At 72.2% G+C, this 57,671-nt stretch carries 45 protein-coding genes, 1 tRNA gene and 3 pseudogenes (1 of these 49 running past the window's edge); 25 read left to right on the top strand and 24 right to left on the bottom strand.

Annotated features, from left to right (window positions below):
- The 12 genes and pseudogenes from ACH4SL_RS33090 to ACH4SL_RS33035 all read left to right on the top strand — a co-directional run.
- Positions 1 to 811, top strand: partial view of an NAD(P)/FAD-dependent oxidoreductase gene (locus tag ACH4SL_RS33090; protein ID WP_398452761.1) — the 3' portion only. 809 nt of this gene lie to the left of the window's left edge; 811 of the gene's 1,620 nt are visible here — the last part of the coding sequence; its start codon lies off the left edge, out of view; its stop codon occupies positions 809 to 811.
- A 67-nt stretch (positions 812 to 878) separates the two neighbouring features.
- Positions 879 to 1,202: a TcmI family type II polyketide cyclase gene (locus ACH4SL_RS33085; RefSeq protein WP_398452759.1), complete on the top strand. Its 324-nt coding sequence runs from the start codon at positions 879 to 881 to the stop codon at positions 1,200 to 1,202.
- 2 nt (positions 1,203 to 1,204) lie between these two features.
- Positions 1,205 to 2,476 (top strand): beta-ketoacyl-[acyl-carrier-protein] synthase family protein, encoded by a 1,272-nt coding sequence (locus ACH4SL_RS33080; protein ID WP_398452757.1) that lies wholly within the window; start codon positions 1,205 to 1,207, stop codon positions 2,474 to 2,476.
- Entirely contained in the window at positions 2,473 to 3,726 is a 1,254-nt protein-coding gene (locus ACH4SL_RS33075; RefSeq protein WP_398452755.1) for a ketosynthase chain-length factor, read from the top strand. The genes ACH4SL_RS33080 and ACH4SL_RS33075 overlap by 4 nt, the downstream gene beginning before the upstream one ends.
- On the top strand, positions 3,726 to 3,989 hold the full coding sequence (locus tag ACH4SL_RS33070; RefSeq protein WP_398452753.1) for a phosphopantetheine-binding protein: 264 nt from the start codon (positions 3,726 to 3,728) through the stop codon (positions 3,987 to 3,989). Before ACH4SL_RS33075 ends, ACH4SL_RS33070 begins: the two co-directional genes overlap by 1 nt.
- Complete coding sequence (fabG, locus tag ACH4SL_RS33065; RefSeq protein ID WP_398452751.1) at positions 3,986 to 4,771, top strand: 3-oxoacyl-ACP reductase FabG; 786 nt, start codon at positions 3,986 to 3,988, stop codon at positions 4,769 to 4,771. Before ACH4SL_RS33070 ends, fabG begins: the two co-directional genes overlap by 4 nt.
- Before the next feature lie 21 nt (positions 4,772 to 4,792).
- Positions 4,793 to 5,740, top strand: coding sequence for an aromatase/cyclase (locus ACH4SL_RS33060; RefSeq protein WP_398452748.1), 948 nt, complete (start codon positions 4,793 to 4,795; stop codon positions 5,738 to 5,740).
- A gap of 18 nt (positions 5,741 to 5,758) precedes the next feature.
- A pseudogene (locus tag ACH4SL_RS33055) lies at positions 5,759 to 6,535 on the top strand (SDR family oxidoreductase); the annotation flags it as partial.
- A gap of 160 nt (positions 6,536 to 6,695) precedes the next feature.
- Positions 6,696 to 8,144, top strand: a complete 1,449-nt coding sequence (locus ACH4SL_RS33050) for an MFS transporter (protein ID WP_398452746.1) — start codon at positions 6,696 to 6,698, stop codon at positions 8,142 to 8,144.
- Positions 8,120 to 8,572 (top strand): SRPBCC family protein, encoded by a 453-nt coding sequence (locus ACH4SL_RS33045; protein ID WP_398452744.1) that lies wholly within the window; start codon positions 8,120 to 8,122, stop codon positions 8,570 to 8,572. Before ACH4SL_RS33050 ends, ACH4SL_RS33045 begins: the two co-directional genes overlap by 25 nt.
- Before the next feature lie 6 nt (positions 8,573 to 8,578).
- Positions 8,579 to 9,154 carry a hypothetical protein gene (locus tag ACH4SL_RS33040; protein ID WP_398452741.1) on the top strand — a complete coding sequence of 192 codons (576 nt, stop codon included), beginning with the start codon at positions 8,579 to 8,581 and terminating at the stop codon, positions 9,152 to 9,154.
- Positions 9,155 to 9,189: 35 nt separating this feature from the next.
- The gene (locus ACH4SL_RS33035; protein WP_398452738.1) at positions 9,190 to 9,453 is read left to right on the top strand and encodes a DUF6059 family protein; all 264 of its coding nucleotides are present in this window, start codon (positions 9,190 to 9,192) and stop codon (positions 9,451 to 9,453) included.
- A 114-nt stretch (positions 9,454 to 9,567) separates the two neighbouring features.
- On the opposite strand, the gene ACH4SL_RS33030 is transcribed toward ACH4SL_RS33035, so the two are convergent.
- The 8 genes from ACH4SL_RS33030 to ACH4SL_RS32995 form a co-directional block, all read right to left on the bottom strand.
- Positions 9,568 to 10,551 carry a TolB family protein gene (locus ACH4SL_RS33030; protein ID WP_398453174.1) on the bottom strand — a complete coding sequence of 328 codons (984 nt, stop codon included), beginning with the start codon at positions 10,549 to 10,551 and terminating at the stop codon, positions 9,568 to 9,570.
- A gap of 302 nt (positions 10,552 to 10,853) precedes the next feature.
- Positions 10,854 to 12,182 (bottom strand): MFS transporter, encoded by a 1,329-nt coding sequence (locus ACH4SL_RS33025; protein WP_398452736.1) that lies wholly within the window; start codon positions 12,180 to 12,182, stop codon positions 10,854 to 10,856.
- A gap of 3 nt (positions 12,183 to 12,185) precedes the next feature.
- A complete protein-coding gene (locus ACH4SL_RS33020; RefSeq protein WP_398452733.1) occupies positions 12,186 to 13,055 on the bottom strand; it encodes an alkaline phosphatase family protein in 870 nt (289 codons plus the stop codon).
- A gap of 147 nt (positions 13,056 to 13,202) precedes the next feature.
- Positions 13,203 to 13,739 carry an NUDIX hydrolase gene (locus ACH4SL_RS33015; protein WP_398452730.1) on the bottom strand — a complete coding sequence of 179 codons (537 nt, stop codon included), beginning with the start codon at positions 13,737 to 13,739 and terminating at the stop codon, positions 13,203 to 13,205.
- Between the two features lie 9 nt (positions 13,740 to 13,748).
- Positions 13,749 to 13,955, bottom strand: coding sequence for a hypothetical protein (locus ACH4SL_RS33010; protein WP_398452728.1), 207 nt, complete (start codon positions 13,953 to 13,955; stop codon positions 13,749 to 13,751).
- Positions 13,952 to 14,155 carry a hypothetical protein gene (locus tag ACH4SL_RS33005; protein WP_398452725.1) on the bottom strand — a complete coding sequence of 68 codons (204 nt, stop codon included), beginning with the start codon at positions 14,153 to 14,155 and terminating at the stop codon, positions 13,952 to 13,954. The genes ACH4SL_RS33010 and ACH4SL_RS33005 overlap by 4 nt, the downstream gene beginning before the upstream one ends.
- On the bottom strand, positions 14,152 to 14,613 hold the full coding sequence (locus ACH4SL_RS33000; RefSeq protein WP_398452722.1) for an ATP-binding protein: 462 nt from the start codon (positions 14,611 to 14,613) through the stop codon (positions 14,152 to 14,154). The genes ACH4SL_RS33005 and ACH4SL_RS33000 overlap by 4 nt, the downstream gene beginning before the upstream one ends.
- A gap of 123 nt (positions 14,614 to 14,736) precedes the next feature.
- Positions 14,737 to 15,975, bottom strand: coding sequence for a helix-turn-helix domain-containing protein (locus tag ACH4SL_RS32995; protein ID WP_398452720.1), 1,239 nt, complete (start codon positions 15,973 to 15,975; stop codon positions 14,737 to 14,739).
- 118 nt (positions 15,976 to 16,093) lie between these two features.
- On the opposite strand from ACH4SL_RS32995, the gene ACH4SL_RS32990 reads away from it, so the two are divergent.
- Positions 16,094 to 16,621 carry a GNAT family N-acetyltransferase gene (locus tag ACH4SL_RS32990; protein WP_398452718.1) on the top strand — a complete coding sequence of 176 codons (528 nt, stop codon included), beginning with the start codon at positions 16,094 to 16,096 and terminating at the stop codon, positions 16,619 to 16,621.
- A 41-nt stretch (positions 16,622 to 16,662) separates the two neighbouring features.
- Here the strand turns inward: ACH4SL_RS32990 and ACH4SL_RS32985 are convergent, their stop codons facing one another.
- From ACH4SL_RS32985 to ACH4SL_RS32975, 3 genes are all read right to left on the bottom strand, one after another.
- Positions 16,663 to 16,791, bottom strand: a complete 129-nt coding sequence (locus tag ACH4SL_RS32985; protein WP_398452715.1) for a hypothetical protein — start codon at positions 16,789 to 16,791, stop codon at positions 16,663 to 16,665.
- Between the two features lie 465 nt (positions 16,792 to 17,256).
- The gene (locus ACH4SL_RS32980) at positions 17,257 to 18,441 is read right to left on the bottom strand and encodes a helix-turn-helix transcriptional regulator (RefSeq protein ID WP_398452713.1); all 1,185 of its coding nucleotides are present in this window, start codon (positions 18,439 to 18,441) and stop codon (positions 17,257 to 17,259) included.
- Between the two features lie 300 nt (positions 18,442 to 18,741).
- On the bottom strand, positions 18,742 to 22,599 hold the full coding sequence (locus tag ACH4SL_RS32975; RefSeq protein WP_398452710.1) for an AAA domain-containing protein: 3,858 nt from the start codon (positions 22,597 to 22,599) through the stop codon (positions 18,742 to 18,744).
- A 229-nt stretch (positions 22,600 to 22,828) separates the two neighbouring features.
- On the opposite strand from ACH4SL_RS32975, the gene ACH4SL_RS32970 reads away from it, so the two are divergent.
- From ACH4SL_RS32970 to ACH4SL_RS32950, 5 genes and pseudogenes are all read left to right on the top strand, one after another.
- Positions 22,829 to 22,928, top strand: a tRNA-OTHER gene (locus ACH4SL_RS32970).
- A 1,454-nt stretch (positions 22,929 to 24,382) separates the two neighbouring features.
- On the top strand, positions 24,383 to 25,027 hold the full coding sequence (locus ACH4SL_RS32965) for a DUF433 domain-containing protein (RefSeq protein ID WP_398452708.1): 645 nt from the start codon (positions 24,383 to 24,385) through the stop codon (positions 25,025 to 25,027).
- Positions 24,984 to 25,403 (top strand): toxin-antitoxin system, toxin component, PIN family protein, encoded by a 420-nt coding sequence (locus ACH4SL_RS32960; RefSeq protein ID WP_398452705.1) that lies wholly within the window; start codon positions 24,984 to 24,986, stop codon positions 25,401 to 25,403. Before ACH4SL_RS32965 ends, ACH4SL_RS32960 begins: the two co-directional genes overlap by 44 nt.
- Before the next feature lie 151 nt (positions 25,404 to 25,554).
- Positions 25,555 to 26,008: pseudogene (locus tag ACH4SL_RS32955) on the top strand (GNAT family N-acetyltransferase).
- An 84-nt stretch (positions 26,009 to 26,092) separates the two neighbouring features.
- A pseudogene (locus tag ACH4SL_RS32950) lies at positions 26,093 to 26,632 on the top strand (UTRA domain-containing protein); the annotation flags it as partial.
- Between the two features lie 51 nt (positions 26,633 to 26,683).
- On the opposite strand, the gene ACH4SL_RS32945 reads toward ACH4SL_RS32950, so the two are convergent.
- Positions 26,684 to 27,052 carry a winged helix-turn-helix transcriptional regulator gene (locus ACH4SL_RS32945; protein ID WP_398452703.1) on the bottom strand — a complete coding sequence of 123 codons (369 nt, stop codon included), beginning with the start codon at positions 27,050 to 27,052 and terminating at the stop codon, positions 26,684 to 26,686.
- Positions 27,053 to 27,129: 77 nt separating this feature from the next.
- Here ACH4SL_RS32945 and ACH4SL_RS32940 point away from each other — a divergent pair, with 77 nt between their 5' ends.
- Positions 27,130 to 27,891, top strand: a complete 762-nt coding sequence (locus tag ACH4SL_RS32940; protein WP_398452701.1) for a group II truncated hemoglobin — start codon at positions 27,130 to 27,132, stop codon at positions 27,889 to 27,891.
- A 105-nt stretch (positions 27,892 to 27,996) separates the two neighbouring features.
- The gene (locus ACH4SL_RS32935) at positions 27,997 to 31,047 is read left to right on the top strand and encodes a bifunctional [glutamine synthetase] adenylyltransferase/[glutamine synthetase]-adenylyl-L-tyrosine phosphorylase (protein ID WP_398452698.1); all 3,051 of its coding nucleotides are present in this window, start codon (positions 27,997 to 27,999) and stop codon (positions 31,045 to 31,047) included.
- A 19-nt stretch (positions 31,048 to 31,066) separates the two neighbouring features.
- Here the strand turns inward: ACH4SL_RS32935 and ACH4SL_RS32930 are convergent, their stop codons facing one another.
- The 6 genes from ACH4SL_RS32930 to ACH4SL_RS32905 form a co-directional block, all read right to left on the bottom strand.
- The gene (locus tag ACH4SL_RS32930; protein ID WP_398452696.1) at positions 31,067 to 32,029 is read right to left on the bottom strand and encodes a phosphatase PAP2 family protein; all 963 of its coding nucleotides are present in this window, start codon (positions 32,027 to 32,029) and stop codon (positions 31,067 to 31,069) included.
- Between the two features lie 37 nt (positions 32,030 to 32,066).
- A complete protein-coding gene (locus ACH4SL_RS32925) occupies positions 32,067 to 33,158 on the bottom strand; it encodes a LacI family DNA-binding transcriptional regulator (protein ID WP_398452693.1) in 1,092 nt (363 codons plus the stop codon).
- Positions 33,159 to 33,192: 34 nt separating this feature from the next.
- Complete coding sequence (locus ACH4SL_RS32920) at positions 33,193 to 34,938, bottom strand: glycoside hydrolase family 13 protein (protein WP_398452690.1); 1,746 nt, start codon at positions 34,936 to 34,938, stop codon at positions 33,193 to 33,195.
- Positions 34,939 to 35,049: 111 nt separating this feature from the next.
- Positions 35,050 to 35,949, bottom strand: coding sequence for a sugar ABC transporter permease (locus ACH4SL_RS32915; RefSeq protein ID WP_398452688.1), 900 nt, complete (start codon positions 35,947 to 35,949; stop codon positions 35,050 to 35,052).
- 13 nt (positions 35,950 to 35,962) lie between these two features.
- A complete protein-coding gene (locus ACH4SL_RS32910) occupies positions 35,963 to 36,961 on the bottom strand; it encodes a carbohydrate ABC transporter permease (protein ID WP_398452686.1) in 999 nt (332 codons plus the stop codon).
- Between the two features lie 165 nt (positions 36,962 to 37,126).
- A complete protein-coding gene (locus ACH4SL_RS32905) occupies positions 37,127 to 38,428 on the bottom strand; it encodes an extracellular solute-binding protein (RefSeq protein ID WP_398452683.1) in 1,302 nt (433 codons plus the stop codon).
- Between the two features lie 449 nt (positions 38,429 to 38,877).
- Between ACH4SL_RS32905 and pulA the strand changes: the two genes are divergently transcribed.
- Entirely contained in the window at positions 38,878 to 44,331 is a 5,454-nt protein-coding gene (gene pulA / locus ACH4SL_RS32900) for a pullulanase-type alpha-1,6-glucosidase (RefSeq protein WP_398453171.1), read from the top strand.
- Between the two features lie 401 nt (positions 44,332 to 44,732).
- Here the strand turns inward: pulA and ACH4SL_RS32895 are convergent, their stop codons facing one another.
- Together ACH4SL_RS32895 and glnII are read right to left on the bottom strand one after the other, a co-directional pair.
- A complete protein-coding gene (locus ACH4SL_RS32895) occupies positions 44,733 to 46,685 on the bottom strand; it encodes a hypothetical protein (protein ID WP_398452681.1) in 1,953 nt (650 codons plus the stop codon).
- A 96-nt stretch (positions 46,686 to 46,781) separates the two neighbouring features.
- Positions 46,782 to 47,801: a glutamine synthetase gene (gene glnII / locus ACH4SL_RS32890; RefSeq protein ID WP_398452679.1), complete on the bottom strand. Its 1,020-nt coding sequence runs from the start codon at positions 47,799 to 47,801 to the stop codon at positions 46,782 to 46,784.
- 199 nt (positions 47,802 to 48,000) lie between these two features.
- Between glnII and ACH4SL_RS32885 the strand changes: the two genes are divergently transcribed.
- Together ACH4SL_RS32885 and ACH4SL_RS32880 are read left to right on the top strand one after the other, a co-directional pair.
- Positions 48,001 to 48,375, top strand: coding sequence for a 5-carboxymethyl-2-hydroxymuconate Delta-isomerase (locus ACH4SL_RS32885; RefSeq protein ID WP_398452677.1), 375 nt, complete (start codon positions 48,001 to 48,003; stop codon positions 48,373 to 48,375).
- Positions 48,376 to 48,389: 14 nt separating this feature from the next.
- Complete coding sequence (locus ACH4SL_RS32880) at positions 48,390 to 49,256, top strand: Gfo/Idh/MocA family protein (protein ID WP_398453169.1); 867 nt, start codon at positions 48,390 to 48,392, stop codon at positions 49,254 to 49,256.
- Between the two features lie 322 nt (positions 49,257 to 49,578).
- Here ACH4SL_RS32880 and ACH4SL_RS32875 read toward each other — a convergent pair whose 3' ends face one another.
- Positions 49,579 to 50,529 carry a serine hydrolase gene (locus ACH4SL_RS32875; protein ID WP_398452674.1) on the bottom strand — a complete coding sequence of 317 codons (951 nt, stop codon included), beginning with the start codon at positions 50,527 to 50,529 and terminating at the stop codon, positions 49,579 to 49,581.
- Between the two features lie 363 nt (positions 50,530 to 50,892).
- On the opposite strand from ACH4SL_RS32875, the gene ACH4SL_RS32870 reads away from it, so the two are divergent.
- Entirely contained in the window at positions 50,893 to 52,872 is a 1,980-nt protein-coding gene (locus ACH4SL_RS32870) for a discoidin domain-containing protein (RefSeq protein WP_398452672.1), read from the top strand.
- Between the two features lie 100 nt (positions 52,873 to 52,972).
- Here the strand turns inward: ACH4SL_RS32870 and ACH4SL_RS32865 are convergent, their stop codons facing one another.
- Positions 52,973 to 54,655 carry a VWA domain-containing protein gene (locus tag ACH4SL_RS32865; RefSeq protein WP_398452670.1) on the bottom strand — a complete coding sequence of 561 codons (1,683 nt, stop codon included), beginning with the start codon at positions 54,653 to 54,655 and terminating at the stop codon, positions 52,973 to 52,975.
- Positions 54,656 to 54,737: 82 nt separating this feature from the next.
- Here ACH4SL_RS32865 and ACH4SL_RS32860 point away from each other — a divergent pair, with 82 nt between their 5' ends.
- Positions 54,738 to 55,133: a molybdopterin-binding protein gene (locus tag ACH4SL_RS32860; protein WP_398452668.1), complete on the top strand. Its 396-nt coding sequence runs from the start codon at positions 54,738 to 54,740 to the stop codon at positions 55,131 to 55,133.
- Positions 55,134 to 55,153: 20 nt separating this feature from the next.
- On the opposite strand, the gene ACH4SL_RS32855 is transcribed toward ACH4SL_RS32860, so the two are convergent.
- Positions 55,154 to 56,014 (bottom strand): Fpg/Nei family DNA glycosylase, encoded by an 861-nt coding sequence (locus tag ACH4SL_RS32855; protein WP_398452665.1) that lies wholly within the window; start codon positions 56,012 to 56,014, stop codon positions 55,154 to 55,156.
- A 47-nt stretch (positions 56,015 to 56,061) separates the two neighbouring features.
- Positions 56,062 to 57,297, bottom strand: a complete 1,236-nt coding sequence (locus tag ACH4SL_RS32850; RefSeq protein ID WP_398452663.1) for a hypothetical protein — start codon at positions 57,295 to 57,297, stop codon at positions 56,062 to 56,064.
- Positions 57,298 to 57,671 lie beyond the last annotated feature (374 nt).

The raw sequence follows: 57,671 nt of genomic DNA, 5'->3' as shown, positions 1-57,671 counted from the left end.
GACCCTGGACGAGCGGGTCTTCCCCAAGGACCCCAAGGTCACCGCCCAGCAGGAGTTCGACGACTTCCTCGCCCGCTTCCCGCAGATCGCCGAGCAGTTCACCGGCGCCCGCGCGGTGCGGCCCTGGATCAGCACCGGCCGGCTCCAGTACTCGGCGTCCAACACCGTCGGCGAGCGCTACACCCTGACCTCGCACGCCGCCGGCTTCATCGACGCCCTCTACTCGCGCGGCATCACCAACACCCTGGAGGTCGTCAACTCGCTGGCCTGGCGCCTGATCGCGGCCTCCCGCGACGGCGACTGGTCCACCGAGCGGTTCGCGTACATCGACAAGGTCCAGCAGGGCCTGTACGACGTGCACGACGACATCGTCTACAGCTCCTTCGTGGGCTTCCGCCACTACGAGCTGTGGAACGCGGTCATCCGGGTATGGAAGGTCACCAGCATCCTGCCCACGATGCGGATCGAGAACGCGCTGCGCGACTACCGCGCGACCCGTGACGAGCAGGTGCTCCTGGACCTGGAGAACCACGAGACGCCCGGGCTGCCCGCGCCCGTCGCCAAGGACATCGTCGACCTGCTCGCCTTCACCCGCACCACCTGCCAGGCCGTGGAGGCCGGCACCCTCGACCCCGCCGCCGCGGCCGACCGCATCTTCGCGCACCTGCGCGACAGCGAGTTCGTCCCCGCCCCCTTCGCCCTGGGCGACCCGGACAACCACCACTTCGAGGCGACGCCGGAGCTGCTGGAGCGGCTCGGCCGGTGGGGCACCACCCAGTCCCCGCAGCACATGCGGTCGCTGTTCGCCTGATCATCCCCAGCGCGCCGGCTCCTCGGCAGGTACCAGGACCCGGACCGGACCGAAAGAGGGTACTGACATGCACAGCAGCTTGATCGTCGCGCGGATCGAACCCGGCGGCGGCAGCGACGTGGCCCGGATGTTCGCCGACTTCGACCGCACCGAGATGCCGCACCTGATGGGCACCCGGCGCCGGCAGCTGTTCCAGTTCCGCGGCCTGTACTTCCACGTCCAGGACTTCGACGAGAACAACGGCGGCGAGCGCATCGAGGAGGCCAAGGCCGACCCGCGCTTCGTGCGGATCAGCGAGGACCTCAAGCCGTACATCCAGGCCTACGACCCCGCCACCTGGCGCTCCCCGGCCGACGCGCTCGCCACCCGCTTCTACAACTGGGAGGCGTGACGGTGGCCACCCGGCGAGTCGTCATCACCGGGGTGGGTGTGCTCGCCCCCGGCGGCATCGGCGTCAAGAACTTCTGGAGCCTGCTGTCCGAGGGCCGCACCGCCACCCGGCGGGTCAGCTTTTTCGACCCCGCCCCCTTCCGCTCCCAGGTCGCCGCCGAGATCGACTTCGATCCCGAGCTGTTCGGCCTGAGCCCGCAGGAGATCCGCCGCATGGACCGCTCCGTGCAGCTCGCGGTGGTCGCGGCCGGCGAGGCGGTGGCCGACAGCGGCCTGGACTTCGAGGCCCTCGACCCGTACCGCACCGGCGTCACCCTCGGCAGCGCGGTCGGCGCGACGATGGGCCTGGACCAGGAGTACCGCGTCGTCAGCGACGGCGGCCGGCAGGACCTGGTCGACCACGAGTACGCCGTACCGCACCTCTACAACTACCTGGTGCCCAGCGCCGGCGCCGCCGAGGTCGCCTGGCGGGCCGGCGCCCAGGGGCCGACCTCGGTGGTCTCCACCGGCTGCACCTCGGGTATCGACGCGGTCGGCTACGCGGTCGAGGTGATCAGGGAGGGCGCCGCCGACGTCATGGTCGCCGGCGCCACCGACGCCCCCATCTCGCCCATCACGCTCGCGTGCTTCGACGCGATCAAGGCCACCACCCCGCGCAACGACGACCCCGAGCACGCCTCGCGGCCCTTCGACGGCACCCGCAACGGCTTCGTCCTGGGCGAGGGCTCCGCGGTCTTCGTCCTGGAGGAGCTGCACGCGGCCCGCCGCCGCGGCGCGCACATCTACGCCGAGATCGCCGGCTACAGCTCCCGGTGCAACGCCTTCCACATGACCGGGCTGCGGCCCGACGGTCTGGAGATGGCCGAGGCCATCCGGGTCGCCATGGACCAGGCGCGGATGAACCCCGACGAGATCGACTACATCAACGCGCACGGCTCGGGCACCAAGCAGAACGACCGGCACGAGACCGCGGCGTTCAAGCTGAGCCTGGGCGAGCGCGCCCGGCAGGTGCCGGTCAGCTCCATCAAGTCGATGGTCGGGCACTCGCTCGGCGCGATCGGCTCGATCGAGATCGCCGCCTCGGTGCTGGCGATGGCCGAGAACGTCGTCCCGCCCACCGCCAACCTGCACACCCCCGACCCCGAGTGCGACCTGGACTACGTCCCGCTCACCGCGCGGGACTGGCGCACCGACGCGGTCCTGACCGTCGGCAGCGGATTCGGCGGCTTCCAGAGCGCCATGGTCCTGGCCGGCGTCGACCGGAGGACCACATGACCGTCACCACCGTCGTCACCGGGCTCGGCGTCGTCGCCCCCAACGGGCTGGGCGCCGCGGCCTACTGGGACGCCACCCGGGGCGGCAAGAGCGGCATCGGCCGCGTCACCCGCTTCGACCCGTCGCAGTACCCCGCCCGGCTCGCCGGGGAGGTCCAGGGCTTCGTCGCCGAGGACCACCTGCCCGGCCGCATGATCGTGCAGACCGACCACATGACGCGGATGGCACTGGTCGCCGCCGACTGGGCGCTGGCCGACGCCTCGATCGAGCCGCGCGGCCTGGACGGCTACAGCATGGGCGTGGTCACCTCCAGCTCCGCCGGCGGCTTCGAATTCGGCCAGGGCGAGCTGCAGAAGCTGTGGAGCCGCGGCAGCCAGTACGTCAGCGCCTACCAGTCCTTCGCCTGGTTCTACGCCGTCAACAGCGGCCAGATCTCCATCCGGCACGGCATGAAGGGCCCCAGCGGCGTCGTCGTCAGCGACCAGGCCGGCGGTCTGGACGCGCTGGCCCAGGCCCGCCGCAAGATCCGCAGCGGCACCCGGCTGATGGTGTCCGGCGGGGTCGACGCGACCATCTGTCCGTGGGGCTGGGTCGCGCAGCTGGCCGGCGGCCGAATGAGCACCAGCGACCAGCCCGCCCACGCCTACCTGCCCTTCGACGCCGACGCGTGCGGCCACGTGCCCGGCGAGGGCGGCGCCATCCTGATCCTGGAGGAGGCCGACGCCGCCGCCCTGCGCGGCGCCCGCGTCTACGGCGAGATCGCCGGCTACGGCGCCACCTTCGACGCCCCCGCGGGCAGCGGCCGCGAGGGCGCCTTCCGCAAGGCCATCGAGGTGGCCCTCGCGGACGCCGGGGCGGACGCGGGAGACGTCGACGTCGTCTTCGCCGACGCCGCCGGCATCCCGGAGCTGGACCGCGCCGAGGCCGAGGCGATCAACCAGGTCTTCGGCGAGCGCGGCGTGCCCGTCACCGCGCCCAAGACGATGACCGGCCGGCTCTACTCCGGCGCCGGCGCCCTGGACACCGCCACCGCGCTGCTGGCGATCCGGGACGGCGTCATCCCGCCCACCGTCAACTCCGACCCGGTCGCCGACTACGGCATCGACCTGGTCACCGGCCGGCCCCGGGTGCGCCCGGTCCGGGCCGCGCTGGTCCTGGCCCGCGGCTACGGCGGCTTCAACTCGGCGCTGCTGGTACGGGCCGGCCGGCGCGCCACCCCCGGATCGGACCCCACCGAAGGGACACGCTGATGACTGAGCGGCAGTTCACCCTGGACGACCTCAAACGCATCCTCGTCGAGTGCGCCGGCGCCGACGACGCCGTCGACCTCGACGGCGACATCCTCGACCAGGGCTTCGAGGACATCGGCTACGAGTCCCTCGCCATCCTGGAGACCGGCGGCCGGATCGAGAACGAGTACGCCGTCATCATCGACGAGTCCGTGCTGACGGTGCACGTCACCCCGCGCGAGCTGATCGCCGCGGTCAACGAGCTGCTGACGGTCTCGGCATGAGCGCCGCCGACCGCCCCGTCGCCCTGGTCTCCGGGGCGACCAGCGGGATCGGCCTGGCCGTTGCCCGACTGCTCGCCGTCCAGGGGCACCGGGTCTTCATCGGCGCCCGCGACGCCGGCAACGTCGAGGCCACCGTCAAGGAGCTGCGCGCCGAGGGCCACGAGGTCGCAGGGCGCACCCTCGACGTCCGCGACGACACCGCCGTACGCGACTTCGTGGCCGCCGCCGTCGAGCAGCTCGGCACCGTCGACGTCCTGGTCAACAACGCCGGGCGCAGTGGCGGGGGCGTCACCGCCGACATCCCCGACGAGCTGTGGAACGACGTCATCAACACCAACCTCAACAGCGTCTTCCGGCTCACCCGCGAGGTGCTGACCACCGGCGGTATGCGGCACAAGAGCCGCGGCCGGATCATCAACATCGCCTCGACCGCGGGCAAGCAGGGCGTCATCCTCGGCGCCCCGTACTCCGCCTCCAAGCACGGCGTCGTCGGCTTCACCAAGGCCCTCGGCAACGAGCTGGCCCCGACCGGCATCACCGTCAACGCCGTCTGCCCCGGCTACGTCGAGACGCCCATGGCGCAGCGGGTCCGGGAGGGCTACGCGACCGCGTACGACACCACCGAGCAGGCCATTTTGGAGCGCTTCACCGCCAAGATCCCGCTCGGCCGCTACTCCACGCCCGAGGAGGTCGCCGGACTCGTCGGCTACCTCGCCTCGGACGCGGCCGCCTCCATCACCGCCCAGGCCCTCAACGTCTGCGGCGGCCTCGGCAACTTCTGACCCCGCGAAGGAGGAACGAGCATGACCACCCAGCCCGTCGTCCGCGAAGTCGAGCACGAGATCACGGTCGCCGCCCCGGCCCGCGAGGTCTACCGGCTGATCGCCGAGGTGGAGAACTGGCCGCGGATCTTCCCGCCCACCATCCACGTCGACCAGGCGTCGCAGGGCGCCGGCCAGGAGCGCATCCGGGTCTGGGCGACCGCCAACGGCGCGCCCAAGAACTGGACGTCGCAGCGCGCCCTGCACCCCGACACGCTGCGCATCGACTTCCGCCAGGAGGTCTCCACGCCGCCCGTCGCCGCGATGGGCGGCGCCTGGATCATCGAGCCGCTGTCGGCAGAGCAGTCCCGGGTGCGGCTGCTGCACGACTACCGGGCGATCGACGACGACCCCGGCGGCCTGGCCTGGATCGACCAGGCCGTCGACGGCAACTCCCGCTCGGAGCTGGCCGCGCTGCGCGCCAACCTCGAATTCGTCGTCGGCTCCGAGAAGCTGACCTGGTCCTTCGAGGACACCGTCCACATCCACGGCAGCCCCAAGGACGTCTACGACTTCATCAACGAGGCCGACCTGTGGTCCGAACGGCTGCCGCACGTGGCCCGGGTGAACCTCCAGGAGCCCGAACCGGGCCTCCAGGAGCTGGAGATGGACACCCGCTCGCCCAACGGCTCGGTGCACACCACCAAGTCCTACCGGGTGTGCTTCCCCTACGACCGGATCGTCTACAAGCAGACCACCCTGCCGGTCCTGATGAGCCTGCACACCGGCCGCTGGAGCTTCCTCCCCACCGTCTCCGGTGTCGCGGCCACCTCCCGGCACACCGTCGTGCTGCGCCCGGAGAACGTCACCTCCGTGCTCGGCCCGGACGCCGGCGTCGCCGAGGGCCGCGAGCACGTCCAGCACGCCCTGAGCACCAACTCCCGCACCACCCTCGGCTACGCCAAGACGTACGCCGAGTCGCGGGTCTGACTCCTGCCAGCGCACCCCCACGAGGAGGACCACATGGGCAACAAGCTCTCCGGCAAGACCGCGCTCGTCACCGGGGCGAGCCGCAACATGGGCCGCGCCATGGCGCTGCGGCTGGCCGCCGACGGCGCGCTCGTCGCCGTGCACTACAACACCGCCAAGGACGAGGCCGAGGCCGTCGTCGAGACCGCCCGGCAGGCGGGCGGCAAGGCCTTCGCGGTGGGCGCCGAGCTGGGCGTCCCCGGCGACGTCGACACGCTCTTCGAGGCCGTCGAGGCCGGGCTGACCGAGCACGCCGGCTCCACCGCGCTGGACATCCTGGTCAACAACGCCGGGGTGCTGGGCGGCATCAAGCCGGAGGACACCACCTCCGAGCAGTTCGACCGCATCCTCGCGGTCAACGCCAAGGCGCCGTTCTTCCTCATCCAGCGCGCGCTGCGGAACATGCCCGACGGCGGGCGCATCGTCAACATCTCCTCCGGGCTGACCCGCACCTCCAACCCGGACGAGATCGCGTACGCGATGTCGAAGGCCGCCGTCGAGATGCTCGCGCTGCACTTCGGCAAGTACCTCGGCCCGCGCGGCATCACCGTCAACAGCGTCGCCCCCGGCATCACCCGCAACGACAACCCGGTCTTCCAGATGCCCGAGGTCGTCACCGCGATGGCGTCGCTGTCGGCCTTCAACCGGGTCGGCGAGCCCGAGGACGTCGCGGACGTCGTGGCCTTCCTGTGCTCGCCGGACGCCCGCTGGATCACCGGCGCCTTCGTCGACGCCAGCGGCGGCACGCTGCTCTGAGCGCCGCCCCGGCGTACGGCGCCGGTTGCCGGGCCTCCCCGGCGCCGGACCCGTGACGGATCACGTACCCGATCCCGCACCGCGCCGGCCACCGGTGCCGTACGCCGAGCGCGCTCGCCGTCCCGACCGTCCCCGTACGCCGTCGACCGCGGGAGCCGCCATGAAGACCGCGCAGCACCTGACCGCGCCCGGCACCGCAGCCCCGCGCGGGGGACTGCTGGCCGTCCTGGCCGGCAACATGCTCATCGACGCCCTGGAGGTCTCGGCGACCCTGGTCGCCCTGCCCGCCATCGGCCAGGACTTCCGCCTCGCGCCGAGCACCGCCCAGTGGGCGATGACCGCCTTCGCCATCGGCTTCGGCGGCCTGATGCTCTTCGGCGCGCGGGTCGTGGCCGTTCACGGCGCCCGCCGCGCCTACCTGTGGGCGCTGCTGGCCTTCGCGGCCGCCTCGCTGGTGGCCGGTGTGACCGGCAGCTTCGCGCTGCTGGTCGCCTGCCGCGTGGTGAAGGGCTTCTGCGCCGCGCTGACCGCGCCCACCGGCCTTGCCATCATCATGAACACCTTCCCCGAAGGGCCGCACCGCAGCCGCGCCATCTCCGTCTACACCGTCTTCGGCGCGGGCGGCTTCACCACCGGGCTGCTGCTGTCCGGCGTGCTCACCGACATCAGCTGGCGCTGGACGCTCGCCGCCCCCGCGCCCGCCGCGCTGCTGCTGTTCCTGCTGGGCCTGCGCATGATCCCGCACTCCGCCCCGCCCCCCGGCCCGCGCCGCGGCTACGACGTCGCGGGCGCCCTGAGCGCCACCGGCGCGCTGGTGTGCCTCGACCTCGCCGTCGCGTCCTCACCCGCGCACGGCTGGTTCAGCGCCCAGGTCGGCGCGGCGGCCGCCGGATTCGCCGCGCTGTGCGCGGTCTTCGTCGCCGTCGAGCGTACGGGCAAGGACCCGCTGGTGCGGCTCCCGTTACGCACTGGCGGCGCCATGGCCCGCTCCGCGCTGGGCGCCGGCGCGCTCAACGGCTCCTACCTGGGCCTGCTGATCATCGTCACCTTCCAGTTCCAGACCGCCCGCGGCTGGTCGGCGCTCCAGACGGCCCTGGCCATCCTCCCGGCCAGCGTCCCGCTGGCCCTCGTCGCCCTGCACTCCGGGCGGATGATCGCCCGCTTCGGCACCCGCCGGCTCATCGCGTACGGCGCCCTGCCGCCGCTGGCCGGCTACCTGCTCTACCTGCGGCTCCCCGCCCACCCGGACTACGTGACCGCGGTCCTGCCGACCATGCTCCTGGTCGGGCTGGGCTTCGTGCTGTCGTTCGCCGCCCTCAACACCCAGGCCACGTCGGGCCTCGCCCCCGCCGAGCGGGGCGCCGCCGCGGCCCTCTACCAGAGCGCCGTCCAGATCGCGGCGGTCGTGGCCCCCGCCCTGGCCGCCGCCCTCTTCCAGAACGGGCTGGGCGGTAACGGCAGCGGCGGGCTGCGGCCCGCGGTATGGCTGGTGGTCGCGATCGGCGCGATCGGACCGGTGGCCGCACTGACCACGTACCTGCTGCCGCGCCCGCCGCGGCGCGTCACCTCAGGAGGACAAGGACCATGGACGAGGCGAGTATCTGGGTGAAGGCCGCCCCGGAGGCGGTGTGGGCGCTCGTCGCCGACCCCACCCGCTACGGCGAGCTGAGCCCGGAGAACATCGGCGGCCGCTGGGCGAACAACTCCGTCCCGCGCCCCGGAGCCGTCTTCAAGGGCACCAACAAGCGCGGCGTGATGCGCTGGACGACCACCTGCACGGTCCTGGAGTTCGACGCGCCCAAGCGCTTCTCCTTCCAGGTCGCCGAGTCGAACATGCGCTGGGGCTACCGCCTGGAGCCCGAGGCCGGCGGGACCCTGCTCACCGAATGGCGCGAGCACGCGGGGCCCATGCCCGTCGCCGCCCGGATCTTCACCGGCTCCAGGCTCCTCGGGCGGGACCGCGAGCAGATCATGGTCGACGGTATGCGCACCACGCTGGAGCAGGTCAAACGCACCGTCGAAACCGGCCGCGGGTAGCCGGCGATGCCGGGCCTGAGCCGGTACGAGAACGCCGTCGCACTGCGCTACGGGATCGCCGACACCGCCGACTTCACCCGGCAGGCACTCGCGATCCTCGACACCCGGGCCGGCGACTACCGCGGCTACGGCGTCACCCGGGCGCTCATCCACCCGCTGACCCTGCACCTGGCACCCGGCCCCCGGCACACGGGAGTACGGCTGCGCACCGGCGCCGCCCCGCACACCACCGACCCCGGGGCGCTGGACCTCGACGTCGCCGTCGAGCCCGGCCCCGGCGGCGGCCTGCGGCTGACCGGACTCGGCCCCGTACCGCTGCCGCTGCGCCGCGGCACGGTGGACGCGGTGCGCTGCGCGACCCTGGTCTTCGGCCTCGGCGACATCGACGGCGACGGCCCGAGCGCCGAATTCGGCGTCACCGTACGCCCCGAGGCCGGGCTGCAGTGCGCCTACGCCTCCGGCACCGCGCGCGACCCGTACACGCCCCGCTGGGAGATCTCCGTCCGCCCGGAAGCGGTCGCACACCGCTCCGTGTCCGTGCCGCCGGCGATCGGCTGGATCGCCGCGGACTGCCTGGCCTGAGCGCCGCCCGTCCGCGCCGGGAAAGGAGAGCGCCGGTGCCCGCACCGCTGCGACGGGTCCTGCTCTTCCTGGGGCGGGCCCTGCGCGACTACGGCTACTTCCACGTCTGCCCGCCGCCGCTGCCCCCGCCGGACCGGCCGTCCGGGATGCCGTCCGGAGTGCCTCCGGGGGCGCTGCCCGGGGTGCCGCCCGCACCAGGTCACCCGGAGCGGGTGGTGCCGCTGCCCGTGAGCGAGCTGCGCTGGTGGAAGGAGCTCGAAACCCGCCTCACCGGCGGCGGTTCCGCCGACCGGCCCTGAACGATGTGCTGGACGATTTGCTGAACGATTTGCTGAACGATTTGCTGAACGACCCCCAGACCGCGCGGCCTTCGGGCCGCGCGGTCTTTTTTTGTTTCCCGGGCGCCTTCCGGTTCAGCCGAGCCAGGCCGGGGAGAGGGCCGAGGGGGTCAGGAGGGCGGGGGCGCCGGTGCCGTCGGCGGGGACGGTGTAGAGGTCGGAGCCGTAGTCGCCGGGCAGGGAGTAGGACAGGGTGCTGCCGTCGACCCACACCGCCTGGTCGTCGACGTTGCGGTGCTCCGCGGTCGGGTGGTCCTTCAGTGTGGCCAGGTCCAGGACGTACAGGCGCCAGGGGGCGTCGGGGTCGAGGCCGGGGACGCGCTTCTTGAAGGCGATGCGCGTCCCGTCGGGGGAGAGGGACGGGCATTCGACGTTGGTGCGCAGGGTGACCGCGGTGCGCGTCGCCACGTCGCCGCGGATCAGGTACGTGTGCCCGCCGGTCGCGGCCGTCGCGTAGAAGTGCGTGTCGTCCGCGAAGGTGACGCCCCAGTAGTTGAGGTCGGCGGCGCGGACCCGCTTGCCGTCGCGGGTCAGCGTGTAGTCCTCCAGGGTGGGCTGGAGGGCGCCGGTGCCGGTGTCCAGGATCGTGGTGCGGGTGGAGAAGTTGGTGCCCGCGTAGGAGTCGCCGCCGACGAAGACCGTCCACGCCGCCATCCGCCCGCTGGGCGAGACCCGGGCGCGGGTCGGGATGCCCGCGAGGTCGACGTGCCGGGTGGTGCGCAGGTTCCGGTCGAGGACGAGGGCGCGGTAGCTGTCGTTGACCGCCCCGCGCTCGGCCTGGAGGCACACGCCGGTGCCGCCCGCGGCGTAGAAGCGCAGGCACTTCACGCCGGAGGCGGTGCGCGGCCCGTCCGGCGCGCCCGCCGGGACGGTGGCCAGCTCGTCGCGGTGCGGCCCCCACGCCATGGAGCGGAAGACGATCCGCGGCCCCGCGCCGGGCGCGAGCGACACGGCCCCGGCGTGCACGGCGGGCCCGCCGGCCTGCACCTGGTTCTTCCGATCCGCCCGGTCCGCGGCCCGCCACACCGCGACCCCGCCGACGAGCGCGAGCACGAGGATCCCGGCGAGGAGGACGAGGAGCTTGCCGCGCGGGCTGAGGGGGGTGCCGTCGGGGCTCGCGGGGAGGTCGGCGCTGCTTTCGGGGCGCCCTGCGGGCAGCTCGGCGCTGCCTCGGCTGCCTTCGCCGTGACCGGCGGTTCGGCCCGCGCCGTTCCCGCAGTGCCCCGCGGTCGGGCCCGCGCCGCCCGTACGGGAGGCGGCCGCCCCGCTTGTACGGGAGGCGGCCGCCCCGCTTGTACGGGAGCCCGCCGCCGGGTCGTCGTTCTCCGCCGGCAGGGCGGCCTCGCCCGGAAGGTCCTCGCTCACGTCAGCCCCTCCGCGGGTCGCAGCCGTACGGACAGCAGCACGCTCGCCAGCAGCGCGACCGCCGCACCCGTCAGCGCCGAGCGGTCGCCGAACGCGGTCCAGGCCGCGCCGAAGGCGATCGAGCAGAAGAAGCGGGCGGCCGCCTGCCCGGTCTGGACGAGGGCGAGCCCGCTGGAGCGCAGCGCCGCCGGTACGGAACCGGCCGCGGCCGCCATCAGCACGCCGTCCGTGGCGGCGTAGAACGTGCCGTGCAGCGCGAGCACCGCGTACGGCAGCGCGCCCGCCCGCAGGTGCGCCAGCAGCAGCCCGTACGCGAGCAGCAGCGCGAGGTGCCCGCCGACGAAGACGCGCCAGCGGCCCACCCGGTCCGCCCACCGGCCGAGCGGCACGGCCAGCAGCAGGAAGGCCGCCGCCGTGCCCAGCGGCAGCAGCGCGAACCAGCGGTCGGGCACGCCGAGCCGCCGCTGGAGCATGAGGTAGACGAAGGAGTCGCTGACGGTCGCGAGCCCGAGCGCCATCGCGCACAGCGCGAGCCCGCGCAGCTCGCGCCGCCCGAGCAGCCCCACGGCAGCCCGCAGCGAGGCCCGCGGCGCGTCCTTCCCGGCGGGGCCCGTTTCCCGTACCCGCGAGGCGGGGCCAGCCTCCCGTACCCGCGAGGCGGGGCCCGCCTCCCGTACCCGCGCGGGCACGAACAGCAGCAGCACCAGCACGCCCACCGCCGCCACGCAGAAGCTCACCGTGAAGACCGCGTCGTAGCCCTCCGCCGCCCGGCGCAGGATCAGGAAGGCGACCAGCGGGCCGAGCAGCGCGCCCGTCGTGTCCATCGCGCGGTGCACGCCGAAGGCCCGCCCGCGCGCGCCCGGCTCGCTCGACAGCGAGATCAGCGCGTCGCGCGGCGCGGTGCGCAGCCCCTTCCCCGTACGGTCGGCGGCGAGCACCGCGCCGATCAGCGGCAGGGTGTGGACGGCGAGCAGCAGCGGCTTGCACAGCGCCGACAGCCCGTAGCCGAGCACGGCGACCCGCTTGTGCCGCCCGCCGCGGTCGGCGAGGTGCCCGCCGACGAGGCGGACGAGCGCGCTGAAGCCGTTGTAGACGCCGTCCAGCAGACCGAAACCCAGCGGGGACAGGCCGAGTCCGGTGACCAGGTAGAGCGGCAGCACCGCGGTGACCATCTCCGAGGAGACGTCCGTGATCAGGCTGACCGCGCCCAGCGCGAGCACGGTGGAGGCCACGGCGGACCGCCGCCCGGGGCGTCGGATCCCGCCCCGGGCGGCGGCCGGCGAGGCCACCGCGGGTGTGCTCGCGCGGCTCTCGCTGACGTACATCGGTCAGCTGGACCAGATGCCGGTGATGTCCGACGCCGAGGCGGCCTGCCCGGCGTGCGAGGACGTGCCCGCCAGGTCCTCCAGCGTCCGCAGCAGGTTGTAGTGGTTGTAGGTGGTCGAGACCGACGAGCCCGCCTTGACCGGCTGCCCGTAGAAGACGGTCGGGATGCGGTTGCCGCTCAGCGAGTTGTCCTCGTCGAAGGTGACGACGAGCAGGCTGTTGTGCGTCTTGGCCCAGGTCGCGTACGCGCCCAGGTTGTTCTTGACCCAGGTGTCACCGGTCGACACCGAGCAGTCGTGCATGTCGCTGCACAGGTTGGGCACGACGAAGGACGTCGTGGGCAGCGTCGAGTAGTCGGTCGGGAACTGCGCGAAGGTCTTCGCGGACGAGGTCGGCACGTTGGAGAAGCCGAACCACGGGTTGTGCTTCTGCGCGTAGTTGCCGCTCTTGCAGGTGGTCGAACCCTGGCTGGGCAGCGTCTCGTTGTAGCTCCCGAACGTCTTGCCCGCGGCGTTGACCTCGGAGCCGAGGTTCGCGGCCGAGCTGAAGCCGATGCTGACGCAGCTGTCGGACGTCACGCCCTGCGTGGAGCCGGAGAAGAGGGCGTAGTAGTTCGGCTGGCTGGGGTGCGTGATCGCGTGGCTCTGCGTCAGGTTGGCCCCGCCGGTCGCGAGCGAGTTGATGTACGGGGCGCTGGAGCTGCCGATCACCTGGCTGTAGGCGTGGTTCTCCAGCACGACCACGATCGTGTGGTCGGGCGTGGGAACGGACCCCGCCGCCTGGGCATTGCCACCGAGCCCGGCCCACAGGCCGGCGGAGGCGGCGGCGATCCCGCAGGCGGTCAACAGGGCGGTACGGCTTCGGCTGCGCACGGATTACCTCCGGTGAGGGGGTGGTCTGAGGGGCGTGCGTGCGATGTGCATGCCAAAGCTAGGGGCGTGTCGCGTACGCCCGAACGGTGCGCGGGATGAAGAACGGGCGAACGCTGCGGTACGTCCGGTGGACGCGGGGTGAGCGGGTCAGCCCAGCCTGCCGCGCAGGGCCTCCGCGCCGAGCGTGTGTGCGGGCCGCCAGGCGAAGCCGGTGACCTCTTCCGCCTGGAGGGAGACGACGTCGGCGGCCTCGGTGCGGAAGAGGTAGCGGAAGTCGTAGTGCCGGTGGGCGGGTTCGCCCTTGGCGAGGTTGGCGGGGATGGGGTGGACGTCGATGTGCAGGGGGATGGGGCTCACGGGGTCTACGTACTCGGTCGGAATCCCCATCTCCTCGGCCAACTCCCGCAGGGCGGCGCCCTGGAGCGTGTCGTCGCCGTCCTCCAGATGCCCGCCGGGAAAGAGCCACGTGCCGAGGGCCTTGTGCTCGACGAGCAGGACGTGCCCGTCCGGCCGGAACAGTAGCGCCCCGGCGGTGGCGTGCCCGGTGAACTCCTTGCGCGAGGCGATCGTGTCGGGGCTGGCGGTGAGGGCCGTGGCGAGTTCGGCGAGGGCGTCCTTGTCCTCGGGGTACTGGTCCAGGTACGCGGTGAGGGTGTCGCGGATGTGCTGGGCGGTGACGGTCATGGTTCCTCGTCAGCGGTTGAAGGCGGCGAGCCAGGCGTCGGCGATGACGGCCCGGTCGGCGGCGGGCAGTTCGTGCATACCAGGCGCGAGGCTGCCACGGGTGAGCGTGTGAAGGGCGGCGAGTATCTCGGCCTGCACAAGGAAGAAGTAGTGCCCGGTGGTCTGGTAACGGGTGACGTGCTCGGTGTCGCGGCTGTGCTGGACCCCGAGGTTCACCTCTCTTGCGGGTTCTGGCCCTGCTCGCGGGGTGCGGTGAGGGCGAGGTGTTCGGCTGAGGCGGCGGTCCAGGTGAGGACTGGTCCGCGGAGGGGGCGGAGGACGTAGACGCCCTGGCGGACGTCGGTGATGACGGCCTGGCGGCCGGTGGTGGTGTCGGTGACGTGGTCGCCGACCCAGGGTTTGCCGTTGCGGGTCACGTGGCCGGGTCTCCTTCGAGCAGGCCCCAGACGCGTTTGCCGAAGGGGAGCGGGTCGGTTCCCCAGCGGGCGGTGAGTGCTTCGACGAGGTTGAGGCCGCGCCCGCACTCGGCGAGTTCGTCGGCGTCCCGCCGTTCGGGGCGGGTCTTGGAGCGGTCGACGACGTCGATCCGGACCTGCCCGTCGGCGGGGCGGCTGACCGTCACCCGGATGAGCCGCCCCTTCGTGTGCCGGGCGGCGTTGGCGACCAATTCGGTGACGACGAGGGCGCCGTCGTCCGCCAACCCCTCAAGCTCCCATGCGCGGAGAGCGGTACGGACGAGACGCCGGGCGTCCTCCGCACTTTCTGCTGCACAGGGCAGGGTGCGGGAGTAGCTGGGGTCGCCCGGCGGGTGCCGTATCGGCTCGGGCGCCTGCCGTGTCGCCTGGGTGGCGGCCGTTTCGTGCGGGGCCTCCATCTCGCCCTCCCGGTGCGTAGCGGTGGTGGAGCTTCACGCTACGTTCGGTGACGAGTGGGATACAGAGGCGTTTCGTAGACCTTTGACGGCCCGTCACGGCCCAGGGTCCACGGAGCGTGCACCCTACGGCGCGGCGAAGAACGCCGCGAGTTCGCGCTGTGCCGCGTTCGTACGGCCGCTGAGCTGCTGCACGTCGTGGAAGGTCTGCGCGGCCATCTGCTGGTGCCGTAGCCATTCCGGTGTCTCGGCGTGCAGGCGTTTGAGCACCCCCAGGGCGTCGGCCTTGTGCTTGAGGGTTGCGTGTGCTGCTGCCACGTCCAGCAGGTGCCGTCGCATGAAGGTGCTGTCGCCGGCCTGGGCGACCCGTTCGGCCAGGCTGATCACCATGGCGGGGCGGTCGGCGACGAGGTGGTTCTCGATGCCCTGGAAGGCGACGGTCCGCCAGTCGAAACGACCCCAGCTCGATTCGGACACGGCGGTGCCACCGGCGAGGGCGGCGCCCGCGGTGCGGCCCATGCGCAGCATCTCCCGGGCTTCCGCCGCCCGGTTGTTGCGCGCCGCCGCGGCACTCGCATGCACCAGCAGCTTGCCCCAGGCGCCCAGGTCCTTCCGCGACGCGCGGGAGATCCGCGGCTCGACCGCCTCCGCGGTGGCGACGCTCACCTGCTCGGCCTCGTCGAGACGGCCCTGCCGCATGAGCAGCCAGCCCTGCTGGTAGACGGCACCGGCGAGCAGGTCCAGCGCGTCCACCGCCAGCGCGTCGGCGATCGCGTCCCGCAGCGCGATGTGCGCGAGGTCGTACGCGCGGACCTGCGTGAGATACCGGCCCGCCATCTGGAGGACGTCGGAGCGGATGCGCAGCGCCTGCGTTTGCTGGTTGCCGCCGTCGAAGTGGGCCACGGCCGCGTGCGCGGAGTGCACCAGCGGCGGCAGGAGTTCGGCCACGGTGGCGTAGGCATCGCGGTGGTACGCGCGGGCCACCGTCCCGACGGCCTCGCCCAGCCGCGCGAGATCGGGCTCGCCGACCTCGGCACCGGGGGCGGCGATCCGGCCGCCCGGACCGACCGGCGGCGTGATCGCCTGGCGGAAGTACAGCAGCTCGACCTTGTCCCCGTCGTCCCGCCGGGTGTGGTGCGGTCCCGCCGGATCCAGCAGCGTGGACGTCCGCACGCCGAGCACCCGCGCGATCGCGTGGTACGTCTCCAGCCGCCCGGTCCCCCCGCCTTCGAGCTTCTTGACGACGCTGAGGGAGAGCCCGGTCCGCTCGGCCAGCTGCTCCTGCGTCAGCCCGCGCGAGAGCCGCGCACGTTTCAGGACGTCCCCGGGCAGTGCTCCGGGCGGATTGTCGGCACGGTAAGGCATGCTGGACTCCGATGTTCTGACCCCTCGACACTTGGAACGGTACGTCGCCGCCGTTCGCGGAGCCACAGGTTCAGGGCAGCCGTACACCCAGGCATGACGACTCGGAACGGAGCCGTGCATGACGACCGCCCCTGCTCTCGACCTTCGTCACTACACGCACGACGACCTGGCGCGGATACGGCAGACGATCCTCGATGTCCACGCCGCCGCGTACGCCGGGGACATGACGGAGTTCGACGAGCGCTTCCCCTGGTTCGTCGACCACTGGGGCGGCAATCCCGGCTTCGCCTGCGTGATCGCCTATGACGGGGACGAGCCGGTCGGCTTCGCGTACGGGGCCCCGGGCACTCCCGGGCGGGAGTGGTGGCGCGGCCACCTCGACCCGGCGCCCGAGAAGCACCGCACCTTCTCGTACTCGGAGTTGGCCGTCGTCCCGCGGTGGCGGAAGAAGGGCGTCGCAGAATTGCTCTCCCGCGCCCTCATGGACGGCCGCGACGAGGACCTGGCGGTGTTGCTGGTGGACGTCCAACATCCCCGCGTGCAGGCCCTCTACGAGTCCTGGGGCTACCGCAAGGTCGGCGAGCGCCAGCCGTTCCCGGACTCGCCGGTGTACGCCGTCATGATCGTCGAGCTGCCGCTGACGTAGGCCCCGGAGGTATCGCGCACCCGGGTGCCCCGCACCACCGGTCAGAGCACGGGCAGCCGGTCCGTGGCCGTGGGGGAGCGCCGCTCTTCCAGCCAGAAGAGGTAGACGCGGAGGCGCGACGCCAACTCGCCCTCGATATAGGCGGCGTATTCCAGGGCGGCGGCGGCCACCCCTTGCCCGGCCTTCGCGTCGTCGGCCTCCCAGTCCGCCCGCCGATCCGCCAGGTACTCGACGACCCGCCGCCGCTCCCGCCACCACTCCCGGACCGACGCCGGTGTCCAGTGGCTGTCCCCGTCACAGCCGTACCGCCGAAGACCTCCCGCTGGGCCGCGTCGACCAACTGCCGAAGTTCCATCGGATTCCGCGGTTGCCGGTACACGTACTCGGTGAAGTAGTCGGCCTCGTAGAGAACGAGCCCCGGGGCGTGGATCCGTCCCGTCCCGCAGTTGTCGGTCTCGGCCCCGTAGAACGGCCCCGGTACGTTGAGCCATTTCCGCTCCGACCACTGCCCCTGGAAAAATTCACGGGCGTCGCCGAGCAGAGGCACCGCGTCGAAGTAGGGATCCACGGCGGCATGTTAGCCACGTGCGTCGTGCCTTCGTTCCTCGCGGGGTGCGGTGAGGATGAAGTGTCAGTCACGCCGGGAGGTTGACCGCGTCGGCGAGGACCCGCATGCGCGGGGTCAGGGTGCGGCGGCGTTCGACGACGCGGGCGAGGACATCGCGGGCGTACTGCTGGTGCGGCAGCCATTGCGGGGCGGCCTGCCACACCGTTTCCAGGGTGTCGACGGCCTCGGGGTAGCGGCGCAGCCGTGCCTGGGCGGCGGCCTGGTCGAGGCGGTTGCGGTTGAGGTTGTTGGAGGTGGGGCGCATGCCGTCCCAGGAGATCGACGCCGAGAGCTGCAGGACCTCGTCGGGGCGGTCCGAGATCATCGCATGCTCGGCCTCCTTGAGCTGGACCGTGCGCGCGTCGTAGGCGCGCAGGAATCCGCCTGGCACTTCGCGCTGCCCGAGCGCGGCCGCCGCCGAACCCGCCAGCCGAAGCAGGCGCTCCGCGTCGTCCCCGCGCCCGTCCCGGTCCGCCGCCGCTGCGCCGCGCAGCAGCAGCCAGCCCCACGCGCCCAACTCGCCGGGCGTGGCGCGGGACATGCGCGGCTCCAGCCGGTCGGCCCACTCCTCGGCCAGCCGCGCTGCCTCGCCGATACGGCCGCGCCGCAGCAGCAGCCAGCAGCGCGTCGACACCGCACCGGCCGCGTCGAGGTCGCCCGCCGATCCGGCCAGCGCCCGCCCGAGTGCCGCCTCCGCCGCGTCGTACTGACGCGTCTGCGTGAGCATCCACCCGGTGACCCCGAGCAGCGCGGCATGCACCGGGCGCCCGGCGGGCTCGTCGGCGACGGCAGCGGCGTCCCGCAGCAGCAGCGGCAGCACCTGCCCCAGCTCCTCCAGACGGTCCCCGGCCGCGAGCGGCATCGCGGCCACGACCGCGGCCCGCACCCCCGCCACGGTCGGCGCCTCGTCCCCTCCGGCCGCCGGTGGAGCGTCAAGGGCGTCCCGCACCGCCGCCCACCGGTCCAGCACCGCGGGCGACGCCCCGGGAGTTTCATGTGCGCTGCCGAGCAAGCGCGTTGCGGGCACCCCGAGCGCCACGGCCAGCGCCCGGACGGTCTCCATCCGCGGCGTCCCGTAGTCGCCCTGCTCCAACTTCCGTACGGCGGACAGGGACACGCCGGAATCCGCGGCCAACTCGCGCTGGCCCATCCCGCGCCTCTTGCGGATCTCCCGCAGGCGCTCGCCCATGGTCGTGTCAGCGGGATGCGGCATACGGGCGCCACCTTCGTCTCGAACCCGACACCCGAAACGGTACAGCGACGCGGTAGTTGACGCGCAGCCACTGCCTCTCCGTGCACCCTGGGTGTGACGCGGCGCCCCCGCTACGTGGGAGGGAGTGGCGGTCGGCACCGACCCTATGGGAAGCAGGCCCGATGACCATCGCCCTTGTAACGCGTAGGTCGTCGGTTCGAATCCAACAGGAGGCTCCTCTTCTTGTCAGGCCAGGGGCACGGCCGCGTGCTCGGGCCGGTGGGCGCCTGGATGCGAACCTCGCGCGGCGAGGGCGAGCCGCTAGCGTGGGGCCGTCCATGTGTGGATCTGGTCGTGGTTAGCGAGATCCTTGAAGTATTGGTGGCGAGACCAGTCAGCGACGTCGCCGATGACGATGAGGCGGCGTCGTGCGCGAGTGACCGCGACGTTCAGAAGGTTGGGCTTCTGGGAGGCCCAGTTGCGGGATCCAACCTGAGCGGAACTGGTGCCGAGGACGAGGATCACGATGTCGGCCTCCTTGCCCTGCGTTGTGTGGACCGTCCCGTAGCGCCGGGAGTTGAGGTGCTTGGCTGCCACCTTGCCGATTCCGCTGACGACGTCGCGGAACGGGCTGATGACGAACACCGACTCGTTGAGGCGGCGTGCCAGTTCCTTGGCGATGTCGTCGCCGGCCGTGCCCTGGGGGAACTGCTGATCCACGCCGTCCGGCTGCTCCCCCTCAAGCGCCGCTGAGATGCGTCGGCGGATCAGGTTGAGGGACTCTTCCAGGGCCTTTCCCTCCTGCGGGTTCCACTTGTCCTCGCCCGGCAGCGAGTCCACATCCAGCCAGGTGCTCCACTGAACCAACGTGAACGCGTCCTGATTCCGGGTCACGCCGTAGACCATCATTCCGTCGTAGGCGATCTTGTTGCTGACGTCGAACATCAGGCGATCGCAACGGCGGTGAACTCGCAGGGGCGAGCCGAGCCAGACGTGTTCGCCGTCCTCCTTCCCCAGCCAGGTCCCGTACGGGTTGAGCTGGTCGGCCAGGGTCTGGACGGAGGACGCGGCGGGGGCCCATCGGCGGTCTACTGAGTAGTGCGCCGCGAGCCGCCGCTGGCCGGTCCACGGCAGGGTGATCACCGGTTCGAGCTGGAGCGGATCGCCGACGACCACGGCCCGGCGCGATCTCCACAGGGCTCCTACCACCTCCTGCGGTGCCGCCTGACCTGCCTCGTCGACGAAGAGCCAGCCAAGGGCCTCACTGCCCAGCCGGTCGAACATTCGCCCCATCGACGCGAACGTGGTCGACACCACCGGCACGACCAGAAACAGCATTTGCCACGCCGCGAGCACAGTCTTCGCGGGGAGGTCGGCTGGCGCCTGGCCCTTGACCACGTCCATTGCGGCCTGAAGATTCTTGCGCATACGGTCGGGGGCGGTTGCCAGCAGTGCGCGATGCAGGTCCAGGGCGGCGAGGAAGAGCTCAGCGCGCGCTTCCGCGAACTCCGGGTCCATCCAGGGCGCGGACAGCTCCCGTATCTCCATCGCCTCACGGTCATCGGGATCGGCCTGCCACTCCGGCCCCGGCACCGACGCGCCCCACTGTTCCCGGGCGATGGCGAGACGGCGTTGCTCCGCCTCCCGCTCACGGCGTCTGCGGTCGACCTGTCGGCCAACGTCGGCCGCTGCCGCGACATGCCGGTCGCGAAGCTGCTCGCATAGGGCGACCTTCGCCTCTCCACGCCGGACAGCGATCAGCGCCTCGTCCAACCGCACCTGCGTGGAGTGGAGTTCGGTTCGCGTGGCGGCGCGTGCGGACTCCAGGGTGGCGAGACGGGCGTCCGCGGCTTCGAGGGCCTCCACGAACGGGGCGCGTCCGGACTCCCAGCGCCGCACGGCCTCGCGTGCGAACACTCGCTTCATGAGACCGGGCCTGCTGGCGCCGTGGGTGTGGAGAGCCGCCTCTTTCTCCCTGACGCGCTCCACTCCGTCCCGCGCCGCGGCCTCGGCCAGGTCGAGCCGGGTCCGCGCCGCGGACGTGGCCGCCTGACGCCTGGCTTGCTCGGCCCAGCTGTGGGCCAGCGCAGCCTCCGCGCGTTGCATCTCCTCCCCGAGACGCAGCAGAACGGCGTACGCGTCGGACTCGCGCGCCAGCATCTCGTCCAGGAGGGCGTCCGGCCCCGCCATCCGTGCGGCGAGGTCGGCGATTGCCTGCCGCTCCGCCGCCAGCTCGTGGACCTTACTCCGGGCTCGGGTGAAGCGCCGAACGGCGTCGTCCCATATCTCCCGCCCGAGGGGCGGCTCCTGGGCGGTACCGGCAGTGCCGCTGGTGCCGGGGGCCGATGTCTCCGCACTCCCGGAAGAGGCGGCGACGTGGTCAATCTGAAGTTGCAGCATCTTCTGGAGCCCTAGGGCGGGCGGCGTCACGGTGCGGGCCGTTTCCTGCCGGGAGTCGGCGGCCTTCGGGGCCTCGCCCCACCAGAACCGTTGGACGAAGTCGGAACGGTTGCTTCGCCGTCCGAGACGTGCGGCGATGGCGCCCCACGCGTCGCCGTCAAGCAAGATGCCGGCCGGGCCGGAGAGGTAGTCGGCGTGCGGCTTCCACGTGTCACCGATCGCGTGGGCCCCGGGCACCTCCAGGGTCACGTTCTCCACTGCCCCGTTGTTGGACGAGGCGATCACCATTTCGAAACCGGTGAGCGCGGGGATCAGTGGGTGGATGGTGCGGGGGTACTGCTTGCCCGCATTCTCCTCCGTGCGCCAGAACAACGGATTTCGGGCGAAGGCGTCCTCCGGGCCAGACAGAGTCGCCAGCCGTTCGGCCCGACTGACCACGACGGCCGCGATCAGATCGCGCAGCATGGTGGTCTTGCCGGTGCCCGGCGGACCATTCACTGCGAAGACCCCGCGCCCGTCATCGCCGCCTAGCGTCTCGACGATGCGGCTGACCGCGAACTGCTGACTGAGGACGAGCGGCTTGTCGTTGTCGGCGGGCCACCGCCCGAGGGGCATGCTCGACGGCTGAACGTGCCGCAGGACGGTCTCGGGTGCGCGGCGCACATCGGAACGGGGAACGGCGTCCAGTTCCGCCTCGGAGCGCAGGTAGTCCAGCAGAGCGGTACCGGCCTGCCCCGCCTCGAGCACGTCGGCGACCCGTTTGAGGTCGTCGGCGTAGAAGCTGTTGAGGAAGATCTCGCCGACCGATTCGTCGGCGTGCTTGGCCGAGACCAGGTAGCTCTTGACACGAATTGCGTTCGGTGTCAAGGCCTCGGCCACGCCCAGCTGCTCGGCCACCCATCGGGTGACGGCCGCCAGGTCGTACACGTCGAGGACTTTCGTGCCGACCTCGGGCGGCGGCCCCTCGCGCTGGTCGGCCGGTTCCGCCTCATTCGTCTCCGGCTCACCGTCAGCGGTGTCCTCTGCGTCTGCTCCCTGGCCGGAGAGTCGAGTGGCGACGGAGTCGACCAACTCACCGCCAACGTCCTCGACCAGCCTCGCGGCAACGGTTCCCATGCCAGGTCCGAGGGCGGTGCCGACCGCGGTGGCCGCCACCCCCAGGCCGCTCTTCGCGGCGGTGACGGCCAGCCGGGACATGAGCCCCGCGACAGGACCGAGCGGTGACGACGGAGCCTCCGGGTCGGGCGCCGGACGCCGCTCAACTTCGATCTTGCCGTCCCCGAGGTCCAGCAGACTCTGGAGCAGCTGTGTGCTCTCCTCATCGAAGCCGTTCAGCCATCTGTCGTCGTGCGGGCCGAGTACCAAAGTCTGCCCCACTGCCCAGGCGCACGAGGACAGCGTGACGCTCTCCTTGATCAGCAGCCCCTCGGCATTCACGGTGAAGGAGAGCAGGGCGCTGTCGCCGTTGACGCGACCGTCGAAATCCTGCTCGATCTCCGGGGCACGGAACGCCTCCAACAGGACGTCACGCACCTTGGCGATGGAGAAGACGCCTGCGTACACGGTGTGCTGCCACGTAAGCTTCGAACTGATCCGCTCCTGGCTGGGCGACGCCCCGGGCTCCCACGGAAGCGGCCTGTTCGCCCCGACGGGGAACATCCTGTTCTTCGCGTTGACCGGATCCACCTTGGGCGGGCTGAAGTACTCCACCGCCCGCCAGAAGCGCAGGATCCCCGCCCGGCGCCGCCGCTCCGCAGTCAACCCTCTGCTGGCCCCCATCCACTCCCCTGAGATCGTCGGTCCCTGGGCACCGTAACAGCCGGACCGGACACCTGTGGCCTTCGAAATCATTCTGCTGACCAGATGCAGATGGCTGCGAAGCGGAATCCAGGGAGGTGGATGGTGGCGGGCGGTGTTGTCGGGCGCGGTCGTCCGACGGCACGGATTCGGCACACATGGGGCCGGAAGCCCGTGCGCACCCCTGGCAAGAGGCGAGCGTCATTTCCGCTGGTCAGCGGTCGGCCCGCTGTGTCACCGCAGGTCAGCGACCTGCCCCTGAAGACCTTGTAAAGGGTAGGTCGTCGGTTCGAACCCGACAGGGGGCTCCATATTCGTCCTGGTGAAGGCACTCCTTCCCGCCTCCGTACGATGCAGCCGGGTCGCCGGCCATGTCAGGTCGCCTGCCGTGCTGCCCCTGCCCCTGCCCCGTGCCGGCAGAGAGCAGCAGCGTGTCCAGAGCGGCGCGGGTAAAAGCGCCGTCGTCAGGGGTGACCAGGGTGAAGAGGTACAGCCCTGCCCCTACGACCGTGATGTCGTAGGGCTCGTACCGGAACCCGACGCGGCCGGTACGGATCCTCCTACGGGACCGCTGGAAGCGACTGCCAGCCTGTCGGCTCGTAGTAAAGGGCCAGAGGTCCTTCACCACGCTTGTCGAGAACGTAGCCGGACAGGTTCCAGTCGGCTTCCATCTGCTCGTCACGAGCGATGAGGACGCCGCCGCGATCAGCGGGTGCCCCGACCTTGCCGGGAGCCCAGGCTACGACCCGAGAAACCGCTCCACCGCGGCGGGAGCTGGCCCTGCGCCAGGACAACGTGGTCCAACCCAGTGATCACGGTGATCTCAACCTCTCATCCCCATCGAGCTGGGCAGTCTGACCACCACACCAATGGTGTGCGTCAAAGTGGAAGAAGCTCGGTATGGCGCACGAAGAATACGGCGACGTCGTCCATGCCGGACGTCCTTCGCGCTCTTCGCCAGGCGGCACTTTTGGCTCGTAGCCCCGGCGTACGACTGACCAGGCGGGCGGGCCTGGCCGCGGCTGAGACTGCTTGTCTGCCACACGCTTCGACGGGCAGTGGCGATCGCGCCCGGGGGGCGCGAGGCGGAGCTGAGCGTGTACGGCCGGGACAAGCTATGCCCGGCGGTCGACGACTGGGAGCCCCGGAGCTTGGGACGGTCCGGCCGAGCGTCTGCTTGAGTAGTCGGAAAGGTGCTCCACATCGAAGCGACTCGGGAAACAACACCGCGCGGAGTCCTGCGCGGTGGCACTGGTGCCGGACCACAACAGCTACCGAACAATTCGAGCCCTGTTCGACGGCGGACCATAGAACCGCAAGCTTACGGAGAGTCTTCACTGCGGGACTGCGGGACTGCGGGACTGCGGGACTGCGGGACTGCGGGACTGCGGGACTGCGGGACTGCGGGACTGCGGGACTGCGGGACTGCCGGACTGCGGTCGCCGCCGAGCCCCCGACGGTTGGTCCGCCGAGCGCCGCCGACTCTGCGGTGTGGACTGGCGCGGCTGTGGAGGAACGGCAGGGCCGTCTCTCCCCTGCGGAGCCTCGCCCCAGCGATGATCGAGCCAGTACTGCAGGAGTAGTCCGTCTTGATGATCCAGATCCGCTGGATGCGGTAGGGACTGTTCACCCGTTCCAGTGACGTCGCGCAGGAGTCTCACGAGCGCAGGGGGCTTTCGCTAGTGTCCGGTTCCGAACTGGGTGGGGGTGGACATCTTCATGTGCAAAGCTGCATCACACACGCGGGGAAGAGGTGCCAGAGACTATGGACAAGTTCCGGGATCCGATCTTGACGCCGTTGGAAACCGCGCGGCACCTTCGCATCGCCTCCAGCACCATGTACCGGTGGCTGTCGGAGACGGCGGCAGGGGAGCCCCTCGTGCACGCCGTCGTAGCGGAGCGGAAGGGCTGGCCTTCGGTGCCCTTTGTGGCCGTCGTGGAGGCATACGTACTGCATGCTCTGCGAGACCTGGGACTGAGCTTTCAGAAGATCCGCGAGGCGGCAGGCACGGTGCGCCGCGAGTTCGGCGAACCCTTCGGTCTTGCGACGCGGCGCATCGCCACGGATGGAGTGGACATTTTCGTCGACTACGCCGGGGACCTCGCGCGGGCCAGGGACGGACAGCGGCCCATCCGCGATGTCATCGAGGAGTATCTGCGGTACATCACCTGGGATGCGGACGGCAGAGCGCCGCAGCGGCTTCGGCTTGCCCAGTATCCGGACGTTGCACCAGTCATCATCGACCCGAGGTTCGGCTGGGGCGCACCTGTGGTCGCAGAGAACAAGATCCAGGTCGATGCGATCGTGAACCTGTGGGAGGCCGGCGAATCGCTGGATACCGTGGGGGCCGAGTTCGGAATGTCGCGTGAGCAGGTCGAAGCGGTCTGTCGAACCGCTCGAGCTGCCTGAGTTCTGCGTAGACCGAAACTTGGGCCGGGCCGTCCCGGCCCACCTGATCGCGCTGGGTTGGCGGCTGCATCTGATTGCCGACGTGTTTCCCGACGATGCTCAGGATATCGCCGACGAAGACTGGATCAGATACGGCCTGGAGCACCAGTGGGTGCCGTTGTGCAAGGACGGCCGGATCAAGGGCAAGGAGCATGAACGGCGTCCATTGCTGGACCATTCGGCCGTTTTGTTCTATCTGGACAACCAGCAGTTGCGTATAGACGAGATGGTGCGGCGCATCCACCGGGCTCAGCCAGAGATTGTTCGGGCCGTAGGGCGCAAGGGCCCAGCAGCCTACGCGATTGGCGAGTTGGCCATCCGGCGTACGTGGCCGTAGAGCTGAGGAGTGCGGCGTCACGCGAGGCACGGATTCAGCACACATGGGCGCGGCAAACCGCGCGTACCGCGGGCAAGGGCCGTACATTGTTTGTGCTGTTCAGCCGCACGATGGCCGCGTCACCGCAGGTCAGCCTCCAGCCCCGAGGGATCTGGAACTGCGCCACTACGGCCACGACGACCTTCCGAAGATCCGGCAGAAGTTCCCGTGGTTCGTGGACCACTGGGGTGGCAACCCCGGTTTCTCCTGCGTGATCGCCTACGACGGGGACGAACCGGCGGGCTTCGCCTACGGCGCCCCGGGAGCGGAGGGCCGCGAGTGGTGGCGCGACCACCTGGACCCGGCCCCGGAGAAGTCGCGCACCTTCCACCTCTCCGAGTTGGTGGTGCGCGAGTCGTGGCGGAAGGCCGGCACGTCCGGGCGGTTGCACCGGGCCCTGATGGATGCTCAGGACCACGACCTGGCGGTCCTGCTGGTGGGACCGGACGCACCCGAAGGTGGAGGACTTGTACGAGTCATGGGGGTACCGGAAGGTCGGGGAGGACCAGCCGTTTCCGGACTCGCCGGTGTACGCCGTGATGCTCGTCGAGCTGCTGTTGACGTAGGCGTGGACGTGCCGGTGCGATCCGCCGGTGCCTGGACGTGATCAGGGAGGACGATCGATGACGACCGTGGACAGTTGGGCGGAGGGGACGTACGAGCGTGGCTTTCGGCCCGTGCGGCGGCGGGGGATCGCGCGGCTCGCGCGGGAGGGGTGGAGCGGCGGGCGGTCGGTGTGGGAGGCGGACGCCGAGGGTCGGGAGCTTGCCGTGGAGGTGGGGGAGGTCGGCGAGGTGGAGGCGCCGGACGCGGTCGCGGGGGTGCTCGGGACGGGCGCCGTGGTCGTGCGGCGACGGCGCTTCGTGCTGGACGGCACGCCCGTGCTGCTCGCGACCTCGTACTTTCCGGCTGAGGTCGTCGCGGGCTCCCGCGTCACGGAGGAGGACACCGGGCCCGGTGGGGTCTACGCCCGACTCGCCGAGCTGGGGCACGAGCCCGCGCGCTTCCGCGAGGAGGTCCGCGCGCGGATGCCCTCCGCCGAGGAGGCCCGGCTGCTGGAACTCGGGCCGGGCACGCCCGTCGTGCTGGTGTGCCGCACGGCGTACACGGGAGACGGCACTCCCGTCGAGGTCAACGAGATGGTGCTCGACTCCGCCGCCTATGTCCTGGAGTACGCCTTCGGGAGCTGAGCGCCGTGGCGCAAGAACGACCCTCATTCCGCCCCGCGGCAGCGGAATCGCTCATTCCAGGGGCGGGAACCGGACACCGGTGCGGGACGCGCGGGACAGGCCCCAGGTGTAGAGGGCGTCGAGGACGGGGACGAGGGTCGTGCCCTCCTCCGTGAGGCGGTATTCGACGATCTCCGCGCCTTTGGGGCCCGTGGCCGTGCGGTGGATCAGGCCGTGGGATTCGAGGGTGCGGAGGCGCTGGACCAGCATCTTCTCGCTCACGGCGGGGATTCTGCGGCGGAGTTCGCCGTAGCGGTGGACGCCCTCCTTGAGGTGGGCCAGGATCACCGTGGCCCACTTGCCGCCGATGACCTCCAGGGTCAGTTCGACGGGGCAGGAGGGTCCGCGGCGGGACTCGGGGGCGGGGGGTGCGGTCGTCATCGGGGGTGTCCTGTTCCTGCTACTCACCAACGGGTGGGTTCTTGCCGTCGGGCCCGGCGTGTTGTTTGGGTCGTCCCATGATTGTCGAGTACATCCGTTACCGGATCGCCGAATCCGACCGGCAGGGGTTCGAGCAGGCGTACGCGCGCGCCGCCGTACCGCTCGGGCAAGCCGAGCATTGCGTGGACTACGAGTTGGCCCGGTGCGCCGACGACCCCGGCGCGTACACCCTGCGGATCCGCTGGACCTCCGCCGAGGACCACCTGGAGGGCTTCCGCAAGGGCGAGCACTTCCCGGCGTTCTTCGCCGAGATCAGGCCGTACGTCGAGGCCGTCGAGGAGATGCGGCACTACGAGGTCACGGACGTCGCCGGGAAGGGCGGCTCGGTGCCGACGCTGTACGCGTGGGCGGGCGGCGCGGAGGCCTTCGACAGGCTCTTCACCCGTTTCTACGCGCGCGTCGCGGAGGACGGCGTGCTCGCGCCGGTCTTCGCCGGGATGCACCCGGACCACCCGCAGCACGTCGCCGCCTGGCTCGGCGAGGTCTTCGGCGGGCCCGCCCGCTACAGCACCGGGCACGGCGGGCACCGCCACATGGCCTCCCGGCACCTGGGGCGCGGCCTGACCGAGGAGCAGCGGCGGCGCTGGGTCGCGCTGCTCACCGACACCGCGGACGAGGTCGGGCTGCCGGACGACCCGGAATTCCGCGCCGTCCTCGCGTACTACCTGGAGTGGGGTACGCGGATGGCGCTGCTCTACTCGGGCCCGAACCCGCCGCCGCTGCCGGAGTCGCCGATGCCGCGCTGGGAGTGGGGCATCACCCCGCCGTACCGCGGCTGACCCGGCCGCCCGCCCCGCCCCGGGACCGCCCCCGGACCTGCCCCACGCCGGGGCGCGGGTCACAGGGCGGGCCGATATGGTGGACGGGACGGACCGGGAGGGCCGATGCAGGGACGCCGCAGCAGTACGTTCACCCGGCTGCTCCGGCACGGGTTCACCGACCCGGCGGGAGCCGAGCGGCTGCTCGACGGGGACGCGCTCGCGGAGGTCCGTACCGATCCGGTCCTGCTGGAGGCCCTGGGCGCCACCGCGGATCCGGATCTCGCGCTGCTGGGGCTCGTCCGGCTGGTGGAGGCGCTCGCGCCCGAGGAGCGCCGGGCGCTGCTGGACACCGTGACGACGGCGAAGCCGCTGCGCGACCGGCTGCTCGGCGTCCTGGGCGCGTCCGAGGCCCTGGGCGACCATCTGGCCCGGCACCCCGCCGACTGGCACGCGCTCGTCACGTACGAAGCCGCCGACCTGCACCCGGGCGTCGCCGAGTTCGAGCGGGGCCTGGCCTCGGCCACCGACCCGGACGCGCTGCGCGCGGCGTACCGGCGCTGTCTGCTCGGGATCGCCGCGCGCGACGTGTGCGGGACCAGCGACCTGGTGCGTACCGCCGCCGAACTGGCCGACCTCGCGACCGCCACACTGCGTGCGGCCCTGGCCATCGCCTCCGCCGAGACCCCGCAGGACGCCGCGGCCGCCCGCCTCGCCGTCATCGGCATGGGCAAGTGCGGCGGCCACGAGCTGAACTACGTCTCCGACGTCGACGTCATTTTCGTAGCTGAACCCGCCGAGGGCGCCGAGGGCTCCGACGCCACCGACCCCGCCGACCCCGCCGACCCCGCGCACGCCGCCGCGGAGACCCGGGCGCTCCAGGCCGCGACCCGCCTCGCGGTCCGCATGATGCGGATCTGCTCCGACACCACCGCCGAGGGCACGATCTGGCCCGTCGACCCCAACCTGCGGCCCGAGGGCAAGAACGGGCCGCTGGTGCGGACGCTCTCCAGCCACCTGGCGTACTACGCGCGCTGGGCGAAGACCTGGGAATTCCAGGCGCTGCTCAAGGCCCGCCCGGTCGCGGGCGACCCCGCGCTCGGCGCCGAGTACCTGGCCGCGATACGCCCGCTGGTGTGGCAGGCCGCCGAGCGCGACCACTTCGTCACCGACGTGCAGCAGATGCGCCGCCGGGTCGTCGACAACATCCCCGCCGCCCAGGTGGAGCGCGAGCTGAAGCTCGGCCCCGGCGGCCTGCGGGACGTCGAGTTCGCGGTGCAGCTGCTCCAGCTCGTGCACGGCCGCACCGACCCCTCGCTGCGCAGCGCCACCACCCTCACCGCCCTCGGGCAGCTCGCCGAGGGCGGCTACGTCGGCCGCGCCGACGCCGCCTCGCTCGACGCCGCCTACCGCTTCCTGCGGCTCATGGAGCACCGCATCCAGCTGCACAAGATGCGCCGCACCCACCTCGTCCCCGACGACGAGGCGGGCCTGCGCCGCCTCGGCCGGGGCCTCGGCTACCGCTCGGAACCGGTCGCGAGCCTCAACCGGGAGTGGAAGCGGCACGCCATGGAGGTGCGGCGGCTGCACGAGAAGCTCTTCTACCGCCCGCTGCTGGAATCCGTCGCCCAGCTCGGCACCGACGACACCCGGCTCAGCACCGACGCGGCCCGGCAGCGCCTCCAGGCGCTCGGCTACGACGACCCGGCCGCCGCGATGCGCCATCTGGAGGCCCTCGCCAGCGGGGTGAGCCGCGCGTCCTCCATCCAGCGCACCCTGCTGCCGGTGCTGCTCGGCTGGTTCGCGGACTCCGCCGACCCGGACGCGGGCCTGCTCGGCTTCCGCAAGGTCTCCGACGCGCTCGGCAAGACGCCCTGGTATCTGCGGCTGCTGCGCGACGAGGGCGCCACCGCCCAGCGGCTGGCCCGCGTGCTGTCCTCCGGGCGGCTCGCCCCCGACCTGCTGATGCGCGCCCCCGAGGCCGTCGCGACGCTCGGCTCCGCCGAGGGCCTGGCCCCGCGCGACCACACCGCGCTGGAGCAGGAGGTGCTGGCCGCCGTGGGCCGCGCCGACAGCCCCGAGCAGGCCATCACCGCCGTCCGCGGGGTGCGCCGCCGCGAGCTGTTCCGTACCGCGGCGGGCGACCTCGTCGACACCTACGGCGACGACGTCGAGGGGGAGGGCGACCGGGTGAGCCCGGCCGCGCTCGTCGACCGGGTCGGCTGCGCGGTCTTCGGCCTGACCTCCGCGACCGTCGCGGGCGCGCTGCGGGCCGCCGTCAACGCCGTGACCGGGGGCGACGCCCGGCCGCTGCCCACCCGCTTCTGCGTCATCGGCATGGGCCGCTTCGGCGGCCGCGAGCTGGGCTACGGCTCGGACGCCGACGTGCTGTTCGTCCACGAGCCGCACGACGGCGCCGACCAGGAGGAGGCCGGGCGCGCCGCGCTGGCCGTCGCCAACGAGCTGCGCCGGCTGCTCCAGATCCCCACCGCCGACCCGCCGCTGCTCGTCGACGCCGACCTGCGGCCCGAGGGCAAGAGCGGCCCGATGGTCCGTACCCTCGCCTCCTACGCGGCCTACTACCGCCGCTGGTCGCTGGTGTGGGAGAGCCAGGCGCTGCTGCGGGCCACCCCGGTCGCGGGCGACGAAGGGCTCGGCGAGCGCTTCACCGCCCTCGTCGACCCGCTGCGCTACCCGGAAGGCGGCCTGGAGGACGAGGCCGTACGCGAGATACGCCGGCTCAAGGCGCGGATGGAGTCCGAGCGGATGCCGCGCGGCGCCGACCCGACGCTGCACGCCAAGCTGGGCCGCGGCGGGCTCTCCGACGTCGAGTGGACGGTCCAGCTGCTCCAGCTCCAGCACGCCGGCCGGCTCCCCGAACTGCGCACCACCGGCACCCGGACCGCGCTCGCCGCCGCGGCGGGGGCGGGACTCGTCGACCCGGTGGACGCGGAGGTGCTGGACGAGGCGTGGGTGCTGGCCACCCGGGTCCGCAACGCCGTCATGCTGGTGCGCGGCCGCCCCGGCGACACCTTCCCCGGCGACGGCCGCGAGCTGGCCGCGGTGGGCCGCTACCTGGGCTTCCCACCCGGCCACGTCGGCGACATGCTCGACGACTACCGCCGCCGCACCCGCCGCGCGCGGGCGGTCGTGGAGCGCCTGTTCTACGAGGGCTGAGCCCCCACCAGCGGCGCCCTCACGACCGGCTCTTGCGGCGCAGGACGACGCCCCCGCCGTCGCCCGCCTTGTCCTCCAGTATCAACGCGCCCGTCGCGAACTTCGGCAGCGCGTACACCCACCGCCCGTAGATCAGGCACACCACGCCGAAGCCGAAGGCCAGGCACACCGCGCCGCCGACCGCGTCCATCCAGAAGTGGTTGCCGGTCGACACGATCACCAGCAGCGTGAACACCGGGTACAGCCCGCCCAGGATCTTCGCCCACAGCGGTTTGGCCAGCGAGATGATCGTGATCCCGCACCACAGCGACCAGCCGATGTGCATCGACGGCATGGCGGCGTACTGGTTGGACACCTTCGCCAGGCTGCCCTGCGACAGCGAGCCCCAGGTGTGGTGCACCAGCACCGTGTCGATGAAGCCGCCGCCCTTCATCAGCCGCGGCGGCGCCAGCGGGTAGGCCCAGAAGCCGACGAGGGCCACCCAGGTGGTCACGAACAGCACCAGCCGGGCGGGGCCGTAGCGCGAGGGGTGGTAGAGGTAGAGCCACGCCAGCACGCCGATGGTGATGAAGAAGTGCAGCGTGGCGTAGTAGTAGTTCATCCCCACGATCAGCCACGTCACCGAGTTCACGGCGTGGTTGACCGAGCGCTCGAACGCCAGCCCGAGGTGGTGCTCCAGGGCCCAGACGGCGTCGGCGTGCCGCAGCGCGACGACCTGCTGCTCCGGGACGGCGTTCCTGATCTGTGAATACAGCCAGTAGCTGACGCCGATCAGCAGGATCTCGAACCAGAACTTGGGCTGACGCGGGGTGCGCAGCCGATCCAGCAGCGTACGGGCCAGGCCCGGTTCACCGGTGCCGCTCCCGCCCGAGGACCCGGACGTGCCGGACACGACGGCGGCGGCCCGGGATCCGCTGGAGCGCTGCGCCGAGGCGGATCGGTCATCCGTCTCATTCGCGGTCTTCGCAGTCGGTTCCCCCATAGGACACCAGTCTGCCAGATGTGTCCCCTGGTACGGCTCAGACTCCGGCCGGGTCGTCGCCCGACCGGGTGGTTCGAGCCACCCCGCCCTGCGCGGGCAGCGGCGCGCCCTGCCCGCTCGGACCGGCCGCGGTGGAGCCGCGGACGACCAGCTCGGGCAGGAAGACGAATTCGCTGTGCGGCGCCGGGGTGCCGGCGATCTCCTCCAGCAGCGCGTTGACCGCGGCCTGGCCCATCGCGGTGACGGGCTGCCGGATCGTGGTGAGCGGCGGGTCGGTGAACGCGATGAGCGGCGAGTCGTCGAAGCCGACGACCGACACGTCACCGGGCACCGTCAGGCCCTGCTGGCGGGCCGCCCGGATCGCGCCGAGCGCCATCATGTCGGAGGCGCACACGACCGCGGTGCAGCCCGCCGATATCAGCGCCCCGGCCGCGGCCTGACCGCCCTCCAGGGTGTACAGCGAGTGCTGGATGAGCGCGTGCGCCTCGTCCGGCGTCGATCCGAGCACCTCGGTCATCGACGCGACGAAGCCCTCGATCTTGCGCTGCACGGGGACGAAACGCTTCTGCCCGACCGCGAGGCCGATCTGCCGGTGCCCCAGCGCGGCCAGATGGGTGACGGCGAGCCGCATCGCGCCGCGGTCGTCGGGCGACACGAAGGGCGCGTTGACCTTCTCCGTGAAGCCGTTGATGAGCACGAAGGGCACGCCCTGGCCCTGGAGCCGGGCGTAGCGCTCCATGTCCGCGGTGGAGTCGGCGTGCAGCCCCGACACGAAGATGATGCCGGCCACACCCCGCTCCACCAGCATCTCCACCAGCTCGTCCTCGGTGGAGCCGCCGGGCGTCTGGGTGGCCAGCACCGGCGTGTAGCCCTCGCGGGTCAGGGCCTGCCCGATGATCTGCGCGAAGGCGGGGAAGATCGGGTTCTCCAGCTCGGGCGTGATGAGCCCGACCAGGCCCGCGCTGCGCTGCCGCAGCCGGACCGGGCGCTCGTACCCCAGCAGGTCGAGCGCGGCCAGCACTGATTCGCGGGTGGTCGCGGACACGCCCGGCTTGCCGTTGAGGACCCGGCTGACCGTCGCTTCGCTGACCCCCGCCTGCGCTGCGATGTCTGCGAGCCGCGCGGTCACAGCACCGGATGCTATTGGACGGAATGCCACCACGTCAGATCGCCCACCAAATTGTCGTGTCAGCGGCGATTGTGACGGCAACGCCGCCGGTGCCGCGAAGATCACTGTTCGTCCCGGCGCCCCCCGCCGCGCTGGAGAGCAGCGCGCGGCCCTCCGGCACGGTCAGCGTGACGGGCTCCGCGGTCAGGTTGACCAGGCACACGAAGCCCTCGCCGCCGTCCGCGGAGGCCGCGTCCCGCCGGAAGGCCAGCACGCCGTCGGGCGCGTCCAGCCACACCACCTCGGTGCCCGCGCCCAGCGCCGGGAGGCTGCGGCGCAGCTCCAGGGCCGAGCGGTACATCTCCAGCGTCGAGTCCGGGTCGCCGGTCTGCGCCTCGACGCTCAACCCCGCCCAGCTCGCCGGCTGCGGCAGCCAGCTCGGGCCGCCCGCGTCCGGGCCGAAGCCGTACGGCGGCTCGCTGCCCGACCACGGGATCGGCACCCGGCAGCCGTCGCGGAAGCCGTCCTGCCCGGCGGCGCGGAAGAACGACGGGTCCTGCCGCACCTCGTCCGGCAGGTCGGTGACGTCCGGCAGGCCCAGCTCCTCGCCCTGGTAGAGGTACGCCGAGCCGGGCAGCGCGAGCATCAGCAGCGTCGCGGCCCGCGCGCGGCGCAGGCCCAGCTCGCGGTCGCCGGCCTCGCGCAGCTGGGTGCCCAGACCCGGCGGGTTGGCGAAGCGGGTGGTGTGCCGGGTGACGTCGTGGTTGGACAGCACCCAGGTGGCCGGCGCGTCGACCGCGCCCATGACCGTCAGCGAGCGGTCGATGACCCGGCGCAGCTCGGCGGAATCCCACGAGGTGCCCAGGTACTCGAAGTTGAAGGCCTGGTGCAGCTCGTCGGGCCGCAGGTAGAGCGCGGCGCGCTCCAGCGTGGGCGTCCACGCCTCGGCCACACCGATGCGCTCACCCGGGTATTCGTCGAGGATCCGCCGCCAGTCGCGGTAGATCTCGTGCACCCCGTCCTGGTCGAAGTACGGCATGGGCGCGCTGCCCAGCAGCGACAGCTGCTCGGCGTGGCCGATGTCGGGCAGGCCCGCGGCCTTGACCAGGCCGTGCGCGACGTCGATACGGAAGCCGTCGGCGCCGAGGTCGAGCCAGAAGCGCAGAACGGAGCGGAATTCGTCGTGCACCGCCGGGTGGTCCCAGTTGAAGTCCGGCTGCTCGGGCGCGAAGAGGTGCAGATACCACTCGCCGGGGGCGCCGTCCGGGTCCGTGGTGCGGGTCCAGGCGGGGCCGCCGAAGATGGACTCCCAGTCGTTGGGCGGCAGCTCGCCCGCCGCGCCCTTGCCGGGGCGGAAGTGGAAGCGGTCCCGCATCGCGCTCCCGGGGCCCTCGCGCAGCGCCTGCTTGAACCACTCGTGCTGGTCGGAGCAGTGGTTGGGCACCAGGTCGACGATGACCCGCAGGTTCAGCCCGTGCGCGGTGCGTACCAGGTCGTCGGCGTCGCTGAGGGTGCCGAACATCGGGTCGACCGCGCGGTAGTCGGCCACGTCGTAGCCGGCGTCGGCCTGCGGGGAGGCGTAGAACGGCGACAGCCACACCGCGTCCACGCCGAGGTCGCGCAGGTACGGCAGCCGGGCGGTGACGCCGGGCAGGTCGCCCATGCCGTCACCGTTTCCGTCGGCGAAACTGCGCGGGTACACCTGGTAGATGACCGCATCGCGCCACCAGTCTCTGTGCCCGGCGGCAGCGGCAGCGGGAGCGGCGGCGGAGCGGGGCGCGTCGGAGAGGTGCTGGCTCATGGATTCCCTTGTCGGGTGCGGGTCCGCTGCTCCGCCCCGGAGCGGACCGGGTCGGGCGGCGGACATACGTACGTGCGTGCGGTGCGGGGTGCGGGGGGATTGCGGGGCGGGTCAGCCCTTGGTGCCGCCGGCCGTCAGACCGGTCACCAGGTGCTTCTGGACGAGCAGGAAGACGATCGCCGCGGGTATCGCGATCAGTACCGACGCGGCGGTCATGGAGCCCCAGTCCGCGCGCTGGTCGGAGGCGAAGGTGCGGATGCCCGCCGCGAGGGTGGAGTGGTCGCTGCTCATGAACTGGGCGGAGTAGGCCACCTCGCCCCACGCGGTCAGGAAGCTGTAGAAGGCGGTGACGGCCAGACCCGGGCGGGCCAGCGGCACGATCAGCCGCCAGAAGGTGCCGAACGGCGTGAGCCCGTCGACCCGGCCCGCCTCGTCGATCTCGCGCGGGATGGTGTCGAAGTAGCCCTTGAGCATCCACGCGCAGAACGGCACCGCGATCGTGCAGTAGACGAGGACCAGCCCGGCGTAGGTGTCGATGAGGTCGAGCTGCGCCAGCAGGTTGTACAGCGGCACGATCAGCACGGCCATCGGGAACATCTGCGTGACCAGGAAGTTCCACATGAGCATGCGGTGCCCGGGGAAGCGCATCCGGGAGATCGCGTAACCCGCGCTCGCCGAGACCAGCACGCCGAGCGCGGTGGTGCAGCCGGCCACGATCACCGAGTTGCCGAACCACTTCGGGAAGTCGGAGTGCAGCAGCACGAAGCGGTAGTTGCCCAGGCCCAGGTGGTGCACCACCTCGTGCGGCTGCTGCCACGCGCTGCTGGGGCCGAGCGAGATGAAGAGGATCCACAGCACGGGGAAGACGGCGATCGCGCTCGCGACCAGCAGCGTCGTGTGCAGGGCTATCGAGGCGCCGCGGCTGCGCTCGCCCCGCGCGCGGTGCCGGGTGGCGGTGGCGGGCCGGGCGGACGTGGCGGCGGCCGGGCCGGTGTGGGTGGTGGCACTCATGCTGATCCGGCTCCTAGGCCTGCTCGGGCTTCGTCTGGCGGCGGTAGAAGGTGGAGAAGGCCAGGAGGATCATCAGGATGACGATTCCGTAGGCGGCGGCCCCCGAGTAGTCGGAGACCCCGGTGAAGGCCTTCTCGTACGCGTGCGTCACGAGGATGTCGGTGTCACCGGTGGTGTTGTTGCCCAGCAGCAGGTAGATGATCGGGAACATGTTGAAGGTCCAGACCGTGCTGAGCAGGATCACGGTGCTGGTCACCGGCCGCAGGCCCGGCAGGGTGACGTTGACGAAGCGCTGCCACGGGGAGGCGCCGTCCATCTCGGAGGCCTCGTACAGCTCACCGGGGATCGCCTGGAGGCCGCCGAGCAGGGCCACCATCATGAACGGCACGCCCACCCAGACGTTCACCATGATCACCGCGATCTTCTGCGACATCGGTGAACCGAGCCAGTCCTGCGCGGGCAGCCCGACACTGGTGAGGATGTCGTTGAAGACGCCGTACTGCGAGTTGAGCATGAGCCGCCAGGCGAAGACGCCGATGAAGGCCGGCACCGCCCACGGCAGGATCAGGCACAGCCGGTAGAAGAGCCGGAATCGCACCTTGCGGTTGAGCAGCGTCGCCATGGCCAGGCCGAGGGAGTAGGTGATCGCGACACACGCGACCGTCCACACCAGCGTCCACTCCAGCCGCGGGTAGAAGTCGCCGTCCTTGCCGGAGAGGATCTGCCAGTAGTTGTGCAGGCCCACCCAGTGGTAGCTGGCGCCGATGTGCACCGGGCCGATGTCCTTGGCGACGTTCGTCTCGTTGGCGTTGGTCAGCGACAGGTACGTGCCGTAGCCGAGCGGGTAGAAGACCAGGACGGCCAGCACGATCACGGCCGGGGCGACCATCGCCCAGGCGTACCAGTACCGGTCCCAGGAGCGCCTGAGCATGGTGATCAGGCCGGGCCGCGGCTTGCGCGGCGGGCGGGCGGCCGTCCCCGGGGCGGGGTCGTCCATGGTGGCGGTGGTCATCGCTCCTCGGCTCTCTCGGCTGGTCCACGGCGGTGCGTGGGGATGGCGGATCTACGGCGGTGGGGTGCGGCGGCGGGGGACCGGACCGGCCGGCCGGGCGCGTGGACCCCTGCCCGCGGGTCGCGGGCGGGGGCCCCGGCCGGCCGGTCCGGAGTGCGCGGGCGGCTACTGCACGGTGTAGCCCGGCAGCAGCTTGCCGAACTCCTTGGCCGCCGCGTCCAGGCCGTCCTGGACCGAGGTCTTGCCCTGGAGGATCTTGATGTACTCCTGCTGGAGCGGCGTGAACAGGCTGCCCACCTGAGGCAGCGCGACGCGCGGCCGGGCGGTGTCCATGATCGGCTTGAAGCCCGCGATGGTCTGGTTCTTCAGCACCTCGGGGGTGTAGGCCGACGTCCGGGTCGGCAGCGTGCCGTTCTTCGCGGCGATCGTCTGCTGGCTGGCCGAGGACGTCATGAACTGCGTGAAGAGGTAGGCCGCGTCCAGGTTCTTGGAGCCCTGGTAGACCGCGAGGTCGTGGCCGCCGGTCGGGGCCTGCGCCTTGCCGGTCGAGCCTGCCGGGACGGGGGCGAAGCCGAGGTTGTCCTCCTTGCCCTGGAAGGCCGAGCCGGTCAGGTCGTCGCCGACCGACCAGGGGCCCTGGACGAGCATGGCGACCTTGCCGGTCTTGAAGGACGTCTGCATGTTGTCGTACGCGCTCGCGAAGTCGATCTTCAGCGAGGAGGTGTCGTAGATCTTCTTCGCCTCGGTGACCGCCTTGACGGCCTCCGGCGAGTTGACCGTGACCTTCTTGCCCGCCGGGTCGGCGAGGTCGGCGCCCTCACCGAACAGCACCGGGAAGAGGAAGTACGAGTCGGGGTTGATGTACGTGCCCGCGACGCCCGGCACCTTCGCCTTGATCGTGGCGGAGTCGGCGATCAGCTCGTCCCACGTGGCCGGCGGCTTGGTGATGCCGGCCTTGGCGAAGATGTCCTTGTTGTAGAGCAAGCCCAGGGTGTCGGTGACCGACGGCACGCCGTAGGTCTTGCCCTCGTACTTGGTGGTGTTCATCGGCCCGGCCAGGAAGTCCTGCGTGTCGCTGAGCGCCGCGGTGCCGTCCAGCGGGGCGATGTAGTGCAGCGAGGCGTACTCCGGGATCAGACCGACGTCGGTGCGGACCACGTCGGGCGCGCCCTTGCCGCTCTGCGCCGCCGCCTTGAACTTCTGCTCCACGGTGCCGAAGTCGACGTTCTGGTAGTTGACCTTGATCTTCGGGTACTTCGCCTCGAAGTCCTTGACGAGGGCCTGGTAGGTCGGGGCCTCGTTCTTGGCGTCGGAGGTGTCCCAGTAGGTGATCGTCCCGGAGACCGCCGCCGGGTCCTTGGCGGGCGCCGCCTTGTCGCTCTTGTCGTCGCTACCACTGCCGCCACAGGCGGTTGCCCCGAGAACGATGGCCGCGGCCATCGCCACGGCGGATATGCCGCGTCGCATACCTGACTCCTTGATGAGGGAAGTGCCCGTTCGCCCAGGCCAGGCTGGATGCCGGCCGATGTCGTCCCTGCGGGCCGTCGGGCTGGGCAGGAAAGTAACAGCGTTGTAATGCCTTGCGAAAGAGGCTGCAAGAAATTTTCTGCAAGATCCTTCATCCGTGATGCGGCCGTGACCTGGCCGTGCTCCGGCGTACGCCGTACGGCGGGCCCCTCGTACGCAAGCCCGAGCCGTACGGGCGGGTGTCCGGCCCGTGGCGCCCCGGCACGGAAGGGGGTGCGGGCGCGCCGCGAACGCCCCGATGACGGGAAGTGGTTACAGCCTCTTGCTGCAACCGCCCTTGCGGGGATACCTTCCCGGACAGCTTCGGCACCGACGCCGCAGTGGCGACCGGTTCATGCGCGTGGACCCGGGCGCGAGGCTGTCCCCAGCAAGGAGAACCGCCCGTGGCCCTGGACTTCAGGCTGCCCGCGTACCGGATCAGACGCCGCCGCCGTATACGGCGCCTGGCCACGGCCACCGCCCTCGCGGCGCTGGCCGCCCTCGTCCCCCTCGGACCGGCCGCGGCCGCGCACGGCGCGCCGAAGCCGCCCGCGCCGCCCTCCGACAAGGCGCTCGCCGGGCAGGCCGCCCGGCACGACGACACCCGCGAGCAGTTCTACTTCGTGATGCCGGACCGCTTCGCGAACGGCGACCCGTCCAACGACCGCGGCGGCCTCACCGGCAGCCGCCTCGCCACCGGCTACGACCCCACCGACAAGGGCTTCTACCAGGGCGGCGACCTCAAGGGCCTCACGCAGAAGCTCGACTACATCAAGGGCCTCGGCACCACCGCCATCTGGATGGCGCCGATCTTCAAGAACCAGCCCGTGCAGGGGACGGGAGCCGACGCTTCGGCGGGCTACCACGGCTACTGGATCACCGACTTCACCCAGGTCGACCCGCACTTCGGCACCAACGACGACCTGCGCAAGCTCATCTCCGCGGCCCACGCCAAGGGCATGAAGGTCTTCTTCGACGTCATCACCAACCACACCGCGGACGTCATCGGCAACACCGACAGCACCTACACCTACCTCGCCAAGGGCGCCTTCCCGTACATCTCCGCGGACGGCACGCCCTTCGACGACGACACCTACGCGGCCGGGACCAAGGGCTTCCCGAAGGTCACCGCCGCGTCCTTCCCGCGCACCCCCACCGTGCCCGCGGACCAGAAGCACACCAAGGTGCCGGACTGGCTCAACGACCCCACGATGTACCACAACCGCGGGGATTCCACCTTCGCCGGCGAGAGCGCGGACCAGGGCGACTTCACCGGCCTGGACGACCTGTGGACGCAGCGCCCCGAGGTCGTGCACGGCATGGAGCAGATCTACGAGAAGTGGGTCAGGGACTTCGCGGTCGACGGCTTCCGCATCGACACCGTCAAGAACGTCGACATGCCCTTCTGGACCCAGTGGGCCACCGCGCTCGACGCCTACGCGGCGCAGCACGGCCGGAAGAACTTCTTCATGTTCGGCGAGACCTACGACGCCGACCCCGCCGTCACCTCGCCGTACGTCACCCAGGGCCGCCTGGACGCGACGCTCGACTTCCCCTTCCAGGACGCCGCCCGCTCCTACGCCTCGCAAGGAGCCTCGCCCGCGAAGCTCGCAGGCGTCTACGGCCAGGACTACCGCTACACCACGGACAAGGCCAACGCGTACGAGGAGGTCACCTTCCTCGGCAACCACGACATGGGCCGCATCGGCAGCTTCCTCGCCCAGGACAACCCGGGCGCGAGCGACGCCGAACTGCTCCGGCGGGACGAGCTGGCCAACGAGGTGATGTTCCTCGGCCGCGGCAACCCGGTCGTCTACTACGGCGACGAGCAGGGCTTCACCGGCGCCCCCGGCGGCGACAAGAACGCCCGGCAGACGATGTTCGCCTCGCAGGTCGCCGACTACCTCGACGACGACGAGATCGGCACCGACCGCACCGCCGCGAGCGACGCCTACGACCCGCGGCACCCCCTCTACCGCACGATCGCCGCGCTGTCGCAGCTCACCAAGGCCCACCCGGCGCTGCGCGACGGCGTCCAGACCGAGCGCTACGCCGCCCCCGGCGACGGGCCCGGCGTCTACGCCTACTCCCGCACCGACACCGCGAGCCGCGACGACTACCTGGTGGCCGTCAACAACGCCACCACCGCGCAGAAGGTGACCGTCCCGACCGGCAACACCGCGGGCGCCGCCTACACCGGGCTCTACGGCACGACCGGCTCCTTCACCACCGGTGACGGCGGCAGCCTCACCGTGACCGTGCCGCCGCTCCAGGCCGTCGTGCTGCACGCCGCGAAGCCGCTGCCGAAGCCCGCGACCGCCCCGAAGCTGACGCTCACCGCGCCCGCCGCCGGTGCCACCGGCACCGTCGAACTCTCCGCCGACGTCAGCGGAGGCGGCCTGAACCGCGTCGTGTTCGCCGCGCAGGTCGGCAACGCCCCCTGGAAGGTGCTCGGTTCGGCCGACCACGCGCCGTACAAGGTGACGCAGGTGCTCGACGCCGCCACGGCCGCCGGAACACCCGTGCGCTACAAGGCCGTTGTGGTGGACGCGAGCGGGCGCACCGCGTCCGCGACCGCCGCGACGGTGACCGGTACGGCCCCCGTCAGCGCGCCGCCGACCGCGATCAGCCACGACTACGCGATCGTGCACTACAAGAGGCCGGACGGTGACTATGCCGACTGGAACCTCTACGCCTGGGGCGACATCGCCGACGGCGAGGCCACGACCTGGCCCGCCGGGCACGCCTTCACCGGCCGCGACGCCTACGGCGCCTTCGCGTACGTCAAGCTCAAGCCGGGTGCCTCCAGCGTCGGCTTCATCGTCGTGAACAAGGACGGCGTCAAGGACACCGACGGCGACCGCGCGATCGACCTCACCACCAGCGGCGAGGTCTGGATCAGCCAGGGCAGCCCGGCCGTGGCCACCAGCGCCCCGGACGGCGCCTACCCGCCGCAGGACACGACGAAGGCCGTCCTGCACTACCACCGCGCGGACGGGAACTACGACGGCTGGGGCCTGCACACCTGGACCGGCGCCGCGAACCCCACCGACTGGACCGCGCCGCTCAAGCCGACCCGGATCGACTCCTACGGCGCCGTCTACGAGGTGCCGCTCGCCGCGGGCGCCACGTCGCTGAGCTACATCCTGCACAACGGCGACACCAAGGACCTGCCCAGCGACCAGTCCCTCGACCTCACCGGCACCGGCCACGAGGTGTGGCTGCTGGACGCCACCCCCGCCTACCTGCTGCCGCAGCCCCAGGGCAGCGGCGCCGACCTGGACCTCGGCAAGGCGCAGGCCCAGTGGATCGACCGCGACACCGTCGCCTGGCAGACCACCGCCCCGTCCGCCTCCCAGCAGCTCGTCTACGCCGCGGACGGCGGCATCACCGTCAAGGACGGCGCCCTGTCCAGCGAGGGCAAGTGGCTGCGGCTGACGAAGATCCCCGGCGGCCTGACCGCCGCGCAGCTCGCCGAATTCCCTCAGCTGAAGGGCTATTCGGCCTTCAGTATCGACCCGCGCGACCGCTCCCGGGTGCGCGAGGCGCTGCGCGGCCAGCTCGTCGCGACCCAACGGGCCGCGAACGGGGCTCTGTTGGCGGCGACCGGTGTGCAGACCCAAGGTGTGCTCGACGACCTCTACTCGGGCTCCGCCCAACACGCCACGCTGGGCCCGGTGTTCGACGCCCACGGCAAGCCGAGCCTGTCGGTGTGGGCGCCGACCGCGCACAAGGTCGCGCTGGAGATCGGCGGGAAGACCGTCCCGATGCGCGAGGACGCGGCCGGCGGCGTGTGGTCGGTCAGCGGCCCCACGTCCTGGACGGGCAAGGCGTATCTGTTCGACGTGACGGTGTGGGCGCCGAGCGTCCAGCGGCTCGTCGTCAACAAGGTCACCGACCCCTACTCCGTCGCGCTGACCGCCGACTCGAAGCAGAGCCTGCTGGTGAACCTCGACGACCCGAAGCTCGCCCCCAAGGGCTGGAGCGGCGAGCGCAAGCCCGCCGCCGTCCCCATGAGCCAGGCGCAGATCCAGGAGCTGCACATCCGGGACTTCTCCACCGCCGACACCACCGTCCCCGCCGCCGATCGCGGCACGTACGCCGCCTTCACCGACACCTCGTCCGCGGGCATGACGCATCTGCGCGACCTCGCCAAGGCGGGCGTCACTCACGTCCACCTGCTCCCCGCGTTCGACTTCGCGACCGTCCCCGAGCGCACCGCCGACCAGACCACCCCGGCCTGCGACCTGGCCTCGTACGGGCCCGCGAGCGACGCCCAACAGGCCTGCGTCACCGCGCAGCAGGCCACCGACGCGTACAACTGGGGCTACGACCCCTACCACTTCACCGTGCCCGAGGGCTCGTACGCCAAGAACCCCGACGGGGCCGACCGCACCCGGGAATTCCGGCAGATGGTGCAGGGGCTCAACGGGGCCGGGCTGCGCGTCGTCATGGACGTCGTCTACAACCACACCTCCGCCGCCGGGCAGGCCGACACCTCCGTGCTCGACAAGATCGTGCCCGGCTACTACCAGCGGCTCATGCCCGACGGCTCCGTCGCCAACTCCACCTGCTGCGCCAACACCGCGCCGGAGAACGCGATGATGGGCAAGCTCGTCGTCGACTCGATCGTCACCTGGGCCAAGGAGTACAAGGTCGACGGCTTCCGCTTCGACCTCATGGGCCACCACCCCAAGGCCAACATCCTCGCCGTCCGCAAGGCCCTCGACGCGCTCACCCTCGCCAAGGACGGCGTCGACGGCAAGAAGATCATCCTCTACGGCGAGGGCTGGAACTTCGGCGAGGTCGCCGACAACGCGCGCTTCGTCCAGGCCACGCAGGCGAACATGGCCGGCACCGGCATCGCGACCTTCTCCGACCGTTCGCGGGACGCCGTCCGCGGCGGCAGCCCCTTCGACGCCGACCCCGGCGTCCAGGGCTTCGCCTCCGGCCTCTACACCGACCCCAACTCCTCGACCGCGAACGGGACCCCGGAGGAGCAGAAGGCCCGCCTCCTGCACTACCAGGACCTCATCGAGGTCGGACTCACCGGCAACCTGCGGCAGTTCAGCTTCACCGACTCCGCGGGCAAGAAGGTCACCGGCGCGGAGATCGACTACAACGGCGCCCCCGCGGGATACGCCGACGCGCCCGGCGACGCGCTCGCCTACGCCGACGCGCACGACAACGAATCCCTCTACGACGCGCTCACCTACAAACTCCCGGCCGGCACCTCCGCCGCCGACCGGGCCCGCATGCAGGTCCTCGCCGAGGCCACCTCGGCGCTCTCCCAGGGGCCCGCGCTCTACCAGGCCGGATCCGACCTGCTGCGGTCCAAGTCGCTGGACCGCAACTCCTTCGACTCCGGCGACTGGTTCAACGCGATCCACTGGGACTGCACGCAGGGCAACGGCATCGGGCGCGGGCTGCCCCCCGCCGCCGACAACGCCGACAAGTGGCCCTACGCCACGCCGCTGCTCACCGACTCCGCGGCGGTGCCGGGGTGCGCGGAGATGGGCTCCGCCTCCGCCGCGTACCAGGATCTGCTGCGGATCCGCACGAGTGAGCCGGGCTTCCGGCTCACGACCTCGGACGAGGTCCAGCGCGAGGTGGGCTTCCCCCTGTCGGGGGCGGACGCGACGCCGGGGGTCATCACGATGACGGTCGGCTCGCTGGTGGTCGTCTTCAACGCGACGCCGCGGGCCGCTTCGCAGCGGGTCGCTGCGCTGGCCGGGCACGCGTACGGGTTGCACCCGGTCCAGGCGCGCGGCTCCGACCCGGTGGTCAAGACCGCGGCCTACACCGCCGCGACCGGCACGTTCACCGTCCCGGCCCGCACGGTGGCCGTCTTCCGGGCCGGCTGACCCGCTCGGGCGCGGGCGCCTCTTGCGGCTTTCCCGCCGCGGGGGGGGGTGCCCGCGCCTTCGGCGCGGGGTGTTTCCCACCCGCACCACCCGTGCGGGTAAGACGTCGTCTGACGGTTCTCCTGTGGGGCGAAACCACCGTCGGCGGCGAGCCCGCCGTACAACCCGGAGGGGGACGATCCGGGGGTGCCCCCGGAGGAATGCGCACGCAAGACCCGCCACCTAGCTCATGAGGTCGGACGCGCATTCCGAGGAGGTACCCCCGGAGTGGCACCCGACCCACCCGCCGGGCCGCCGCGAAGGGGCGCGAGGAACTGCGCGCCCAGCCCTGAACCGGCGGACGGTCGCGCAACCCGCCTCAAGACGCACCCCGCAGCGCAAAGCCGCACCCCCCGGAGGGGTCAGTCCCCCGTGAGCGGGTGCAGGGTCAGGCCCGACTTCGTCGTCGCCGTCAGGGTCGCGCGGGCGCCGCGAGGCGCAGGCGTCGCGAAGGTCGGCCCCGTGCCGCGGACCTTGACGTCGCCGGTCGCGGTGATCGAGGTGACGTCACGGCTGCCCGCGGCCAGGAGGTACCACTTGCCCGCGGGGGACTGCCACATCACCCCCGCCATGACGTTGCGCCCGAAGCTGCTGCAAGCACTTCCGTCGCTCTGCTTGCCCGCGAGCGTGCCCGGCGCGGAGCCGACCGCGCTGGGCGGCACGAACTGGACGGTCGCGCGGCCGGGCCCGCGCCACGTGTCGGCCCGGTCGCACGTCCAGACGCCCTCGCCCGCCTTCTCCGGGAGCGGGGTGCGGGCGAACTGCCAGTCGTTGACGGCGCGTACGCCCTGGCCCCGCAGCTCCCCGAGCCGGCACACGCCGTGCGCCCAGCTCACGAGGGCCGGCGTGCCGGTCGCCTCGCGCGGCGAGCCCGCGGGGACCCCGGCCGCGGGCGGCGGGGTGAAGGTCAGATGGACGGGGCTGAGGTCGCCGAGGTCGGTGAGCAGGAACGTGTGCTGCTCGGCGACCTTCGTCGAGGAGCGCAGCTGCACCGCCGTCCAGGCCGTACCGCACTGCCCGGCGGGCGCGCCCGCGCCGGGCATGCGGACGGGTCCGGTCGTGCCGTCGGAGGCGAGGGCGAGCGGCGCGGACTTCTGGTCGGGCTTGAGCAGGTCGCGGGTCTCGGCCTGGGCGACCCAGGGGGCGGTCAGGAAGCGGGTGTTGCCGTCGATCCGGTCGACGACGAGGGCCGCCGCGGTCGTGATGTCGGCGTCCGGGACCTGCGCGAAGTCCAGCGCCGCGCCCCCGGCGCCGTTGCTGCCGCGGGCCTCGGCGTAGCGGACGATGCGCAGCCCGTCGTAGAAGAGGACGACCGTGGCCTTGTCGGCGTCCCCGGCGTAGAGCAGCTGCGGCGGCGCCGCGGGGCCGGTGTGCTGGGTGCCGGGGGTCGCGGAGACCTGGACGGACCGGCCGGGGTTCGCCCACACCGCGAGGGCCCGGCGCAGCAGCGCGGTGTCGCCGGTGCGGCTGCCGCGCGCGGGCCACACGGTGAAGTCCAGCCGCCCGGTGGCCGTCCACGCGGTGGGGGCGACGCGTACCAGCGCGGCGGGGTCGAGGGCCTGCGCGGCGGCGCCCGACGCGGCGGCCGGGGGGCCGGCCGCGCCGGTGGGGGAGGGGGAGTGGCCGCCGGCGAAGGCGAGCAGCGCCACCCCGACGAAGCCCGCCGCGACGACCGCCGCCCCGGCGCGGACGCGCTGCCGGCGCCGCAGCAGGTCGGTGGGGCGCATCTGCACCGTGCAGGGGTCGAACTCGCCCGCGGCCAGCAGCGCCGCGTCACCGTCGAGCCCGGCGGCGGTGCGGACCGCCCCGCGCGGGTCGGCGGCGTCCGCCGCGTCCAGGACGTCGCGGGCGGCGCTCTCGTCGAGCCCCTCGAAGCCCAGCAGCGCGTACGCGGCCCGCGCGGGCGCGGGGAGCGCGGCGAGGGCGCGGTCCAGGGCGAGTTCGTCGCTGCCGCCGGCCCGCGGGTGCAGCCGCAGCCCGAGCACGTACGGAAGCGCGGCCCCGGCGACGGCCTCGCGCACCCGCCCGCCGGTGCCGTGCGCGAGCGCCCCGCGCAGCACCTCGCGGCGCAGCAGCTCGTACGTCTCGGTCCCGTTGTTGCCCGCGAGGGTGCCGGCGCGCAGTGCGCGCTGCACGATGCGGTGCGCGACGAGCACCCGGCGGTGCCGCGCGGTGCTCGCGGGCAGCGCGAGGTACGCCAGCCGCACGAGCCGCGGGTAGTGCTCGACGAGAGCCGCCTCGGCCTCGGCCACCGCCCCCTGCGCGGCATGTTTCTTCGCGGGCGTTCCGGTCGGCTGCGCGGGTCGGCTCTTCACGCCGCGTCAAACGACTGACCGCCCCGTTGGTCACCCCGGGTACGCCGAAGGGCGCCCGTCACGCGCTGACGGACGCCCTCGGCGGAGGCAGGCGGCTCAGACCAGGCCGGCCTTCTCCAGCGCGGTGCAGCAGGTGTCGACCATGAGCCGGGTGACGACGTACGGGTCGACGTTCGCGTTCGGGCGGCGGTCCTCGATGTAGCCCTTCTGGTCCACCTCGACCTGCCACGGGATGCGCACCGACGCGCCGCGGTTGGACACGCCGTAGCTGTACTCGTTCCACGGGGCGGTCTCGTGCGCGCCGGTCAGCCGCGCCTCGACGCCCGCGCCGTAGTTCTTGATGTGCTCCAGCGGCTTGTCGTCGCGGCCCAGCGACTCGGCGGCCTCGATGATGGCCGCGTAGTCCTCGCGCATCGCCTTGGTCGAGAAGTTGGTGTGCGCGCCCGCGCCGTTCCAGTCGCCCTTGGCGGGCTTGGGGTCGAGGGTGGCGGAGATGCCGAAGTCCTCGGCGGTGCGGTAGAGCAGCCAGCGGGCGACCCACAGGTGGTCGGAGACCTCCAGCGGGCTCAGCGGGCCCACCTGGAACTCCCACTGGCCGGGCATGACCTCGGCGTTGATGCCGGAGACGCCGATGCCGGCGGCCAGGCAGTTCTCCAGGTGCTTCTCGACGACGGGCCGGCCGAAGATCTCGTCGGCGCCGACACCGCAGTAGTAGCCGCCCTGCGGGGCGGGGAAGCCGTTCTCCGGGAAGCCGAGCGGGCGCGAGCCCTGGAAGAAGGTGTACTCCTGCTCGATGCCGAACAGCGACTCCTGGGCCGCGTACTTCTCGGCGACCTCGCGCAGCGCGGCGCGGGTGTTGGACTCGTGCGGGGTGCCGTCGATGTTGAAGACCTCGCACAGCACGAGGACGTCGTCGCCGCCGCGGATGGGGTCGGGGAAGGACGCGACCGGCTTGAGCACGCGGTCCGAGGCGTGGCCCTCGGCCTGGTTGGTGCTGGAGCCGTCGAAGCCCCAGATCGGCAGTTCCGCGCCGTCGGCCAGGATCCGCGTCTTGGAACGCAGCTTCGCGGTCGGCGTGGTGCCGTCTATCCAGATGTACTCAGCCTTGTAGGTCACGGTGACGCCATCCTTGTCGAACGTGGGCGCGGGGTGCGGCTGCCGAGCTGCGCTGATCGGACCGACCGCAGCGTCGCAAGGACGGTTTTCCCATCCATTGCCCCTGTGTTAACAGGATGTAACCGAGACGTCGGACGCCCCCGTCCTGCGACGTGAGACGCCCGTGTACCCCCGGACCTGGCAGGACTAGGGTCCGAGCATGCCGCATACCACCGTGGAATACTCCGGAACGCTCGCCGACGCCCTGGACAAACCGGGCTTCGGCAAGGCCCTGCACGAGGCCCTGGTCACCGTCGCGGGCGGTCGCGCGGGCGGGTGCAAGACCCGTTTCGTACGCCATGACGATCTCTGGATCGGCGAGGGCGAGCCGCACCACGCGATGATCCACGTCGAGGTCGCGCTGCTGTCCGGCCGCACCCCCGAGACCAAGCGCGCCCTGACCGAGGCGGTCCTCGCGGCGCTGCGCGCGCACACCGCGCCCACCCCGCAGTACGCAGTGCAGTTCTCCGTCGACCTGCGCGACCTCGACCGCGACGCGTACGCCCGCCACGAAGAGCCGCGGACCGCGTCATGAGCGCCGCGCCCCCGCTGCGGGTCGGGCTGTTCGGCACCGGGCCGTGGGCCCGCACCATGCACGGGCCCGCGCTCGCCGCGCACCCCGGGGTGGAGCTCGTCGGCGTGTGGGGGCGCAGGCCCGAGGCCGCCGCCGAGACCGCCGGGGCGCTCGGGGCCCGCCCCTACGCCGACCCCGACGCGCTCCTCGCCGACGTCGACGCGGTGGCCGTCGCCCTGCCGCCCGCCCTCCAGGCGCCGCTCGCTGCCCGCGCCGCCCGCGCGGGGCGGCACCTGCTGCTGGACAAGCCGCTCGCCGCGACCGTCGAGGCCGCCCGCGACGTCGTCGCCGCGGTCGAGGAGGGCGGGGTGCGCTCGGTGGTCTTCTTCACCGTCCGCTTCGACCCGGCGGGCGCCGCGTGGATCGCCGAGCAGGCCGCGGCGGGCGGCTGGTACACCGGCCGCGCCGACTGGTACGGGGCCGTCTTCGGCGACGGCGCGAGCCCGTTCGCCGACTCGCCCTGGCGCCGCGAGAAGGGCGGGCTCTGGGACGTCGGGCCGCACGCGCTGTCGGTGCTGCTGCCGGTGCTCGGTGACGTCACGGACGTCGCGGCCTTCCGGGGCCCCGGCGACCTCGTCCACCTGACGCTGCGGCACGCCGGGGGCGCCTCCAGCACGGCCGCGCTGACCCTCACCGCGCCGCCGGCCGCCGCGGGTGTCACCTGCGAACTGCGCGGCGCGCGCGGCGTCGCGAGCTATCCCGGCGCCGCCGGTATCGCGGGCGAGGACGCGTACGCCCGCGCCGTCGACGCGCTCCTGGCCCCCGAGCCGCACGCGTGCGACGCCCGCTTCGGCCTCCGCGTCACCGAGATCCTCGCCGCGGCGGAGGCCGCCCTCGGCTGAGCCGTACGGTGCGCCCCGGGCGGCCCCTTGCGGTGGCTGCCGCGACCTTCCCCCGGTGGTGGGCTTGTCGCGCAGTTCCCCGCGCCCCTGGTGGGTGCCCTCGCCGCGCAGGGTGAGCGTTTTTAGGGGCGCGGGGAACTGCGCGCCCAGCCCCCACCGGGGGAAAGGCGCCGTGCCACGCCAGGTGGCAATCACCTCAGGGGCGCGTGGGGGCACCTCCCAGGCGGAGCCTGGGGGAGAACTGCGCGCGCAACCACCCACAGGCGGACGGTCGCGCGGGCCACCGCAAGGGGCACCCCGGAGCGCCCCCCAGGACCGTCCGTCAGGACAAGAGCGCCTTCGCGGCCGCCTCCGCCGCCGACTCGACCTTGTCGATGCCCGAGCTCTCGGACTTGTTGCCGTTCGAGAGGACGGCCACCAGCAGGGTGTGGCCGTGGTATTGCACCTTGCCGATGCTGTTGATGTCCCACAGGCCGGTCTGCGTGCGCTGGAGCCAGCCGTTCTTGAGGGCGAAGCCGGAGCCGTCCTCGTCGGCGGCGGAGACGCCCCACTGCTGGCCCTTGGTGACCGTGCCCATCAGGCCCGTCATGTAGGAGCGGGAGGCCGCGGACAGCGGCGAGCCGTCCGCGTCGAAGACCACGTGGAGCAGCTTCATCTGGTCGGCGGGCGTGGTCTGGGTGAGCCCCCACAGATCGCCCGCGCCGCCCGAGGTGTGCGTGAGGCCGAAGGTCTTGTTCGCGGAGTCCAGCCCCGACTTGCCGCCGACGGCGTGCCACAGCGCGGTGGCGGCGTTGTTGTCGCTCTGCCGGATCATGACCGTCGCCTCGGACTTCTCGGTCGACGTCAGCGTGGTGCCGGACTTCTGGTGCCGCAGCAGCAGCGAGGCGAGGATGTCGACCTTGACGATGCTCGCGGTGTCGTACGTCGTCGAGCCGTCCTCGTAGGTGGCCGCCAGATCGCCGTCGAGCTCGCTGACGGTGACCGACAGCCGGCCCTTGTGCTGGCCGGACAGCGTCTTGATCGCCGAGCTGAGGTCCTGGGCCGCCTGGGCCGACGTCTTCGCGCTCGGCGTCGTGGGCGCCGCGGTCGTCGTCGGCGCGGGCGGCGTGGTGGACGCCGGGGCGCTGGGGGCCGCCGTGGTGCTGGGGGCGGCCGTCGTGGTGGCGGCCGGCGGCTTCGCGTCGGAGGCGTCGTCCTTCGAGGACGGGGACCGGTTGACGACGGCCAGCGTGACCAGTCCGATCGTGGCGAGGACGGCCGCCGAGACCACCATCGGGCGCTTCCACCAACTTGGCTTGGGCCTCCTCCGGTGGGATCGGGACCGCGCTCCGGCGCGCCCGCCGCCCGGCGGTTGTGGTGCATGCGTCATGAACCACGACCGTAGGAGCGGAATATTTCATTCTCCTAAGATTTTCGTACCAACTTGGCTGAAGGGAGTGTTAACCGCAGGTCAGGCGGTCAAGAAGCCATGACCGCTTCTTGCGTGACTTCTGTCAAATATTTCGCCTGATGCGCGATCTATTGCGGAGGCGTAACCCCGTCGTTACGATCCCCCGGACCACGGACTCCCGGTCCGCCGCCGACGCTCGATCGGCCGCGGGACAAGGGAGTTGCCAGCCGATCGGAGGGACCGGACATGGGTGTCACGCGCCGGACGGTGTTACAGGCCGCACTTGCGGTCAGCGCAACCGGAGCGGTCGGAATCGGCGAGACGGCCCTCGCCGGAGGTGCCTCCGCGGCCAGTTCCGCGGGTGATGTTGTGGGCAAGATCACGGTCGGCTACCAGGGGTGGTTTGCGTGCATCGGTGACGGTTCGCCCATTAACAGCTGGTGGCACTGGAGTCAGAACGGCGGGCAGGCGCCGTCGCCGTCGAACACGACGATCGTGGCGTGGCCGGACGTGCGGGAGTACAGCAGGACGTACCAGACCGGTTACGCGGCGCTGGGGAACGGGCAGCCCGCGACGCTGTTCTCGTCGTACGACCAGCAGACGGTCGACACGCAGTTCCTGTGGATGCAGCAGAACAGCATCGACACCGCCGCGCTCCAGCGCTTCAACCCCACCGGCGGCGAGGGCCCGAACCGGGACGCGATGGCGGGCAAGGTGCGCAGCGCCGCCGAGTCGCACGGCCGGAAGTTCTACATCATGTACGACGTCACCGACTGGACGAACATGCAGTCGGAGATCAAGGCCGACTGGACGAACAAGATGAAGGCGCACACCGCCTCCCCGGCCTACGCGAAGCAGAACGGCAAGCCCGTGGTGTGCATCTGGGGCTTCGGCTTCAGCGACGACAAGCGCCCCTTCGCCCCCGCGCCGTGCCTGGACGTCGTCAACTGGTTCAAGGCGCAGGGCTGCTACGTCATCGGCGGGGTGCCGACCTGGTGGCGTACCGGCGACCGGGACTCCCGCCCCGGTTTCTCCGACGTCTACCACGCCTTCGACATGCTCAGCCCGTGGCTGGTCGGCCGGATCGGCAACGTCGCGGACGCCGACAACTTCTACAACGTCGCCACCGTCCCCGACCTGGCCGAGTGCGCCGCGCACGGGATCGACTACCAGCCGTGCGTGCTGCCCGGCTCGGTCACCGGGCGGCAGCGCGCGCACGGCGACTTCATGTGGCGGCAGTTCTACAACATGTGCCGCGCCGGCGTGCAGGGCATCTACATCTCGATGTTCGACGAGTACAACGAGGGCAACCAGATCGCCAAGACCGCCGAGTCCCAGGCCTTCGTCCCCACCAACTCCGGCTTCCTCGCCCTCGACGAGGACGGCACCGCCTGCTCCTCCGACTACTACCTGCGCCTGACCGGCGACGGCGGCCGCATGCTCAAGGGCCAGATCGCCCTCACCGCCACCCGCCCCACCCAGCCCATGGCCGGCGGGAGCGGCGGCGACACCACGGCGCCCACCGCGCCCGGCTCCCTGCACGCCACCGGGCACACCGACACGACCGTGTCGCTCGCCTGGACCGCGTCCACCGACAACAAGGGCGTCACCGGCTACCAGGTGCGGCGGGTCGGCGGCGGCACGACCACCCCGGTGGGCAGCACCACCGGTACGTCCTTCACCGTCACCGGACTGGCCGCCGCCACCGCGTACACCTTCGACGTCGTCGCCTCCGACGCGGCCGGCAACACCTCGGCCGGCTCCAACCAGGTCTCCGTCACCACCGACGCGCCCTCGGGCAGCACCGACCTGGCGCGCGGCAAGCCCACCGCCGAGAGCAGCCACACCCAGAACTACGGCTCCGGCAACGCCGTCGACGGCGACCAGAACACCTACTGGGAGAGCGCCAACAACGCCTTCCCCCAGTGGCTGCAGGTGGACCTCGGCAGCGCCCTCCCCGTCAAGCGCGTCGTGGTCGACCTCCCGCCGGCGACCGCCTGGGCCACCCGTACCCAGACGATCGCCGTGCAGGGCAGCACCGACGGGAACAACAACCCGGGCACGCTGCTCGCCGCGGCCGCCGTCACCTTCAACCCGGCGACCGGCAACACCGCCACGCTCACCCTGCCGAGCACGGTCACCACCCGCTACGTCCGGCTGGTCTTCACGGCCAACACCGGCTGGCCCGCGGGCCAGGCCTCCGGGCTGCACGTCTACGGGGCCTGACAGCCCGCGACGCGCCGCCCGCGGGACCGCGGCGGCGGTCCGGCCATGACGCCATCCCCTGGCCGCACCGCCGCCGCAACCACCGCCTCCCGCCGCGCGCTCAGCGCAGGATGCCCGCCGCGGCCGCCGCCTTCAGCCAGGCCGGCAGCTCGGTGAGGATACGGTCGTACAGCTCGGCGTCCGACAGCCGCGCGATGTCGTCCACGGCGAAGAAGCCGACGTTGTCCACCCGCCGCCCGGTCATCGTGTCCAGGTGCTCCAGGACCCCGTAGCCGCCGTTGCCGAGCCCCACGAACTGCCAGAAGATCGGCTCCTCCACCGCGGCCCGCAGCTCCGCCTCGATCGCCGCGTTGCGGTGCACCCCGCCGTCCGAGAAGAAGAGCACGAAGGTGCCGTACGGCGAAGGGGTCGCCCGCACGTAGTCCCGCACCTGGGCGATGACCTTCTGCTCCTCGTTCTGGATGCCGATCTGCCGCATGTCGACCTGGCCGTGCTGGATCCCGTGCGGGGGCTTCTTGCGCTTGCGGCCGAAGCCGAACTCGCCGACCCGCACATGCAGCGGGATCCAGCTCGGCAGGTCGCCCAGCATCAGCGTCGGCAGCCGGGCCGCGTTCGTCGCGAAGATCCAGGCCTCCATCGTGCCGTCCGTCGTGAGCTGCGCGGCGACCGCCGCCATCCGCTCGACCACGCCGCCGACCACGCCGGTCGAGTACAGCTGCGACATCGAGCCGGACGCGTCCAGGACGAGCACGATCCGTACCCGGGCGTTCTCCGCGCCGTGCTTGCGCAGGCTGACCGCGACCTGCTCCTTGCGCAGCGAGAGCCGCTTGCGCATGTCGAGCGGGAGGTGCTCCTCGCCCTTGACGAGGCTGGGCGGGGCGGGCTGGCCCCCGTAGGCGGGGGCCGGGGGCTGGCCGTACACGGGGGGCGCGGGCGGCTGTCCGTAGGCGGGGGCCTGCCCGTACCCGGGTACCGCGGGTGCCTGGCCGTACGCGGGCGGGGGCGGCAGTTGCGCCGCGGGGCCGGTGGGCGCGGGGGGCGCGCCGTACGGGCCGGGCGGCGGGGCCTGGCCGTACGCGGGGGCCGGGGGCTGCCCGTACGCGGGCGGGGGCGGCTGCGGCGCGGGCCACTGCTGGGCGGGCGGCAGTGGGGGCATCGGCGCGGCGACGGTCGGCGCGGCGTGCGGGGGCGGCGGGGGAGCGGGGGCGGCCTGCGGCGGTACGGGCGCCGGGGCGGCGGGCGCGGGCTCGTCGTCGACGCTGATCCCGTAGTCCGTCGCGAGCCCCGCGAGGCCGGAGGCGTACCCCTGCCCGATCGCGCGGAAGCGCCAGCCCCCGTCGCGCCGGTAGAACTCGCCGCCGACCAGGGCGGTCTCGGTCGTCGCCGTGACGTCGAAATGTGCGAACTCCGCGCCGGACGCGGCGTCCAGCAGCCGCAGCCCGAGGCCGCTCAGCGAGCCGAAGGTGCCGGTGTGCACGGACGCGGCGAGGATGACGCGGTCGACCGCCGCCTCCAGCCGGGACAGCTCCACCTCGACGGTGTCGGTGTGCGCGCCGCCCGCCTGCTGCTTGCCGGTGTGCCGCACCGCGCCCGAGGTGTGCCGCGGCTGGTTGTAGAAGACGAAGTCAGCGTCCCCGCGCACCTTCCCGTCCCGGGCCAGGAGCAGCGCGGAGGCGTCCGGGTCCGTTCCCCCCGGCGGCCCCGCGGCCCATGTCAGCACCACCCGTACGGCGGTCGCGGTGACCGGTGTGTTGGCACCCTTGCTCAGCGGCTTCGACGTCATGCGGCAAGTCTGCCCCGCGGGGCGGCGGTCCGGAATGTCTTTGGGTAGGCGGATCCGCGCCTACGCGCCCTAGGCTGGCGGCATGCCGTCGTACACCATCGGGCAGGCCGCGCGTCTGCTCGGCGTCAGCCCCGACACCGCCCGCCGCTGGGCGGACGCGGGCCGGGTCGCCACCCACCGCGACGAGGCGGGGCGCCGCCTCGTCGACGGCCGCGACCTGGCGGCCTTCTCCGTCGAGATCGCCCACGCCGCCGACCCCGACGCCGAGCCGTCCCGCACCTCCGTGCGCAACGCCTTTCCCGGCATCGTGACGGCCGTCAAGCTCGGCGACGTCGCCGCCCAGGTCGAGATCCAGGCCGGGCCGCACCGGCTGGTCTCCCTCGTCACGCGCGAGGCCGTCGAGGAGCTGGGGCTGGAGGTCGGCGCGGAGGCGGTGGCCCGGGTGAAGTCGACGAACGTGCACATCGACCGGGCCTGATCCCGGTACGGCACCGGCGGCTACTTCAGCAGCCGCGACATCCGCCGGTCGGCGAGCGGCTTGCCGCCGGTCTGGCAGGTGGGGCAGTACTGGAGGGCGGAATCGCGGTAGGACACCTCGCGGACGGTGTCGCCGCACACCGGGCAGGGCTCGCCCTTGCGGCCGTGCACGCGCAGCCCGCTCTTCTTCTCGGCCTTCAGGTCGCGCAGCGGCAGCCCGCGCGACCGCTCCACCGCGTCCCGCAGCGTCGTCCCGATCAGCTCGTACAGCCGCGCGACCTCCTCCGGCGCGAGGCTCGCGGCCAGCTTGAAGGGCGACATGCGGGCGGCGTGCAGGATCTCGTCGGAGTACGCGTTGCCGATCCCGGCGATCACGCCCTGGTCCCGCAGCACACCCTTGATCTGCCGCCGCTCACCGGCGAGCAGCCCGGCGAAGACCTCCGGCGTGAAGTCCGCCGCCAGCGGGTCGGGCCCGAGCCGCGCGATGCCCGGCACCTCCTGCGGATCGCGCACCATGTAGACGGCCAGCCGCTTCTGCGTCCCGGCCTCCGTGACGTCGAAGCCCGCCCCGCCCACCAGCCGCACCCGCAGCGCGAGCGGCCCCTTCCCCGGCCGGGGCGGCGCCTCCGCCACCTTCTCGCTCCACCGCACCCAGCCGCCCCGGGCCAGGTGCATCACCAGCCACACATCCCCCGCCCGCAGCCCGAGGAACTTCCCGAACCGCCCCACCTCGTCCACCCGCCGCCCCTCCAGCACCGCCACCCCCGGCTCGTACGTCTTGAGCGCGTGCACCCCCACGGCGTAGACCTTCTCCACCACCTCCCCGACGACCCGCTCCCCGAGAAACCCCCGCAACGCTTCCACCTCAGGCAATTCCGGCATGCCACCCAGTGTGCCGCGTTTCCCCTCTTACGCCCGTGGCGCGCGGCTCACCGGACCGTGAAGCGGAAGTACACGGCCGCGGATCCGGTGGTGTAGGCGCTGCCCAGGACGTCGCCCTGCTCGGTGACCGCGTCGGCGGAGATGCCGTCGAAGCCGGGGGGCGGGGCGAGGTCGATCAGCTCGCCCGCGCGCCACAGGAAGGCGCCGTAGGAGCCGTCGGCGCGCTGGGAGACGCCCGCGACCTGCCGGGCGTCGTTGACGCCGACGGGGTACGCGAGCCGGCCGCCGAGGGTGTCGATGTCGGTGAGGGTGCCGGCGCTCCACAGGAAGGGGCGGTTGCCGGTGGAGGTGGTGGCGACGCCGACGAAGCCGCCGGTGTCGTTGAGGGCCCGGTGGATCGTGGGGTCGGACACCCACGCGGGGGCGCCGTCCGGGCCGGTCAGGGTGCTGAGGGCGCCGCCGGACCAGCGGAAGACGCGCGGGTTGGGACCACCGTCGGGCGGGTTGCAGTCGCCGACGACGTCCCCGCGGGCGTCGAGCCCGGCGACGCCCTGGAGGCCCGGCACACCCGCGAAGTCGGTGACGACCGCGCCGTCCCGCCACAGGAACGCGCCGTGCGGACCGCCCTGCGGCACGCTGGTGGCCACCAGGACCTCGCCCCGGTCGTTGACCGCCACCGCCGCGAGGCTCCTGCCGCTCAGTGCCTCGACCGTGGTCACCGTCTGCCCGTCGACCAGGCACACGGTGTTCCAGGTCGCGGTCTCCCCGCTCGGTACGTCGTAGCCGCGGACGGCGACCTGCCCGGCGGCGTTCAGGGCGTAGGCCCTGCTGTACGCGGTGCCGATGTCCAGCACCCGCGGTACCCCGCCGGTCCACAGCGTCGCGTGCTCGCGGCCTGCCACCGTGTAGTAGCCGGCCGCCTGACCCCGGTCGTTCAGCCGGGTCGCCCCGCAGTCCGCGGCGCCCTCCACCGGCGACGGCAGCACGGTCACCCGCCCGTCCGCCCAGATCGCCGAGGGCCACCGCGGTGTCGCGCCCTCCCCGGCGTCGATCATGCCCAGTACCTGGCCCGCCCGGTTGACGTCCCTGACCTGCACCAGCGCGTTCGACCCGTCGCTGTTCGCGAGCGGCCGCGCGACGACGGTGTGCCCGCCCGAGCGGTACACCCGTACCGCGCCCGGCCGCCCCGCCGCCCGTGCGGGCGCCGCCGCGAGGCCCGAGACCCCGAGCACCGCCCCCGCCACTAACGCCCGCCGCCCGACCCGCTGCCCTCCGCCGCCCATCGCGTCCTCCCCTTCCCGTCCTGCGCACGGGTGTCCCGTGCCTCCAGAGGCTGATGATGCGGCCGTGCGCGCCGCCGGACCACCCCCGTGCACGTACCGAAACGCCCGCCCGGCGAGTGACCGCGGTCACGAATTCCGCTCACGCAGTGCACGCCTTTTCTCGCGCGCGGTGAAAACTGTGCGGGCCCTTTGTGATGCCCTCTACGAGGCGCGGGTCACATACGAAGCTGCTTAGTAGGCCTCGGTCGCCTTATTGCAACGGATATCAGGGCCGGATAAGCGTGCTACGAAAGTGCACCGTAGTGGGGGTCTTTGACCCGGGGTTCCGCGCCCCCTAACAATTCAGGGGTCCCGCTACGGAAGAGGTAATTTCT

Origin of the sequence: Streptomyces sp. NPDC021020, assembly GCF_044333285.1 — a bacterium.
Lineage (GTDB): Bacteria > Actinomycetota > Actinomycetes > Streptomycetales > Streptomycetaceae > Actinacidiphila.
Note: the sequence above shows the minus strand (reverse complement) of the source record. Positions and strands in the feature narration are given on the sequence as shown.

Bases quoted from the DNA above. Each gene is read 5' to 3' on its own strand.
- ACH4SL_RS32870 (WP_398452672.1), top strand. From the start codon at position 50,893: ATGGGTGTCACGCGCCGGACGGTGTTACAGGCCGCACTTGCGGTCAGC.
- ACH4SL_RS32885 (WP_398452677.1), top strand. From the start codon at position 48,001: ATGCCGCATACCACCGTGGAATACTCCGGAACGCTCGCCGACGCCCTG.
- ACH4SL_RS33060 (WP_398452748.1), top strand. From the start codon at position 4,793: ATGACCACCCAGCCCGTCGTCCGCGAAGTCGAGCACGAGATCACGGTC.
- ACH4SL_RS32855 (WP_398452665.1), bottom strand. From the start codon at position 56,014: ATGCCGGAATTGCCTGAGGTGGAAGCGTTGCGGGGGTTTCTCGGGGAG.
- ACH4SL_RS32860 (WP_398452668.1), top strand. From the start codon at position 54,738: ATGCCGTCGTACACCATCGGGCAGGCCGCGCGTCTGCTCGGCGTCAGC.
- ACH4SL_RS32905 (WP_398452683.1), bottom strand. From the start codon at position 38,428: ATGCGACGCGGCATATCCGCCGTGGCGATGGCCGCGGCCATCGTTCTC.
- ACH4SL_RS33075 (WP_398452755.1), top strand. From the start codon at position 2,473: ATGACCGTCACCACCGTCGTCACCGGGCTCGGCGTCGTCGCCCCCAAC.
- ACH4SL_RS32990 (WP_398452718.1), top strand. From the start codon at position 16,094: ATGACGACCGCCCCTGCTCTCGACCTTCGTCACTACACGCACGACGAC.
- ACH4SL_RS33025 (WP_398452736.1), bottom strand. From the start codon at position 12,182: ATGTACGTCAGCGAGAGCCGCGCGAGCACACCCGCGGTGGCCTCGCCG.
- ACH4SL_RS32940 (WP_398452701.1), top strand. From the start codon at position 27,130: ATGATTGTCGAGTACATCCGTTACCGGATCGCCGAATCCGACCGGCAG.
- ACH4SL_RS32935 (WP_398452698.1), top strand. From the start codon at position 27,997: ATGCAGGGACGCCGCAGCAGTACGTTCACCCGGCTGCTCCGGCACGGG.
- ACH4SL_RS33015 (WP_398452730.1), bottom strand. From the start codon at position 13,739: ATGACCGTCACCGCCCAGCACATCCGCGACACCCTCACCGCGTACCTG.
- ACH4SL_RS33040 (WP_398452741.1), top strand. From the start codon at position 8,579: ATGCCGGGCCTGAGCCGGTACGAGAACGCCGTCGCACTGCGCTACGGG.
- ACH4SL_RS33000 (WP_398452722.1), bottom strand. From the start codon at position 14,613: ATGGAGGCCCCGCACGAAACGGCCGCCACCCAGGCGACACGGCAGGCG.
- ACH4SL_RS33085 (WP_398452759.1), top strand. From the start codon at position 879: ATGCACAGCAGCTTGATCGTCGCGCGGATCGAACCCGGCGGCGGCAGC.
- ACH4SL_RS32865 (WP_398452670.1), bottom strand. From the start codon at position 54,655: ATGACGTCGAAGCCGCTGAGCAAGGGTGCCAACACACCGGTCACCGCG.
- ACH4SL_RS32930 (WP_398452696.1), bottom strand. From the start codon at position 32,029: ATGGGGGAACCGACTGCGAAGACCGCGAATGAGACGGATGACCGATCC.
- ACH4SL_RS32965 (WP_398452708.1), top strand. From the start codon at position 24,383: ATGGACAAGTTCCGGGATCCGATCTTGACGCCGTTGGAAACCGCGCGG.
- ACH4SL_RS32920 (WP_398452690.1), bottom strand. From the start codon at position 34,938: ATGAGCCAGCACCTCTCCGACGCGCCCCGCTCCGCCGCCGCTCCCGCT.
- ACH4SL_RS32995 (WP_398452720.1), bottom strand. From the start codon at position 15,975: ATGCCTTACCGTGCCGACAATCCGCCCGGAGCACTGCCCGGGGACGTC.
- fabG (WP_398452751.1), top strand. From the start codon at position 3,986: ATGAGCGCCGCCGACCGCCCCGTCGCCCTGGTCTCCGGGGCGACCAGC.
- ACH4SL_RS33045 (WP_398452744.1), top strand. From the start codon at position 8,120: ATGGACGAGGCGAGTATCTGGGTGAAGGCCGCCCCGGAGGCGGTGTGG.
- ACH4SL_RS32915 (WP_398452688.1), bottom strand. From the start codon at position 35,949: ATGAGTGCCACCACCCACACCGGCCCGGCCGCCGCCACGTCCGCCCGG.
- ACH4SL_RS32945 (WP_398452703.1), bottom strand. From the start codon at position 27,052: ATGACGACCGCACCCCCCGCCCCCGAGTCCCGCCGCGGACCCTCCTGC.
- ACH4SL_RS33070 (WP_398452753.1), top strand. From the start codon at position 3,726: ATGACTGAGCGGCAGTTCACCCTGGACGACCTCAAACGCATCCTCGTC.
- ACH4SL_RS32980 (WP_398452713.1), bottom strand. From the start codon at position 18,441: ATGCCGCATCCCGCTGACACGACCATGGGCGAGCGCCTGCGGGAGATC.
- ACH4SL_RS32910 (WP_398452686.1), bottom strand. From the start codon at position 36,961: ATGACCACCGCCACCATGGACGACCCCGCCCCGGGGACGGCCGCCCGC.
- ACH4SL_RS32975 (WP_398452710.1), bottom strand. From the start codon at position 22,599: ATGGGGGCCAGCAGAGGGTTGACTGCGGAGCGGCGGCGCCGGGCGGGG.
- ACH4SL_RS32875 (WP_398452674.1), bottom strand. From the start codon at position 50,529: ATGGTGGTCTCGGCGGCCGTCCTCGCCACGATCGGACTGGTCACGCTG.
- ACH4SL_RS33050 (WP_398452746.1), top strand. From the start codon at position 6,696: ATGAAGACCGCGCAGCACCTGACCGCGCCCGGCACCGCAGCCCCGCGC.
- ACH4SL_RS32850 (WP_398452663.1), bottom strand. From the start codon at position 57,297: ATGGGCGGCGGAGGGCAGCGGGTCGGGCGGCGGGCGTTAGTGGCGGGG.